The following is a 51,869-nucleotide window of genomic DNA, read 5'->3' on the forward strand; positions in this document are numbered from 1 at the left end:
GTTCCGATGGCACGATCGGCCGGTCGTCCACGCTCAAGGCGATGCTTCCGAAGGCGGTCATGCGCAGGCCGGTTGCGGTGACGATCACGTCGGCGGACAGGGCTTGGCCGGAATGCAGTGCAACGCCGGATTCGGTGAAACGGACGACCTGGTCCGTGACGATGTCCGCTTTGCCGTTGCGGAATGCGGCGAACAGGTCGGCTCCGGGGGCCACGCACAGCCGTTGGTCCCACGGGCGGTAGCGGGGGACGAAATGCGGGTCCACCGGGATCGACGGAGGCAGCTGTTTCTCCGTCGCGGCCCGGATCAATGCCGTGGTGCGGGCGGGCAGGCGGCGCATGAATTGGTACAGCAGGCTGCCCAGCAGGACGTTCTTGGCTCGCACCAAGCGGTACGCCAGTTTGTCCGGCACTGCCGTCGGCAATCGCGCGGCGAGGGAGTCCGCGTGGGAGCGCGAGACGATGTAGCTCGGCGAGCGTTGGAGCATCGTCACCGACGCGGCCTGCGCGGCGAGGGCCGGTACGAGGGTGACCGCAGTGGCGCCGCTGCCGATCACCACTACGCGTTTGCCGGTGCAGTCGAGATCTTCGGGCCAGAACTGCGGGTGCACGATCTCGCCGCGGAACTCGTCCCGGCCCGGGAAGTCGACGATGTGTCCGCTTTCGTAGCTGTAATAACCACTGCAGAGGTACAGGAACGAGCACGTGATGACGACTGTCTCGCCGTGGTGCTCGGCTTCCACTGTCCAGCGGGCGTCGGCCGACGACCACGCCGCGCGCACCACGCGGTGCTCGAAGCGGATGTGGCTGGACACGCCGTAGTGCTCGGCCGTGGTGCGGATGTAATCGAGAATTTCCGGACCGTCGACGATTGCCTGCGCTTTCCGCCATGGCCGGAACGGATAGCTGAGCGTGTACATGTCGGAGTCGGATCGGACGCCGGGGTACCGGAAGAGGTCCCACGTTCCGCCGACGGTGTCGCGGGCTTCGAGGATCGCGTACGTGCGGCTGCGCGCGTGCTGCTGCAACCGGCACGCTGCGCCGATGCCGGAGAGGCCAGCTCCGACCACCAGAACATCGACGTGCACCAGCGATCACCTTCCCCGGACGGCCCGATGCTACCGCGCGGTACGAGCATCGACCGGACGCCATCGGGTGGGCCCGCCGAGGTTACCGCGCGGTAGGCGCTTCGGGCGGACGCCGTCGGATGGGCCCACCGGGTTACCGGATGGCACGTGCGTCGGCCGAACAGACGCGGGCTGAGGCAGCCGGGATGCGCGTCGACCGGGCACCTTCGGGTGGAGCCCGCCAGGGTTACCGCCCGGTACGCACGACGGCCGAACAGACGCGGGCTGAGCCAGCCGGAATGCACGTCGACCGGGCACATTCGGGTGGAGCCCGCCAGGGTTACCGCCCGGTACGCACGACGGCCGAACAGACACAGGCAGGGCCAGCCGGGACAGCTTCAGACGGGGCCAGCCGAGCTACCACCCAGCGCGTGCGCCTGCGGGACAGAAACGGGATGGAGCCAGCCGGGACGCACATCAGCCGGGGCGAAACCGAGTAGGCCCGCCAGGCCGGGGCGAAACCAAGTAGGCCCCGCCAGGCTAGGGCGAAACCAAGTAGGCCCCGCCAGGCTGGGGCGAAACCGGGTGGGGCCCCGCCGGGCCGGGTCGGGAACCACCGGCCCGGCGGGGAAAACCGGGGTCACTGCAGGGAGACGATCTTGGTGGCACCGAAGGAGTTCCGGAGCGGGACCTCCACCGTGTGCCGTCGCGCTGTCACGTGAACGCTGTCCTGCAGCTGCGTCGGGTCGGAAACTGCGAGCTGCCAGCCCGCACCGTTCCGGCCGAGCGCCACCGAAGCAGGCCCTGAGACGGTTACTTCGTCTACGGTACCTTCCCGGTAGAAGTTTGCCAGCAGTGTGTTGTCCCACAGTCGCAATGCCTGCGCAGTTGTGGTATTGGCCCGAACGCGCCAAGCAAGCGCCGAAGACACAGTCTCGACAACCGACGCCGCAGGCAGAATTGCGTACGCGTACTTCGCATCTACAGGCCGTACGCCATGCTCAAGGACCAGCTTCTGGTACCGCCGCGTGTACGGCGTGGTGGTCCCCTTCGTGTTGGCGCCGGTGTCGATGTCGCGCCAGGAACCCGTGCGGTCTTCGCGCAGTGCGGTGACGTCGGCGCCGTCTAGGAGGACGTACCCGGCGACGCCGTCGAGGTGTAGCCAGCGCGGGCGAAGCGCCGAAGCGATACCGACAACCCGGCCGTCGGCAAGCAGAGCCCCAGCCCCAGCGCGGTTTTCGATGGTTGTCCGCACGGCCTGTCCGGAATCATCAGTGATCCCGGCGCCGAGACAGACGATACCTGCCGGAGTGAAGAACCAGGACTTCTTCGCCGACAATCGGCCGTCTTCGGAAACGAAGTCCATCGCGTACGCGCCGTGCCGCGCGTCCCAGCGCACGCCGCCGACGTGTGCCTTCGTCGTCAAGGGTGTTGCGGCCAGCGGACCCGGCGGACCGGCCTTCGTCGTGGTGCCAGGCAAGAGCAGCGGGTCGACCGTCGGCCAGTAAGCATCCGAATAGTGGCCTTTTGCGTTGGGAAGAAACAAGTACAGCACCCCGTCGCCGACGTGCCAGCCGTGCAAGTTCATCCCATTGATCGATTCGTACCGCGAGATCCGCGTGGACCCGACACCGAGCGACGCCGACCAGCCTTCGGTCACGTGCACCATCCGGTCCTGCCGGGCGAAGATCCGATGCATGGCGACGACCGGCGCGGGAGAAGCGAGCATCTCCTGCGCGAACTCGATCCCCGGGGTCGCGACGAGGTCCGGCCCCGGCGCGAACCGCTCGGGGTCGGGGATCTCGAGAAACGGCGCGTACGTACCTTCCTTGATCCACTTCGCTGCGAAGGCGGACAGTTCGTTCTGAGCCGCACCTGTCGCCGACCTCGCGAGCACGAGCGTCGCGACAGTCAACTGGTGTCCGATGTCGTGCGCAGTCTCGCCCTGGCGCGACAGCATCCGCCCGCGCACCGGCTCCATCAGCGCGCCTGCGTACACGAATGGCGCAAACGTGTCGCCGACCAACGCGTACACCTGTTGCTTGAGAGCGTCAGGCAGCGCGTACGCAGTGCCGTCGGTGACATGGATCGTGCCGGCGAGCGCAGTGAGCAGGACGATGCCGTAGTGCCCGGGGTACGGGATCGTGTCGTGCTGGAGGAAGGAACCGTCCGCGTAGAACCCGTCCCCCTTGGACTGCGTAGCGAGGACGTTCGCCGCGCCGCCGCCCGCGACGTCGGTGATCGCGTCGAGGCCGGTGCGGATCCATGCGGGGTCGCCGGTCAGCGCGCCGGACACGATCGCGATCAGCGCCTTGTCCGCCCGGTTCGCGCCGGTTTCGACCACCGTGGGGTTGTTCGCCCGCCGGTTCGGGTTCCCGACGAAGCGCTTGATCGGGCTGACGTACCGCGCCAGCTCGTCCGCGGTCAGGTGATCGGCGACCGTGACCAGCGTGTGGAGCAGGTAGTACGGCACGCCGATCTCGTACGTGTACCAGTTCCCGATCTCCTCGACCTGCGGGTGGTACTGGTTGACGTACAGCAGCTCCAGCGCGCTCTTGACCCGGCTGAGCACCTCCGGGTCACCTGCCAGAACACCACCCGGAGTCCCCCAGTCGACGGCAATCGCCCGCAGCCGCGCGTACATCGACGTGGTGTAAGCGCTGCCCGGTCCCAGCGGCAGATCAGTCCACAATGGACCAGAACTGGACATGCTGTCGTAGTACGACTTCGCCACCCGGCCAAGGTTCATCAGCGCGGCCGAGCGCTCCGGCGACGGACGGTTGATGCCGGTCTGCAGCTCGCGATAGCCGGTCACGATCCGCCGCAACGGATCGGCCGCCGCGAAGGCAGGCTGGGACAGCGCCGCTGTGGCGACGGCGAGAGCGCCGCCACGCAGCACGGTCCTGCGGTTCACGGGCATCGACGGTGCCTCCCGGGGTCGGCTTGCGAGAGCCCATCGACGCGACGGGGCAAGTGCCAGGGATTGGCTTCCTGCAACGGTTCCGGCAGCAACGCGTCCGGGAAGCCCTGCCACGCGATCGGGCGCAGGAAGCGCTCGATGGCCGCCGTCCCGACCGACGTCGTGGTCGGCGCGGTGGTCGCCGGGTACGGGCCGCCGTGCTGCTGTGCCCAGCTCACCGTGACACCGGTCGGCCAGTCGTTCCACAGCAGCCGCCCCGCCAGGCGTGTCAGCGAAGGCAGCAGCGAACGCACGTACGCAGCTTCACCAGTTTCCCCGTGCACCGTCGCGGTGAGACCAGCTTCCAGGCTGTCGAGGACCTCGATCAGCGCAGCCTGGCCGGGGTACGTGACGATGAGCGACGCCGGGCCGAAGTGCTCCTCGCGCACCGCCGAACCGCCCGCCAGGAACTCCTCCGCAGTGGTCGTGAACAGGCTCGGCGCGAACGCGAAGTCCTGCTGATCGCCGTCCACCAGCACCTCGACACCTGGCACCGACCGCAGTTCCGCCAGCTTCTGCGTGAACCCGGACGCGATGCGGTCGTTCAGCAGCCGCTGCCGCGCGATCGCGCCGACAGCCGTGTGCAGAACATCGTCCAGACCATGACCTTCCGGTAGGAACAGCAGGCCAGGCTTCGTGCAGAACTGTCCGGCGCCAAGGCTGAGCGACCCCGCGTACCCCGCCGCCACCGCCTCGCCCCGAGCGGCGACCGCACCCGGCGTGACGACCACCGGGTTCACACTGCCCAGCTCGCCGTAGAACGGAATCGGCACCGGCCGCGACACCGCAATGTCGAACAACGCACGTCCGCCCGGCACGGAACCGGTGAACGCAGCCGCCGAAATCCGCGGATCCTTGAGCGCCGCGACACCCTCCTCGACGCCGTGGATCACCGAGAACAGCCCGTCCGGTGCACCTGCCGCGGCGAGTGCCGCCGTGACGATTTCACCCGTCCGCGTCGAAAGTCCCTCGTGCCCCGGATGCGCCTTGAGCACCACCGGACAGCCCGCGGCCAGCGCAGAAGCCGTGTCACCGCCCGCGACGCTGAACGCGAACGGGAAGTTGCTCGCCGCGAACACGAGCACCGGACCGAGCGGGACAAGCACCCGGCGCAGGTCCGGACGCGCACCCATCGGCCATCCCGGGTCCGCGTGGTCGACCGTCGCGCCGAGGAACCCGCCGTCCCGCAGTACCTCGCCGAACAGCCGGAGCTGGAACGTGGTCCGCGCGAGTTCCCCGGTCAGCCGCGGCGCAACCGGCAGGTGGGTTTCCTCGTGCGCCAGCGGGACCAGCTCGTCGGCAGCAGCGTCGAGTGCATCGGCGACGGCAGACAGCCACCCGGCACGCTCGGCCGGAGTGCTTCCCGCCGCATTCCGGGCAGCCGCAACGACATTCTCCGGCACAGAATTTCGCAGGCGCAACAGATTCTCCTCAACAAGCGTGCGCGGACGCGGTGGCGGCGTGCAGGTCCGGCCAGCGCGCGGGACCGGCCAGACCGAGGTGGTAGAGATGCAGTTCAGTGGCGCCCGCCTTGCCCAGCTCGGCCACGTACGCCGCAATATCGGGTACCGGACTCGCCCCGACCGCCGTGACGTAACTCCCGACCGGGACCGGCAATGCCTTGCGTGCCGCCGCAACCGCATCAACGCTCGCCTGACCCGGCACCCAGCTCGGCAGCACAACGGACGCGACGTCGTCGGCCGCGGCCGGGGTGAGGCCGGGTAACGCGCCGGTCACCCACGGGTCGAGCGCGCCGTGCAGCACAATCCGGGTGTCGAGCACGTCCAGCACAGCAGCTCGCAACGCATCCGTCGACCGTTGCCGCGCCGACAGCAGCGTCTCCTTCAACGCGGCAGGCAACCGGTCCCCGGTCAGCGACAGATCACCGGTCCGAACCAGCCGCCTGACCTCGTCACGCAAGATTTCGCGTACCTCAAAACCATCCGCGCAGGCATCGCAACAACAGATCGACAACAGCCGCGCGACGGCCGGTGCCCACACCCCATCGGTCTTTTCGTGCTGATGTTGATGCACCACACCCAGCTGCCCGCACGCCTCCAAGATCACCGACGAAAGGTCAAGCCCCGCAACGGCTTCCGCGGCCAACGTCGCCGCGTACTCGCGTACCGCAGGCTGGGCCGGACACAAGGCCCACGGGTATGTTTCGCCAAAGCAGTTCCGTACGGCATGTTCCGGGAACGCCGTACCCAGCTGCGAATTATGCGTGAGGACAATCCACCCGGCGGCTGGAATCCCGGCGTCGTTCAGCCGCCGTACCGCATCCCCGCCGCTGTCCCGAGATGTCCAGTCCGGAGTGGACGGTACCAGCGAACGACCCGCCCACGCGTCCGGACGCACCGGCCGGTACATCGCCGCGGTCCGCGCGACCACCGACGTGCGCTCCGTCGACCACGGCGTGGCCGCCCGCGTGCTGTGGTCAACGCCACCGCGACCTCGTCCACCCCGAGATCCAGCACGCGTTCGACGAAATCACCGGTGACATCCCAAGGATACGCGTAGCCGATCACCTTCACCGGGTCACCACCTCGCCGTGTTCGGCTCGAACCCGGGCACGTACTGGCGCATGTACGTCACATCGTCCCGTCTGGTCAGTCCACATCGGACATAGTCCTCGTGCGCCCGAGCCAGCGCGTCCCGGTCGAGCGTGACCCCCAGCCCCGGCCCGTCCGGTACCGCGACCGCGCCACCGGCGAACGAAAGCACGCCCGGCTCGATCACATCGGTCGTTTTCCACGGCCAGTGCGTGTCGCACGCATAGGTCAAATGCGGGGTCGCCGCCGCCACGTGCACCATCGCGGCGAGGCTGATGCCGAGGTGGCTGTTGGAATGCATCGACAGCCCGACACCGAAGCTCTCGCACGCCACCGACAACGCCTGCGTTTCCCGCAAGCCGCCCCAGAAATGGTGGTCGGACAACAACACCCCGATCGCCTGTGCCCGGAACGCGGGCGCCAGATCGCCGAAGTTCACCACACACATGTTGGTGGCCAACGGCATGCTCGCTTCCCGCGCGACCTGCGCCATCCCGTCGATCCCGGGCGTCGGGTCCTCCAGGTACTCCAGCACGCCGTCGAGTTCGGCGGCGACCCGCACGCTCGTCGCGACCGTCCACGCCGCATTCGGATCGATCCGCAGCGGATGCCCGGGAAACTCCGACGCCAGCTCGCGAACGCTCTCGATTTCCAGCTCCGGCGCGAAAACCCCGCCCTTGAGCTTGATCGAGCGGAACCCGTACTCGCCGATCATCCGCTTCGCCTCGCCGACGAGCGCCTCCGGCGTCACGACCGCACCCCAACTGTCCACTTCGGACCCGAGATGCGCGCCGTACTTGTAGAACAGGTACGCGGAGAACTCGACCGCGTCCCGCGTCTTTCCGCCGAGCAGGTCACTCACCGGGCGGCCGAGAAACTGCCCTTGCGCGTCCAGGCAGGCGACCTCGAAGAGCGAGTACACGCTGGCGACCGTCTTGCGGAGCGAAAACCCGCCGATCAGGCCGTGTTCGTCGGTCAGCACGGTCCCGGCCAGCGTGCGCGTGACGATCCGCTTGAGCCCCGGCAGATCGAACACGTCGTGCCCGGCGAGTTCCGGCAGCACCTTGCGCACCTCGCCGAGAAACGCGCTATCGCCATACGATTCGCCGAGGCCGACCACGCCGTCGTCGCACCGCAGCTGCACCACACTGCGCAGCGCGAACGGCTCGTGCACGCCCATCACGTTGAGCAGCGGCGGATCCGCGAACGCGACCGGCGTCAGCACCACGTCCCGGATCCTCATCAGCGGCCCTTCAGCACAGCGAACCCGTTCTCGACGATCTTGCCGAGCCGGTCGATCTGCTCGGCCGTCGGTTCCACGAGCGGTGGCCGGACCGTGCCGACCTTGTCCCCCCGCAGCCGGGCAGCCGCCTTCACCAGCGACACCGCAAAGCCGGGCGTCTCGTCGCGCAACGCGACCAGCGGCAGGTAGAACCCGGCGAGCAGTGCATCCATCACCTCGGTGTCGTTCTCGCCGAGCGCGCGGTGGAAGCGGTGCGCGATCTCCGGCGCGAAGCAATGCACTGCCGAGGAATACCGGGCGACACCGATCGCCGCGTACGCCTGCGCGGACACCTCGGCGGTCGGCAATCCGTTGAAGAACAAGAACTCCGCAGACCGCGGGGTACCCAGCGCGCGGATGGTGGTGACGATGCGGGTCATCGCCTCGACGTCACCGTAACCGTCCTTGATCCCGACCACCGACGGGAGATCCAGCAGCTTCGCCGCGGCCGCCGCAGTGAACACGCCGGTGCTGCGGTGGTACACGATCACCGGCACCGAGGTGTCGCCGATCGCGTAACGGACGTAGTCGACCAACCCGTCCGGCGGCCCGGTGACCAGGTACGGCGGGAGCAGCAGCACCCCGTCGGCGTTCCCGGCCTGAGCCGCCGCAACCCCCGCGCGCGCAGCGGCCGCACCCCCGCCTGCCCCGACCCACACCGGTACCCGACCGGCCACGACCTCGCGCGCCTTCGCCAGCAGCGCCGCGACTTCGCCGACGGAAAGCGAGCTGAACTCCCCCGTCCCGCACGCAACGAACAGCGCACCCGCACCAGCCGCCACATGGCTTTCCACGTTCTCCGCGAACCTGTCGAGGCCGATCTCGAGGTCTTCGGTGAACGGGGTCAGCGGGAACGCCAGGAGGCCGTCCAGCTCGATCTGCGCCATCAGTGTCCGCTCCAATGTTCACATTCTTGAATGAAGTCTGTTATCGTGACTATGTTCATCTACAAGAACGTCGTTCCGGACGCTAATATGGCCGGACTCACAAGTCAACGCCCGGAGGACGTGCATGGCGCAGAAGCAGGACCCCGCCACGCAACCCACAGAAGGCACAGAATCGGCAGGCGTGAAGTCCGCGCGGCGCGCCATCGATCTGATCGAAACCTTCGCGGCGAACGACGTGTGGCTCTCGCTGTCGGACCTTCACGCGCGTACCGGCTTCCCGCGCTCCAGCCTCCACGGCCTGCTGCGCACACTGCTCGACGCAGGCTGGCTGGAGGCCGACGCGAACTCCGCGCGCTACCGGCTCGGCGTACGCGCGCTGATCTGCGGCACGGCGTACCTGGACCGCGACGCCATCGTCCCGTACGCCACCGAAGCGCTGGAGCGCATCCGCGAGAAGACCGGCTTCACCGCGCACTTCGCGCGACTCAACGGCACCGAGGTCGTGTACCTGGAAACGCGCGAGTCACAGCACTCCACGCACCTGATCTCGCGCGTCGGCCGCACGCTGCCCGCGCACGCGACCGCGCTGGGTAAGGCGTTGCTGGCCGAGCTGACCCACGACGAGATCGAAAACCTCATCCCGGCCAAGCTCCCCGCGCTCACCCCGAACACCATCACCACGCGCGCGGCACTGCACGCCGACCTCGCGCGCACGCGCGATCGCGGGTACGCGGCCGAGAGCGAGGAAGGCACGCTCGGCGTGCGCTGTGTGGCCGCCGTGATCCCGTACCGCATCCCCGGCACGGACGCGATGAGCTGCTCGATGCCGCTGGGCAAGGTCACCGATGCCGACGTGGAACGCGTCGGCGAGCTGCTGGCCGAAACCACCGCCGAGCTCGGGCAGCAGCTGCGCCGCGCCGGTATCCGCTGACCCTCCGGAGAGGACTTCCCATTGTCTGCCCAGCGTGTGCTGATCACCGGAGCGGCCGGAGTCGTCGGCACCCTGATGCGGCCGCGGTTACGCCGTCCGGACCGGGTGCTGCGCCTGCTTGACCTCGCGGAACAGCCCGCCGCCGAGCCCGGGGAGGCGGTCGAACTCGTCACCGGATCGGTCACCGACCCCGCCGCGATGGCCACCGCGTGCGCCGGTGCCGACGCCCTGATCCACCTCGGCGGGCACAGCCGTGAGAACTCATGGGAAGCCACGCTCGACGTCAACATCAACGGCACGCACACGGTGCTCGAAGCCGCCCGCGAGGCCGGGATCCGACGGGTCGTTCTCGCGTCGAGCAACCACGCTGTCGGCTTCCGCCGCAACGCCGACGCCGGGCCGGACGGCCTCACTGCCGACTCCAGCCCCCGTCCCGATACGTATTACGGCGTCAGCAAAGCCGCGATCGAAGCGCTGGGCAGCCTGTACGCGTCACGCTTCGGCATGGACGTGATCGTGATCCGCATCGGCTCGTGTTTCGAGACTCCGCTACCGCTCGGTGCGCGCGGTCTCGTCACCTGGCTGTCCCCCGACGACGCGGCCCGGCTGTTCGAAGCCTGTCTCGCCACGCCGTCGCCCGGGTACCGGTTGATCTGGGGCGTGTCCGACAACACCCGCCGTGTTTACTCGCTCGCCGAGGCCGAAGCGCTGGGCTACAAATCGCACGACAACGCCGAGATCTACGCCGGGGAGCTCGCCGGTCCCGCCGGAGAGTACGTCGGCGGGCCGTTCTGCACGGCGCCGCTGGGCGAGTTCAACCCCCTCTGACGGGTTATCCTGAGCCGCGGACCTCGAAGGCGAGGAGGGAGCCGTGGGCGAGCTCGGACCTGCCGACACCAACGGCATCCTTTCCCTGCCGTGGATCCACCCGGAACGCACCAGCGCGGGCCTCGGCTGGGACCGGATCTACCTGTCCAAGCAGCACGAGCGGCCGTACCGCGCGGAGTTCGGGCCTGCCCGCACGCACCAGCTGATCCTGCACCTCGCCGGTCCGGTCACGGTGCGCCGCGACCTCGGGTCGGCGGCCGTGCGCAGCCGCCGCATCCCGGCGGGCGGGCTCTTCCTGCAGCCCTCGCACCGCGAACTGTCCGTTGAGCTCGGCGGCGAGCTCGAAACCCTGCATGTGTACCTGCCCGACTCGGCCGTGCAGGAAGCCGCCGGGTCCGACGCGCCGATCCACCTGTCCGACGAGCTCGGCATCGTCGACCCGCTGCTGGAACAGCTGGTCCTCGCGCTCGACGGCGTGGTCCGCGACTGGGAGCCCGGCGCCCGCGCGTACGCCGACCAGCTCGGCACCCTGCTCGCTGCGCAGCTGGCGCGCAAACATCGCGCCGGACGAGCCGTCCTCGACGAACCGCGGCCCGCCACCGCCCTCACAGATCGCCAGTTCGACAGCGTGCGCGAGCTGATGAGTGAGCGCCTGGCCGAGCCGCTCGGGCTGACCGAGCTGGCCGCGGCGGCTGGGCTGAGCGTCAGCCGGTTCGCCCGCCGGTTCAAGGCCCGCACCGGCCTGCCGCCCCACCGCTACCTGCTCCGGCTGCGCGTCGAGCAGGCCGCGTTGCTCCTGCGTACCGGCACCGAACCGATCGCCGAGATCGCGGTCCGCTGCGGCTTCTCCCACCAGGAACACCTCACCCGGGTTCTGCGCGCACAACTGGGTACCACGCCCGCAGCCCTGCGCCGCGACGCCTGACGCGCGCGTTTCGTGCCGGACGCGCGGCACGTTCGTGCAGGCGCCCGGACGGCGGTGCCCGGATAATCGGGGTATCCGCGTGGAAGGACCGTTGATGTTCACCTACACCGCCAACCCGGCCCGGGTCGTGTTCGGCAGCGGCACGCTGTCCGCCGTCCCCGACGAGGTACGGCGTCTCGGCGCCGGCCGGGTGCTGCTGGTCGCCGGGAGGTCCGCGGCCGACGCTGCCTCCCGCACCGCCGACGCACTGGGCCCGCTGCTCGCCGCGCGTTTCGGCGAGCCCGCCCAGCACACCCCGGTCGAGGTCACCGAGCGGGCGCTCGCCGTGGCCACCGAACACAACGTGGACTGCGTCGTGGCGATCGGCGGCGGGTCCGCGACCGGGCTCGCCAAGGCGCTGGCCCTGCGCACCGACCTCCCGCAGATCATCGTGCCCACCACCTATGCCGGGTCCGAGATGACGCCGGTCGTCGGCGAGACCGAGAACGGGCGCAAGACCACCCGGTCGTCGCCGAAGGTGCTGCCCGAGGTGGTCGTGTACGACGTCGACCTCACGCTCGGCCTGCCCGTCGCCACCTCGCTGACCAGCGGCGTCAACGCGATGGCGCACGCGGTCGAGGCGCTGTACTCGGCGCAGGCGAACCCGGTGGTGGACCGGTTCGCGCTCGAAGCGATCCGGCTGCTCGCGTCCGCGCTGCCGCGGCTCGCCGCCGATCCGTCCGATGTGGACGCTCGCACCGACGCCCTGCGCGCCGCGTGGCTGTCCGGTTCGTGCCTCGGCTCGGTCGGGATGGGCCTGCACCACAAGCTGTGCCACACCCTCGGCGGCAGTTTTTCCGTGCCCCACGCGGAAACGCACACGATCGTCCTGGCGCACGCGATGGCGTACAACGCTCCGGCCGCTCCGGAGGCGATGAAACGGGTCGCCGAGGCGCTCGGCGCCCCGGACGCGCCGACCGGTGTCTTCGACCTCGTCGCGAGCCTGCCGGTCCCGCATTCGCTCGCTGACCTCGGTCTCGAGGAAGGCGATCTCGCCAAGGCCGCGGAGATCGCCACCGCCACGCCGTACCCGAACCCCCGTGAGCTCACCCGCGACGGCATCGAGGACGTGCTCCGCCAGGCATGGGCGGGCACCCGGCCGGCCCCGGCCCAGGGCACGCCGCCGGATCTGCGCGGGCTCACCCAGGAGGTCGTGGACAGCTTCGCGGCCACCCCCGATCCGCGGCTGCGCGCGCTGCTGACCGAGCTGGTCCGGACGCTGCATTCGTACGTCGTGCGCACCGATCTCACCCAGGACGAATGGGAGTACGCGATCGGTTTCCTCACCCGTACCGGGCAGATCAGCTCCGACACGCGGCAGGAGTTCATCCTGCTGTCGGACACCCTCGGCGTGTCGAGCGTGGTGGACGTGCTCACGAACTCGCGTACGCCGGACACCACGCCGTCGGCCGTGCTCGGCCCGTTCTACGTCGAAGGCCCGCCGGAAACCGAGCAGGGTGCCGACCTCGGCGCCGGGCTGCCCGGTACTCCATTGTGGACCGACATTCAGGTCACCGAACCGGACGGCACCCCGGTGGCGGACGCGGTCGTGGACGTCTGGCAGTCCAATGAGGACGGTTTCTACGACGTGCAGCTGCCCGACGTGGACGGTCCGGTGCTGCGCGCGCGGTTCCGCACCGACGGCGAGGGCAGGCTGCGGTTCTGGACGATCGTGCCGTCAGCGTACCCGATTCCGGACGACGGCCCGGTCGGCAAGATGCTGGACGCGGTGGAGCGGCATCCCTTCCGCGCCCCGCACGTGCATTTCATGATCGCCAAACCTGGGTACCGGACGCTCGTGACGCAGCTCTTCGTCCGCGGCGGCGACTACCTCGATTCGGACACCGTGTTCGGCGTGAAGGACGGCCTGATCGTCGACTTCGCCGAGCAGAGCGGCCCGGCGCCGGACGGGCGCGAACCCTGGCGCCGTCTCGAGTTCACCTTCCGCATCTCCCCCGCCTGACTCCGGGAACCCCACCATGACGCCTTACGACACCGACGTACTCGTGATCGGCAGCGGCCCGGCCGGCGGGTCGGCCGCGCTGCTGCTGGCCACCTACGGCGTGCGCACCGTACTCGCCACCAAGTACGGCTGGATGGCGCACACCCCGCGGGCGCACATCACCAACCAGCGCACCATGGAAGTGTTGCACGACCTCGGAATCGAGGACCAGGCGCTCGCACAGGGCACTCCCCCGGAGCTGATGGGCGACACTGTGCTGTGCACGTCGCTCGCTGGGGACGAGATCGGCCGGATCGCCAGCTGGGGCACCGCGGACCGGTCGGCCACCGAGTACAGCGCGGCGAGCCCGTGCCACATGATCGACCTGCCGCAGACGTACCTCGAGCCGATCCTGGCCACGAATGCCGCTGCACGCGGAGCGAAACTGCGGCTGGATACGGAGTTTCTCGACTTCGCCCAGGATGCGGACGGGGTCACCGCGCGGCTGCTCGACCGCGTCCGAGGCGATGAGTTCACGTTGCGGGTGCGGTATCTGATCGGCGCGGACGGAGCGCGCAGCCGGGTCGCCGAGCAGGCCGGGTTGCCGATCGACGGGCAGATCGGCAAGGCGGGCAGCATGAACATCACGTTCACCGCCGATCTGACCGAGTACGTCGCGCACCGGCCGAGCGTCCTGTACTGGGTGATGCGGCCGGGCGCGCATCTCGGCGGGATCGGGATGGGGCTGGTGCGGATGGTCCGGCCGTGGAACGAATGGCTGCTGACCTGGGGGTACGACATCGCGCAGCCGCCGCCGGAAGTCGACGTCGAGGAGGCCACGCGGATCGTGCGCGATCTCGTCGGTGCGCCGGAGCTGCCGGTGGAGATCACGTCCACTTCGCTGTGGACGGTCAACCACAGTTACGCCACGCAGTATTCGGCCGGGCGGGTGTTTTGCGTGGGGGATGCGGTGCATCGGCATCCGCCGTCGAACGGGCTTGGGTCGAATACTTCGGTGCAGGATTCGTACAACCTGGCGTGGAAGCTGGCGACGGTCATCCGCGGGGAGGCCGGGGAGGGGTTGCTCGGCAGTTACTCGGCGGAGCGGGCGCCGGTGGGTAAGCAGATCGTGGACCGGGCGAATCTCAGCCGCGACCAGTTCGGCCCGATTTTCGCTGCGCTGGGGATCGACGGGGGCACCGACGCCGACGGCATCACCGCCGGTCTGGCCGCCTGCGCGGCACCGACGGCCGAGGGTGCGAAGCGGCGGAAGGAGCTGCAGAAGGCCATCGAGCTGAAGAACTACGAGTTCAACGCACACGGGGTCGAGATGGACCAGCGGTACGTGTCGGGTGCGGTGCTGGCCGATGTCGGGGAACCGGCGACGGAACGGGACCCCGAGCTGTACCACCGGCCGACCACCGCGCCGGGCGCGAAACTGCCGCATGTGTGGCTCGTCGGCGCGGACGGGCATCGGATGTCCACTTTGGACTTGGTCGGGCGCGGCCGGTGGACCGTCGTCACCGGGCTCACCGGCACCTGGCTCGACGCTGCCGCGAAAGCCGGTGCCGAGCTCGGGCTGGACCTGCGGGTGGTGACCATCGGTTCGCCGGAAGCGCGCGATTCGTACGGCGATTGGGCCCGGGTGAGCGGCATCGAGGAAGACGGCTGCCTGCTCGTGCGTCCGGACGGCTACGTCGCCTGGCGCCGGACCTCCGCGCCGGAAACCGGCCTGCTGGACGCTCTCCGTACCCTCCTCGCCCGCTGATCTTGAAGTCCGTGAAGGGAACCATGAGGGAATCTGATTCCGTGAAGGTTCCCTTCACGGAAGTCGTCACAGGGGCGGCAGTGCCGGGCGGTCGAGCCAGGCGGTGAAGAAAGTGTCCAGTGGGCGTCCGGCGTAAGACTCCGCTGCGGTGACGAACTGTGCTGTCGTCACCGTCCCGTGGCGGTTTTCTTCTGCCCACGCCTTCACCAGTGCGAAGAAAGCCGGGTCGCCGATTTCGCCGCGTAAGGCGTGCAGGGTGAGGGCTCCGCGTTTGTACACCCGCTCGTCGAACATCCGGCCCACCCCGGGGTCACCGATCGTCACATCCGCGGGCTTGGCACGCATGCGCAGGTACCACGCACGGGCCAGCGCCTCCGTCGATTCGCCGCCGGAAACCTCCGACCACAGCCACTCCGTGTAGGTGGCAAACCCTTCGTTGAGCCAAATGTGGCGCCAATCGGCGACCGTCAGGCTGTTGCCGAACCATTGGTGCGCCAGCTCGTGCACCACCAGCCGCTCGTGCGTGCGCCTGCCGTCGACGTGGTTGGCGCCGAAGATCGCCATGCCCTGTGCTTCGATCGGGTCGTCCAGGTCGTCGTCGGTCACGACCACTACGTACTCGCCGAACGGGTACGGTCCGAACCAGCCCTCCAGCGCGTCCATCATCTGGCCTTGCCGGGCGAAATCCCGGGCGAACGGGCGGCGCAGGCGCGGGGGTACGGCGGCTCGCTGCACGACCCCGCGCGGCTCGGCGCCCGTCTCCGGGACCCACGCCGAACCTGTCAGCGCGAGGTCCTCGTACCGGCCGATCTGCACGCTCATCAGGTACGTCGCGGTGGGTTCCGGGCGTTCGAACACCCATCTCGTCGTGCTTGCCGACTGGTAGCGGGACACGAGATTTCCCGTCACCGCAACGAGATACGGCGACGACGTGGCTACATTCACCCGGTAGCTCGCCTTGTCACCCGGATGGTCGTTGCACGGGAACCACGACGGTGCCCCGACCGGCTGGCTGGCCACCAGTGCGCCGTCGGTGAGCTCGTCCCAGCCGATGTCGCCCCAGCGGCTCGGTACCGGTTTCGGGTTGCCCGCGTACCGGATCTCCACCCGGAACTCCGCGCCGGACGGCACCGAGCGCACCGGCTTGACCTGCAGTTTCAACCCGCGCCGCAGGTACTTCGCCGGTTTGCCGTCGACCAGGACGCGAGACACCCGGAACTCGCCGAAATCGAGCGTCAGGCGCGAAAGTGCCTGGGTGGCCACGCACGTGAGCACTGCCGTCGCCGACAGGCGGTTGGGGCCGATGCGGTAATCGAGGTCGAGATCGTAGTGCCGGACCCGGTAACCCCCGTTGCCGTGCTCGGGGAGGTACGCGTCGCCCGAGGTGCCCGCACCCGGGGCGGCCGCTTTCCCGTTTATCCGCACCGAACCCCGCCTTCGCCCGCCGTGATCCTTTCCAGGATGACGCGCGCACACGGGCTCCGCAATGGTCGTGCCCTCACCGCCGCCAGGCCGAGATCGGATTGCCGAGCCAGCGCGAGTCGGGCGGGACCGCGTCGCCGCGGGTGACGAGCGAGCCCGGGCCCACCGTCGTCCGCGCGCCGATGCTCGCGCCCGGCAGCACGATCCCATGCGGGCCGAGGGTCGCGCCCTCTTCCAGCGTCACGCGCGACATCGTCATGATCCGGTCGTGGAACAGATGGGTCTGGACCACGCAGCCGCGGTTGATCGTCGCACCGTCGCCCAGCCGGACCAGGTCCGACTCCGGCAGCCAGTACGTCTCGAGCCACACGCCACGGCCGACCTGCACCCCCATCGTGCGCAGCCACGCGGTGAGCAGCGGCGTGCCGCCGATCGACCCGATCAGCCACGGCACCGCGAGCGCCTCGACGAACGTGTCGGCCAGCTCGTTGCGCCAGACGAACGAGCTCCACAGCGGGTGGTCGATCTCGCGGAACTTGCCGACCAGCAGCCATTTCGCGGCCGTCGCGGTGAGCGCCGCGACGATGCCGGCGGCCAGCAGCACCGGCCCGGCCAGCAGTGCAGCCACCAAGAAGCCACCCCACGACGCCAGCGCCAGCAACGCGGCGGCGACGCCGACGGTGAGCGCGACCCCGCACATCACCGGCAGGATCCGGCACAGCTCGACCAGCGCCCGCGCCGCCTTGAGGTGCAGCGGCGGCGTGTACGTGCGGCTCGTGTCACTTTCCTCCACCGCGCGGCGCACCGGCAGCGGCGGCATGCCCAGGTACGACGAGCCCTTCTTCGCCTTCGCCGGCGTGGACGACAGCACCCCGACCAGCCCGCGCTTCGGCACCGAACGGCCCGGCGCGGTCATCCCCGAGTTGCCCAGGAACGCCTGCTTGCCGATCCGCGCCGGGGCCGCGTGCAGCCAGCCGTGCCCCAGCTCGTAGGTGGCAACCATCGTGTCGTCGGCCAGGAACGCGCCACTGTCCACTTTGGTCATCTTGGGCAGCGCGAGCACGGTGGACGCCTCGACGTTCCGGCCCACCTTCGCGCCGAGCAGCCGCAGCCACACCGGCGTGAACAGGCTGGCGTACAACGGGAACAGGCCTTCGCGGGCCATCCCCATGAGGCGTTCGGTGGCCCACACCTGCCAGGCGACGCGGCCGTGTACCGGGTGGTACCCCTCGACCATGCCGACACCCAGCGCGCGGACTCCGGCCAGCACCAGCAGCGCGTACGTCACGAAATACGCAACCGTGGCCAGCGGCACGAACAGCAGCGCCTGTCCGAGCGCCGCGCCCAGGCTCGGGGTTCCGGCGACCGCGTACCCGATCACCAAGACCCCCGGCAGCGCCGCGATCCCGGGCAGCAGACCGAGAAACACCGAGGTCGCGCCGTACACCGAGGCCCAGAACCGCGACCGCGGCGGGCGGCTCGACGGCCACTTCAGCGCGTCCTTCACGTCCTTGCCCGAGCGCACCGCGGGCGACCCGGCCCAGCGCTGACCGGCCGGGACCGCACCACGCACAGTCGACCCGGCGGCGATCTCCGCGCCCTTGCCGATGCGGCTGCCGGGGAACAACGTGCTCCGCGACCCGACGCGCGCCTCGGCGCCGATCCGCACCTTGCCGATGTGCACGACGTCGCCGTCGACCCAGCTACCCGACAGGTCGACCTCGGGCTCCACCGCGGCGCCGCGGCCCAGCTTGAGGAACCCGGTGACCGGCGGCGGCGAATGCAGGTCTACGTCCTTGCCGATGCGCGCGCCCAAAGCCTTGGCGTACGTGGTCATCCACGACGCACCGGCGACGCTGTCCGCACCGCTGAACTCGGCCAGCTTCTCGGCGGTCCACAGTCGCAAGTGGACACTCCCGCCGCGCGGATACGTACCGGGGCGCACCCCGGACAGCAGCACGCGCGCGCCGCCCGCGGCGATGGCGATCCGCCCGGCCGGGGTGAAGAGCACGAGCCACGCGAGCGCGAGCCACGCCCAGTTCAGCGTCGGCGCCCAGGAAACCCCCAGCAGCGCCAGCACATTCGAGGCCGCGGCCGCGAGCGTCGCCCAGCGCAACCCGACGAGACCCATGAGCGGCACCATCAGCAGGGTCTGCACGACCCCGGCCCGGCGCGGCGTCGGCGCGATGTCACGGCGTTCGGTCTGCTCGCCGCTCAGCGCGTCGAGCTTCGCGGCCAGTGCGCCGAGCTTCGGGTGCTGGTAGATGTCGCTGACCGACACCTCGGGGTGCCGGGTGCGGATGCGCGCGATGAGCTGCGCCGCGGTGAGGCTGCCGCCGCCATGGGTGAAGAAATCGGCGTCGGGGTTGCTCACCGACACGCCGAGAATCTCGCTCCAGCCCTCGGCGAGCCACCCCTCGGTGGGCGACAGCCCGGCCGCACTTGCGTCCACAGTGGACAGTGGCCAAGGCAGCGCGGCGCGGTCGACCTTGCCGGACGTACGCGTCGGCAGGTCGTCCACCGTCGCCAGCAACGGCACCAGCGCGGCAGGCAGCTGCGCACGCAGGCGGGTGGCGGCGTCGTCCGAGTCGAGGGCTTCGCCGTCTTCGGTGACGAGATAGCCGACCAAGACCTGGTTGCCCGCCTTGGTACGACGCACGGCGGCAGCCGCGCCGCGCACGCCGGGCAGCGCCTGCAGCGCGGCGTCGACCTCGCCCAGCTCGATCCGGCGGCCGCCGAGCTTGATCTGCTCGTCGAGCCGCCCGAGGAACAGCAGGCCTTCGGACTCCGCGCGGACCATGTCACCGCTGCGGTAAGCACGTTCCCAGCCGAGCGAGGGCAGCGGCGCGAACTTCTCCGCGTCCTTCTCCGCGTCGAGGTAGCGCGCGAGCCCGACGCCGCCGATGACCAGCTCGCCGGTTTCGCCCATGGCGACCGGCTCGCCGTCCTCGTTCACCACGGCCAGCTGCCAGCCCGCGAGCGGCAGGCCGATGCGCACCGGACCCTCGCCGGTCATCTGCGCGGCACACGCGACAACAGTGGCTTCGGTGGGGCCGTAGGTGTTCCACACCTCGCGCCCCTCGACGGCCACCCGCTCGGCCAGCTCCGGCGGGCACGCTTCGCCGCCGAAAATGAGCAGCCGTACGTCTTCCAGCGCGTCGGCGGGCCACAGCGCGGCGAGCGTCGGCACCGTGGACACCACCGTGATGCCCTGCGCGACCAGCCACGGCCCCAGGTCCACGCCCGTACGCACCAGCGCGCGCGGAGCGGGTACCAGGCAGGCACCGTGCCGCCAGGCGAGCCACATCTCTTCGCAGGAAGCATCGAACGCCACGCTGAGCCCGGCCAGCACCCGGTCGCCGGGGCCGATCGGCTCGTCAGCGAGGAAAAGCTGAGCTTCGGCGTCCACAAAGGCCGCCGCCGAGGCATGCGTGACCGCGACGCCCTTCGGCTTGCCGGTGGAGCCGGAGGTGAAAATGATCCACGCGTCGTCGGACGGACCGGGGCGGCCTTCGCGGCCACCGGGCGTCCCGGACACCGTGATGGCGCCGTCGGTGGCGACCGCCGCCACCCCGGCCTCGCCGAACACCAGGTCGGCGCGCTCGTCCGGGTCGTCCGCGTCGACCGGCACGTACGCCGCACCGACGGTGAGCGTGGCCAGGATTGCGATGTACAGCTCGGCGGTACCAGAGGAAATCCGGATCCCGACGCGGTCACCGAGGCCGACGCCGTGCTCCCGCAGGCGGCGGGCGTAGACGTCGATTTCCTCCATCAGCCGGCGGTAGCTCAGCGCGCCGGTGCCGTCGTCGAGCGCGGGCGCGTTCGGGTGCCGCTCGGCCGTGGTGGCCAGGATGTCCAGCAGGGTGCGCTGCGCGGTGGTGGTCTCGGACGCGAAGAGCGCCGGGTCGAGCGCGGCTTCGACCGCCCTGGTGAGGGCGACCGTGCTGCCGGGTTCGGCGGTGACCGTCACCGGACCACCTCGGCAGCCGGGCGCGCCCCGGGTTTCCGGAACCACGTGGACAGGATCGAACTCCGGGCACGCAAGCCCATCATCACCCTTCGCGAGTGTCATTCGGGCCTGCCGTCCGAATGAGGCGCCCGTAGCGACCGTCCACCTTACGCGCCGATGTACCCCAGGTCGCGGCAGGGTCACGACCGCGTGTCGGACGTCACCGGTGCAAGTCCGTGAAGGGAACCATCACGGAATCTGATTCCCTCATGGTTCCCTTCACGGACTTCGGTCCGGATCAGCGGCGGCGGGCCGCCTTCCCGCCGGTTTTCGGCTTCTGCTTTTTCTCGCGCACCCGCACGTTCACCCGGACGGGACTGCCCGCGAATCCGAACTGCTCGCGGAACTTGCGCTCGATGAAGCGGCGGTACCCGGCCTCCAGGAAGCCGGTGGTGAACAGCACGAGCGTCGGCGGGCGGATCCCGGCCTGCGTCGCGAACAGCACCTTCGGCTGCTTGCCGCTGCGCACCGGCGGCGGCGTGGCCGCGATGAGGTCGGACAGCCAGCCGTTGAGCTGACCAGTGGAAACGCGCTGGTCCCACGACGTGAGCGCGGTACGCAGCGCAGGCGCCAGCTTGCGCACCGAACGCCCGGTGAGCGCGGAGATGTTCACCTTCTCCGCCCACGGCACGCGCACGAGACCGCGATCCAGCTCACGCACCATGGCGTGCCGGCGGTCCTCGTCGACCAGGTCCCACTTGTTGAACGCCAGCACGCACGCGCGGCCCGCCTCGACCACCATCGTGAGCACCCGCAGGTCCTGTTCGGACAGCGGCTCGGCGGCGTCCAGCAGCACGATCGCGACCTCGGCCGCGTCGATCGCGGTCTTGGTCCGCAGCGAGGCGTAGTACTCCGCGCCGCTGGCCGAGTTGACGCGTTTGCGCAGGCCCGCGGTGTCCACGAACCGCCAGACCTCGCCGTCCAGCTCGACCAGCGAGTCCACCGGGTCGACCGTGGTCCCGGCGACGGCGTCGACCACCGAGCGCTGCTCCCCGGCGAGCCGGTTGAGCAGGCTGGACTTCCCGACGTTCGGCTTCCCCACCAGCGCCACCCGGCGCGGACCCGACGTGACGGCACCCGCCTCGCGCGGCGCGGACGGCAGCGCGGCCATGATGGCGTCGAGCAGGTCACCCGAGCTGCGGCCGTGCAGCGCGCTGACCGGATACGGCTCACCGAGGCCGAGCGACCAGAGCGACGCGGTGTCGGCCAGCAGCCGGTCGTCGTCGACCTTGTTCGCGGCCAGCAGCACCGGTTTCTTCGAGCGCCGCAGCACCCGCGCGACGGCCTCGTCGGTGGTGGTGGCGCCCACTGTCGCGTCGATCACCAGCAGCACCGCGTCGGCGGTCTGCATGGCCAGCTCGGCCTGCGCGGCGACCGCGGCCTGCAGGCCGGTGGCGTCGGGCTCCCAGCCGCCGGTGTCGACGAGCGTGAACCGGCGACCGGCCCAGTACGCGTCGTAGGCGACCCGGTCCCGCGTCACGCCCGGCACGTCCTGGACCACCGCCTCACGCCGGCCGAGGATGCGGTTGACCAGCGTGGACTTGCCCACGTTCGGCCTGCCCACCACGGCCAGCACCGGCTGCGCGGCGGCGGCCGCACCTTCGGCTTCCTCCGCCTCGATCCGCGCGTCGAGCGCCGCGAACTCGGACTCGTCGGACCAGGTCCCGTCGACCTCGCCCAGCCCGTCCACCGCGTTTTCGGCGGCGTCAAACCCCGCCGACGTACTCCCCGCCGCGGAGGCGGCGTCAAACCCTGTCATCTTTTCCCACTTCACCTACCGCGTGCCGAGTCCGGCACGCGTTTCGTCCAAAGTCTGCACAAGCTCCGCAAGCCGCGTACGAAGCTCCTCGGTGCCCTGGTCCAGCCCCTTCCGGCCGGGACCGACCTTCAGCGCGAACGGCTCCCCGAAGAGGAGGTCCACGCGCGGGCGCCAGCGCCGTTTGCCGTCGGCCGGTTTCCGGGTGCCGCGCACGGCGATCGGCAGCACCATGGCTCCCGACGCCCGCACGAGCCACGCCGCACCGCGCTCCGCGGCCCCGACGTCGCCCTCGCCGCGGGTCCCTTCCGGGAAGATCCCGATCGCACCCCCGGCCTTGAGCACGCCGACCGCCGTGGTCAGCGGCGTCCGGTCGATCTCGCCCCGGCGCACCGGGATCTGGCCGATCGCCCGCAGGAACCAGCCGCCGATGCCGTGGAACAGCTCGGCCTTGGCCAAGAACGCGCTGCGTCGCGGAAGCATTCCGATGACCAGCTGCGGGTCGACGTTCGAGCTGTGGTTCGCGATCACCACGAGCGGGCCGTCGGCGGGCACCCGGTCGCGGCGGTGCACGCGGATCCGGAACGCCGGACGCAGATAGTACCGGCCGGACAGCCGCCCGATGTCGTTGAGGAGGCCGCTCGCGCCCTCCGGCAGAGCGCCGCTCACGTCGTGACCCCGGCTCCGGTCGCACCGGCCGGTGCGGCGGGGCAGTCGCCGAGCAGGCCGCGGCGGCGGGCGAGCTCGGTCAGCGCCACGATCACCTGGTCGATGGTGAGCTCGGACGTATCGACCGGCACCGCGTCCTCGGCCGCCCGCAGCGGCGAGGCGGCCCGGGTGGAGTCGAGCCGGTCGCGGCGCTCGACGGACTCGCGCGCGGCCTCGACGCTCGAACTGCGCCCGGCCGCGGTGTCCTGGTTGCTCCGGCGCGCGGCTCGGACGTCGGCCGACGCGGTGAGGTACACCTTCAGCGGCGATTCGGGCGCCACGGTGGTGCCGATGTCGCGGCCTTCCACGACGATGCCGCCGGTGTCGGCGAGGACGTCGGCGATCATCCGGCGCTGACGGGCGACCAGCACTTCCCGCACCTGCGGCACGGAAGACACTGCCGACACCGCGCGGGTCACCTCGGGCCCGCGGATCTCCGCCGCGACGTCCTCCCCCGCGAGCCGCACGTCCGGCTTTTCGGGGTCGGTGCCGAGGGAGAACTCGACGTCGTGCGCGAGGTGCCCGACCGCGCCCAGGTCGTCCGGGTTGGTGCCCGCGCGCAGCACGGCCAGCGTGACCACGCGGTACATCGCGCCGGTGTCGAGATAGCGCGCGCTCAGCCGGCCGGCGAGCTTGCGCGCCACCGTGGTCTTGCCGGTTCCCGACGGGCCGTCCAGCGCAACCACCCCACGTAGGGCTCCCGTCACCGATTCTCTCCTCGCGTGTGCTCTTGTTCCCGGACCGTCGCTCATTGTGCCCGGCGCCCCCCGCGGGCGGTCAGGCGGCTCTGCCGTTCCCGCGCCGTCCCCGCCGGGCTGAACTCGGCGAATCGGACAATGGGTTACCTTGGCAGAGTGAACGTCGAAGTCACCCCCCTTCCCGGAATCGGGGTCCGCAAGGACTTCGCCACCCGCGCCGGGCGCCGGATCGGAGTGGTCACCCAGCGGGACGGCAAGATCGAGCTGATCGTGTCCAAGTCGGACGACCCGGACGCGTGCCTCGCGTCCCTGCCGCTGACCCCGGACGAAGCGGGCGCGCTCGCCAACCTGCTCGGCGCGCCGCAGCTGGTCGCTCAGCTGAACGAGGAACACCGTGAGCTGCCGGGGATCAACACGAAGCAGCTGCCGATCACCTCGGAAAGCCCCTTCGACGGCCGTTCACTGGGCGACACGGCGATGCGCACGCGGACGAGTGTTTCGGTGGTCGCGGTGATGCGCGCCGGACAGGTACACCCGTCGCCGACGCCGGACTTCCTCTTCACCGCGGGAGACCTGCTCGTCGCCGTCGGCACGTCCGAAGGCCTGGAGGCCGCCGCCAAGATCCTCAAGCACGGCTGATGGGGCACACCGCACTTTCGCTGATCGAACTCGGTGCTGTCTTCTTCGTCCTCGGCGTGCTCGGGAGGCTCGCCGGACGCATCGGCCTCTCCCCCATCCCGCTGTACCTGCTCGGCGGCCTGTGCTTCGGTTCGGGCGGTCTGATCCCGCTCACCGACATCGGCGATTTCACCCACCTCGCCAGCGAAATCGGCGTGGTGCTGCTGCTGCTGCTGCTCGGCCTGGAGTATTCCGCCGCTGAGCTTTTCACCGGCCTGCGCCGATCCTGGACCGCAGGCCTCGTCGACATCGTGCTGAACGCGGCCCCGGGCGCCGCGGTCGCGCTCCTGCTGGGCTGGGGCCCGGTCGGCGCGATCGTCATGGCCGGAGTCACGTACATCTCGTCGTCCGGCATCGTCGCAAAAGTCCTCGGCGACCTAGGTCGGCTCGGTAACCGGGAAACCCCGGTAGTGCTGTCGATCCTCGTCTTCGAGGACCTGGTGATGGCCCTGTACCTCCCGATCCTCACCGCAATCCTGGGCGGCGTGAGCCTGCTGGGCGGACTGGAAGCGGTGGGAATCTCGCTGCTGGTGATCACCGTGGTGCTGGTGATCGCACTGAAGTTCGGCAGGTACGTGTCAGCACTGGTGGACAGCGACGACCGCGAGGTATTCCTGCTCAAAATCCTGGGCGCAGCACTGCTCGTGGCGGGAATCGCGTCGGCAATGCAGGTATCGGCCGCCGTCGGCGCATTCCTGCTGGGCATCGCAGTATCCGGCTCGACCGCCCACAACGCGACCCGCCTGCTGGAACCCTTGCGAGACCTGTTCGCGGCAGTGTTTTTCGTGGTATTCGGCCTGAACACCAACCCGGCGTCGATCCCGCCGGTACTGGGCTGGGCCGCAATCCTGGCGGTGGTGACCACCCTGACCAAGGTGGCCACCGGCTGGTGGGCCGCAAGAAGACAGAAGATCGGCCGCCTTGGCCGAGCCCGAGCCGGAGCCGCACTGGTAGCCCGCGGAGAGTTCTCCATCGTGATCGCAGGCCTGGCGGTAGCGGCAGGCGCAGTGGAAGGCGAACTGGCCGCACTGGCAACGGCTTATGTACTACTGATGGCAATCCTGGGCCCAACCGCCGCCCGGGTAGTGGAACCGATCGCAAAAGCCTTACACCGCAAGACAACCGCAAAGCAAGCAGTACCAGCAACTGACAGTCCGTGAAGGGAACCATCACGGAATCTAATTCCCTCATGGTTCCCTTCACAGCCTTCCCCCACCACCCCACCGCAACCGGGCGCACCCGCCGAGACCCGGCACCCAGTCCCGGCCCTGCACCCACCGCAACAATTCCCCAAAAGCGGAACCCACCGGAACATCACCGCAGATCAAGCGGAACGTCAGAACGAACGTACGCCTGCGATCCTGCCGACGAAGCCTCCTCCGGAGCCCGCACCGGAATCGACCCCACCACCGGAACCCGCACCAACGTCCCAGCCACATCAACCGTCAGCTTCGGCGGCACCCCCGGCCCGGCAAGGAAATCCCCGTCCGTACCCCCGATGATCAACGCCAGCCGATGCCCGGCCGGAACGACGTGATCAGTACTCGCCAGCCGGAACGTCATCGAATACGCCTTCCCCGGCGTCAGCTTCGTCTCATGGCTCAACGACCGGTAATTCGCCAGATCCGCCCACCCCCGGCTGATGATCGTGTAATCCACCTTCGCCGAATCAGCACTGGTCACGAGATAACACGCACTGTCGACGGCAGTACTGGAACCCCAGCACGTCCTCTCCGTACCGGTCACAATCCCTTCCCCCGGACCGGAGAAATTGCGAATGGTCGCCGGACCGTAATCCACCAGCAACGCGGACAACCGCGCCGACGACGTGCTGGGCGTCGCAGTCACGGTAATCGACGAGGTGCCCGAAACCTGCACCGGCGCCCCCAACGCACCGGTACTGAACAACACCCGATTCGCCGACGTAGCGGACGGATCCGCCGCCCACGCATCCTCCCCCACGCTCGGATTGTCGGTGAACGAAACAACACCCGACCCGGCCGCGGTACCAAGCGTGCCCACCCCAGCAGTGCCGCCCACCTGCGGCCGCAACACCGTAGCCGTCACCCCCGGCGCCGGATAGGCCACCGAATCCACCCACCGGTCCGGCTCCCGCTCGACACTGGCCATCGGCTCCCGCTCGATGCCGTTGGAGACCCCCTTCAGATAGTGGTCAAACCACCGCTGCAGCGTCTCCACCCATTCGGCGCGGCGGTAATCGAACGGGTCCACATGCCCGGCCTGTGAAAGCCAGATCTTGCGCTGAACCCCATTCGCCGCAAGGGCATCCCACCACTGCCCGAAATTGATCGTTTTGACATTCAGATCATTGACCCCGTGCGACACAAACACACTGGCCCGCACGTTCCGAGCCTTCGCCACATAGTCCCGCTCACCCCAGAACGGCCCGTAGTCACCATCCGGAGTAGCCCCCTTGGCAAGTTTCCGGTTCTCCGCCGAACAATCCTGCCCGCCATTGCGCCGTTCGACAGTCCGCGCGAGCCCCTCCGGATCGAACCCGAACGTCGCCCCGTCGGACCGGTAATAGTCATACCAGGAACTGATCGCCGAAATCGGCACGATGGTCTTGAGCCCGGCCACCCCGGTCGCGGCCACCCCGTTGGCGATGGTGCCGTCGTAGGACTTGCCGATCATGCCGACGCCACCATCACTCCACCCGGCCGCGACCCTGCTGCCCCCGGTCTTCGCGCTGTACCCGGCAGCCCGGCCGTTGAGCCAGTCGATCACCTTCTTCGCCGACTGCACGTCCGAAGCCCCGCCGACATCCACACATCCCGTGGACCGATTGGTCCCGGCCAGATCCACGAGCACGACGGCGTACCCACGCGGCACGAAGTAGTTGTCGTAAAACAGCGGGAACCCGGCCGGACGCCCCTGCCCGTCGTACGTCTTGAACTGCGACTCGTTGCCCCGCCCCACCGACGAGTAGTACGGGCTGGCATCCATGATCACCGGGATCTTCCGCCCCGCAGCAGCCGGTTCCCGCGGCCGCACGATGTCCGCGGCGACCCGGTCGGACACGCCGTCGCCGTCCCCGTCAAGGCCGACGTCCACCCACACTGTCTCGCGAACAGCCCCGGCGAAGTCGTACAACGGCTCGGCCGCGGCGGGTACCACGATCCCGGCCGTCAGCACCGCAGCCGCGAAGAACCCGGTCAGCACCCGCATGTCCGCCCTCCCGTGTCGCGTGCCGATCACTCAACCGGGAGTGCCCGGCACGCCACCAGGGCGGAAAGTGGGGAATCGCGGTCAGAGTCCCACGGTGCGGTACAGCGAGCCGACCTCGCCGCGGTTGAGCCGGCGGATCGTGCCCGGCCGCTGGTTGCCCAGCTGCACGTCGCCGACCGCGGTGCGCACCAGTTTCCGCACCGGATGCCCGGTGGACGCCAGCAGCCTGCGCACGATGTGCTTGCGGCCCTCGTGGATCACCAGCTCGACCATGGACCGTCCGGAATGCATGTCCTTGACCCGGAACTGGTCGACCTTCACGATCCCGTCCGGCAGCTCCCAGCCGGTCCGCAGCTCCTTGCCGAGCCCGCGCGGGACGAGCCCCTCGACCTCGGCGAAGTACGTCTTCAGCACGCGGTACGACGGATGCATCAGCCGGTGCCCGAGGTCGCCGTCGTTGGTGAGCAGCAGCAGTCCCTCGGTGTTCTCGTCGAGCCGCCCGACGTGCACCACGCCCGGCGTCTCCTCCCACCGGCCGCGCAGGTAGTCGCCGACGCACGGGCGGCCCCGGTCGTCCGACATCGTCGAGTGCACGCCCTTGGGCTTGTTGAAGGCGAGGTACACGAGGTCGTCACGGAGGTTGATCCGCGTGCCGTCGACGTGGATCACCGCGTCCTGCGGATGCACGCGGCGGCCCAGCTCGGTGACGACCTCGCCGTCCACCTCCACCCGGCCGGCCGCGATCAGGTCCTCGGCAGCGCGCCGGGACGCGACCCCGGCCTGCGAAAGCACCTTCTGCAGCCGGACGCCGTCGGGGTGTTCGTCAGATGTCATCGATGGTGTCCACTTCGGGTAGCAGCGGAGCGATCGGGGGCAGGTCGTTCAGCGACGACAGCCCCAGTCGCTCCAGGAACAGCTCGGTCGTCACGTACAGCGTGCCCGTGGTCTCGGGGTCGGTGCCCATCTCCTCGATGAGCCCGCGCGCCAGCAGCGTCCGGATCACGCCGTCCACGTTCACGCCACGCACCGCCGCGACCCGGGCCCGGGTCACCGGCTGCCGGTACGCGATCACGGCGAGGCTCTCCAGCGCGGCCCTGGTCAGCTTCGACCGCTGGCCGTCCAGCAGGAGCTTCTCCACGAACGGGGCATACGTGTCCCTAGTGTAGAACCGCCACCCTTCGCCGACGCGCCGCAGGTCGATCCCGCTGGCCCGCTCGGTGAACTTCTGGGCCATGGTGGTGAGCGCGACGGTCACCCTGGAGACCGGCTGCCCGAGCGTATCGGCCAGCGCATCCTCGGCGATCGGCGAGTCCACGACCAGCAGCAACGCTTCGAGAGCGGCTTCTAGGGCTTCGTCGTCCTCGATGTCGGGGAGGCCGTCATCCTCGGTGACGGCCACGAGATCGGCTTCGTCGGCTTCCGGTTCCGCGGCTTCCGGCTGGGATTCAGGTTCCGGGGATTCCGGTTCCGGCTCGGATTCCACGGTCTCCGGCTCAGCCTCGGGTTCCGGCTCGGGTGCGGGTTCCGCTTCCGCGACAGCTTCCGCCGTCTCCACGGCTTCCCCGGTTTCGACGGTCTCCTCGGTGTCCTCCGGTTCGGCCGTCGCCGCAGCCTCCACGGCGTCCACGGCGTCCACGGTGTCCTCGGCCGGTGCGCGGTCGTCTTCGGTGCTCACCCGTATTCCTCCTCCTCGGCTGCCGCGCGGTCGTGCTCGGCGGCGGCGGATGCGTCGGCCACGCTGCCGCCCGTCCAGCGGACGTGCAGTTCCGCCAGTGCCTCCAGCTGGTCGAACTGCACCGCCGACTCGCGGTACAGCTCCAGCAGCGCGAGGAACCGCGCCACCACCTCGACCGTGTGCTCGCAGTCGGCGATCAGGTCCTTGAACGTCGCCTGCCCGGCCTCGGCGAGCTTCACCCGCAGCAGGGCCGCGTGCTCGCGCACCGACACCCGGCCCATGTGGATGTGCGCGATCGACACCGTCGGCGGCGGTTTCGGCCGGAACACCGCCACCGCGATCTCCGCGAACTTCTCCGGCGTGACGCCCAGCATCACCTCCGGCAGCAGCCCGACGTACCGCTCCTCCACCGCCACCGACCGCGGGTACCGCCGCAGTGCGCCCTGCTCCAGCTCCCCGAACAGCGCCGCCACCTGCTTGTACGCGCGGTACTGCAGCATCCGCGCGAACAGCAGGTCACGGGCTTCCAGCAGAGCCAGGTCGTCCTCGTTCTCGACCTCGGCCGCGGGAAGCAGCCGGGCTGCCTTGAGGTCGAGCAGCGTCGCCGCGATCACCAGGAACTCGGTGGTCTCGTCGAGATTCCAGTCCGAGCCGAGTGCCCGGGTGTAGGCGATGAAATCGTCGGTGACCCGGTGCAGGGCGACCTCGGTGACGTCGAGCTGGTGCTGCGAGATCAGCTGCAGCAGCAGGTCGAACGGGCCTTCGAAGTTCTGCAGGCGCACCTTGAACTTCGCCGTGCCCTGGTCGGCCTCGTAGCCGTCCGGGATGGTGCCGCCGTGCACGGTCTCGTGTTCGGCAGGCACCTCCGGAGGTTCGGGAGGCGGGCCGTCGGGTGCCGGTTCCGGCTCCGGCAGCTCCGCCGATGCCGGTTCGTCCATCAGCCCTCGGTTCCGCCGTCCCCGTCCGCCCGCAATCGCTGGACCAGCACGGACTCGTCGCCGCGCTGGTCGAAGTCGGCGAGCAGCACGGCCACCGCCTCGCGGACCAGCCTGCCGCGGTCGACGACCAGCTCGTGCTTGGCCCGCAGGTTCAGCCGGGCCTGCTCCATCGCGAGCAGCTCCTCGCCGGACACGTAGACCGTGATCTTCGCGTCGTGCTTGGTGCGCCCGGACCCGCTGCGGGCCGCGTTGCGGGACAGCTGGTCGGAGTCGGGCGCCTTGCGGGCCACCGGTTCGGCCGGGGCCGGGACCGCGGGCCGCTCGAGCGCCGGGGTGACGGGGCTGGAGGTGAGGCGGAAGAGCTCCGACGCTCCGGGCAGGGAAGCGCGCCTGCTCACCGAGCGATCACCTCGCGGGCCAGCGCGCGATACGCGGTCGCGCCTGCCGACTTGGGGGCCCAGGTCGTGATCGGCTCACCCGCGACCGTCGTCTCGGGGAACCGCACGGTGCGGTTGATCACCGTGTCGAACACGGTGTCGCCGAATGCCTCCACCACGCGAGCCATGACCTCCTTCGAGTGCAGGGTTCTCGGGTCGTACATCGTGGCGAGAATCCCCGTGATGTCCAGTTTGGGGTTGAGGCGTTCCTGCACCTTCTCGATCGTGTCGATCAGGAGCGCGACGCCTCGCAGACTGAAGAACTCGCACTCCAGGGGGATGATCACACCGTCCGCGGCGGTCAATGCGTTCACCGTCAACAGGCCGAGCGAGGGCTGGCAGTCGACAAGAACATAGTCGTAGTCGTTCATCACCGGACGAAGGACCCGTAACAACGTGTGCTCGCGCCCTACCTCTGCGACGAGCTGGACCTCCGCCGCGGACAGGTCGATGTTGCTCGGCAGCAGGTCAACGCCGTCGACGCGGGTTTTGCGGAGCACGTCGCCGATCTGCACCGAGCGCTCCATGATGACGTTGTAGACCGTCTGGTCGAGCTCGTGCGGCTGGATGCCGAGACCGACCGACAGCGCGCCCTGCGGGTCGAAGTCGACGAGCAGCACGCGCCGCCCGCACTCGGCGAGCGCCGCGCCGAGGTTGATCGTGGACGTGGTCTTGCCGACGCCGCCCTTCTGGTTGCACATCGCGAGGACCTTCGCCGGGCCGTGCCGCTCGAGCGGCGGCGGCTCGGGGATCTCGCGCAGCGGCCGCCCGGTGGGCCCGATCCCGCTCTCCGCGCGTTCCTTCGCGCGCGCCCGTGCTCGTTCGGCGCGGGTGCGCGGCGCCCGGTCCGGCTCGTCGCCCTCGTGGTTTTCGGGCGTGGCGATCCGCACGTGCTCGAGGTTCGCCGCGGCCGACCCGGCGGACGCGGCCGGGTGCTCCGGCTGGTTCGGTGGCGGTATCGACATGGCGGGAAAGCTCCTTGCTCGGCGAGGTCCCCGGCAGCCTATGCGTGATTCGCGAGCCCCGGCAAAGCGCCGCGCCGGGCCGCGGCGGCCGAGTCACCGCAGCGTGCGAAGGCTCTTGCGCGCGCTGAGTGATCAGCCGAGCGCACGCGGATGCGCGGTGGCGTAGACCTCGCGAAGGGTGGTGACCGTGACGAGCGTGTACACCTGCGTTGTCGTCACCGACGCGTGCCCGAGCAGTTCCTGCACCACCCGGACGTCCGCGCCGCCTTCCAGCAGGTGCGTGGCGAACGAGTGGCGCAGGGTGTGCGGCGAAACCGCGGCGGTGATCCCGGCGCGTTCCGCGGTGTCTTTGAGGACCTGCCAGGCACTTTGCCGGGACAGGCGGCTTCCGCGCGCGTTGAGGAACAACGCCGCGGTGCCCCGGCCGTGCGCGGCGAGGGCGGGACGGGCGCGCACCAGGTACGCGTCGAGCGCCCCCAACGCGGGACGGCCGATCGGCACCAGCCGTTGCTTGCCGCCTTTGCCGTCGAGCAGCACCGTGCGCTCGTTGTCGTCGACGTCGTCCACGTCGAGCCCGACAGCCTCGGAAATCCGGGCGCCGGTGGAGTAGAGCAGCTCCAGCAGCGCACGGTCGCGCAGCGGACGGTCTCCGTCCGGCGGTGGCGTGTCGAGCAGCTTGAGCACGTCGGCAACCGGGAGCGCCTTCGGCAGCCGTTTCGCGGCGGCAGGTGGGCGGACGTCACGGGCCGGGTCGTGTTCGGTGAGCCCGTCGGCGTGCGCGAACTTGTGCAGCCCGCGCACGGCGACCAGCGCCCTGGCGGCCGAGGACGCGGCAAGCGGCTGATGCTCGTCGTCGCCCTCGCGGAGCGCCGCACCGAACGACGTGACGTGCGCCGGCGCGACCTCCGACAGCCGCCCGACCCCCGCCGCAGCCAGGTGGGCGGTGTAACGGCGCAGGTCGCGGGCGTAGCTGTCGAGGGTGTTGCGGGCGGTGCCGCGTTCGACGGCCAGGTGGTCGAGGTACGTGGCAATCACGCCCTGTACCTCGACACCCGGTTCATTCACGCCGACACTCTAGCTCCGCCTTCCTCCCCACCACCGCCCTCAACCGAGTGGCTGCGCCACGCAGTGCCGATTCCGACCGACAGAACGGGGAACTCAGCCCTCGGCCAGTCGTCGCGCGAACCGCTGCGGCCGATCCGGCCACGGCGCATCAGCAGGACGCGCCTCCGCGGCCCCAGTCACCACCGCATGCGCGGCCAGCACCCCCGACACCGTTGCGCCGTTCACCAGCTCGCCCGCCAGCGCCATCCGCACTGCCTCGGTGAGCGGGAACTTCGCCACTACCAGGTCGGCCTCCTCCTCACCGAGGATCTCACGGTCCACTTCGGACAGATCGCGGGCGAGGAACACGCGCACGACCTCGTCGGTGAACCCGGGCGAGGCGGCGACGTCGACCAGCGTGACCCAGTCCCCCGCGGCGAGACCGGCTTCCTCGGCCAGCTCGCGGCGCGCGGCGTCGACCGGGTCCTCTCCCGGTTTGTCGATCAGCCCGGCGGGCAGCTCCCACAGCCGGTGCCCGAGCGGATGCCGGTACTGGTGCACCAGCGTGACCTGCTCCGCGGCGTCCAGCGCCAGGATCACCACTGCGCCAAGGTGTTCCACCACCTCGCGCTTGGCGGTCTCCCCGCCCGGCATGACGACGTCGTCGATCCGGAGCCCGACGACGCGGCCCACGTGGACGACCGTGCTGGCGGCGACGGAGAACTCGTGCGTACCGGGCTCGCTCACCGGGCGGCCACCGGCGGCTCGGCCAGCTCGACCGGCAGCCGCTCGGCGACCTTGCGGTCCACCACGGCCTTCACGAACGCGCTGAACAGCGGGTGCGGCCGGGTCGGGCGGCTCTTCAGCTCGGGGTGCGCCTGGGTGCCGACGAAGAACGGGTGCACGTCGGCGGGCAGCTCGACGAACTCCACCAGCCGGTCGTCCGGCGAGGTGCCGGAGAACACCAGCCCGGCTTCGGTGAGCTGCTTGCGGTAGGCGTTGTTGACCTCGTAGCGGTGCCGGTGCCGCTCGGACACCTCAGTGGTGCCGTACGCCTTCGCCACCTGCGAGCCGGCCTTGAGCTTCGCCGGGTACGCGCCGAGCCGCATCGTGCCGCCCATGTCGCGTTCGCCCGCGACGACGTCTCGCTGGTCCGCCATCGTCGAGATCACCGGATGCTTGGTGTTCTCGTCGAACTCCGCCGAGTTGGCGTCCTCGATCCCGGCCAGGTGCCGGGCCCCTTCGATCACCATGCACTGCAGGCCGAGGCACAGCCCGAGCAGCGGCACGCCGTGCGTGCGCGCGTACTGGATCGCGCCGACCTTGCCCTCGATCCCGCGGATCCCGAACCCGCCCGGGATCAGCACACCGTCCACATCGGACAGTACGGACGCGGCACCGGACGCGGTCTGCGCGTCGTCCGAGGCGACCCACACGATCTCGACCTTGGCGCGGTGCGCGAACCCGCCCGCGCGCAGTGCCTCGGTGACCGACAGGTACGCGTCCGGGAGGTCGATGTACTTGCCCACCACGGCGACCCGCACGATCTCGCTCGGGTTGTGCACGCGGTTGAGCAGGTCGCCCCACACCGTCCAGTCGACGTCCCGGAACGGCAGCCCGAGGCGGCGCACCACGTACGCGTCGAGCGCTTCGCGGTGCAGCACCTTCGGGATGTCGTAGATCGACCGCGCGTCCGGACAGGCGATGACCGCCTCCGACTCGACGTCGCACATCAGGCCGATCTTGCGCTTGAGGTCCTCGGGCAGGTCCCGGTCCGCACGGCACACGAGCGCGTCCGGCTGGATGCCGATGTTGCGCAGCGCGGCCACCGAATGCTGGGTCGGCTTGGTCTTGAGCTCGCCCGAGGGCGCGAGGTAGGGCACCAGCGACACGTGCAGGAAGAAGCAGTGGTCGCGGCCCACGTCGTGGCGCACCTGGCGGCACGCCTCGAGGAACGGCAGCGACTCGATGTCGCCGACCGTGCCGCCGACCTCGGTGATCACCACGTCCGGCGCGACGCCGTTCTCGTCCGGCCCGGCCGCCGCGGTGATCCGCGCCTTGATCTCGTCGGTGATGTGCGGGATCACCTGGACCGTGTCGCCCAGGTACTCGCCGCGCCGTTCCTTGGCGATGACCTCCGAGTACACCTGCCCGGTGGTGACGTTCGCCTTGCCGTCGAGATCGCGGTCGAGGAACCGCTCGTAGTGCCCGATGTCGAGATCGGTCTCGGCGCCGTCGTCGGTGACGAACACCTCGCCGTGCTGGAACGGGTTCATCGTCCCGGGATCGACATTGAGGTACGGATCGAGCTTCTGCATCGTGACGCGGAGCCCGCGTGAAGTGAGCAGCTGCCCGAGGCTCGACGCCGTCAGACCCTTACCCAGAGAGGAGGCAACGCCTCCGGTGACAAAGACATACTTGGTAGCCCGCGACTGAAGTCCCACGGGCCGCCAGCATATCCCACTCCGGGCAGAACGCTCGCCGACGCCTCTTCCCGGCGCGGCGGAACCCGCGCGGGCCGTAGCGCTAGGCTTCGCGGCGTGACGAACACCCGCGAGGACCACTGGCCGGCGCCGGTCGCTTCGACCCCTCTCGACGCTGCGGTGCGCGTCCCCGGATCGAAGTCGATCACCAACCGGGCGTACGTGCTCGCCGCGCTCGCGAGCGCACCCACGCGGGTACGCCGTCCCCTCGATTCCCGTGACACCCGGCTGATGCTCGGTGCGCTGGCCGCGCTCGGGGCGCATTCCGAGGAGACCGCCGACGGGTTCCTCGTGCACCCGCGCGGCACCACGAGCGGCCGCGCCGACGAAGTCACCGTCACGCTCGGCAACGCCGGTACGGTCGCCCGCTTCACGCCCGCGCTCGCCGCGCTGGGCGACGCGGCGGTGCTGTTCGACGGTGACGACGCAATCCGCCGCCGTCCGATCGGCCCCCTGCTCACCGCGCTGCGCAAGCTCGGCGCGCGCATCGACGACGACGGCCGTGGCGCGCCGCCGTTCACCGTGCACGGCGCGGGCGGGCTGCGCGGCGGCCGGGTGGACCTCGATTCGTCGGCGTCGAGCCAGTTCCTGTCCGCGCTGCTGCTCGCCGGTCCGGCGTTCGACCAGGGCGTCACCATCCGGCTGGTGGGCGGCGCGCCGCCGAGCGAACCGCACATCGCGATGACGGTGGACATGCTGCGCCGTTTCGGGGCCACGGTGGACCGTTCGGAAGCGGAGTTCCGGGTAGGACCGGCAAAACTGTCGTGCCCGGAGTACGTCGTGGAGCCGGATCTTTCCACCGCGGCCCCGTTCGTGGCCGCGGCAGTCGTGTCCGGCGGGACGGTCCGCGTGCACGGCTGGCCGAAGCAGACCACCCAGCCCGGCGACTGGATGCGGAGCCTGCTGCCCGCGCTCGGCGCGAAGGTGACGCTCGACGACGACGGCCTCGTGGTCACCGGTGGCTCCGCGATCCCCGGGGCCGAACTGGACCTGCACGAGGTCGGCGAGCTGACGCCGGTGATCGCGGCGGTGCTGTGCTTCGCCGAAGGCCCGTCCACGATTTCCGGAGTCGCGCACCTGCGGGGCCACGAAACCGACCGGCTCACCGCGCTGGCCACCGAGCTTTCCAGCTTGGGCGCCGGGGTGGCCGAAACGGAAGACGGCCTGCGCATCACGCCCGCCCCCTTGCACGGCGGCGTTTTCCACACCTACGAAGACCATCGCTTGGTGATGGCGGCGGCCGTGCTGGGCTTGCGGGTGCCGGGCGTGCTGGTCGAAAACCCGGCCACGGTGGGGAAAACGTTCCCGGAGTTCGTCGAGACGTGGCGCGATCTGGTCGGCTGATCAGCCCGCGGGCTCGGTGAAGAGCGCACGCAACGTCATTTCCCGGTTCACCCGTACGTGTTCGGCGGCGTACTCCCGCGCACGGGCCACCTCGCCGGACGCGATGGCTTCCACGAGCCTGCGGTGTTCGTCGAGCAGTTCGCTCCAGCGCTCGTTCTGACTGGTGAGCCAGCGCAACCGGCCTTCGAGCGGCTGCAGCATCGTGGTGAGCAGGCCGTTGCCCGCAATGGCCACGATCTCGTCGTGCAACCTGCTGTTGAGCACCGAGATCCGGGCGCTGTCCCCCCGCTGCGTCGCCCGCGCAGCGTCGGCCAGCAGCCGTTCCAACCGCCGCAGCTCCGGTTTCCCGGCGCGCTCCGCCGCCCGCGCGGCGGCGAGGCTCTCGAGTGCCTCCCGGACGTCGAACAGCTCCTCCACGTCGATCCGGGCCAGCTGCCGCACCACGACCCGCCGCGGCGACTGCACCACGACGAACCCTTCGGCCTCCAGGCTGCGGATCGCCTCGCGCACCGGCACCCGCGACACCCCGAGTTCGTCGGCCAGTTCCCGCTCGACCAGCCGGTCACCCGGCCGCAGCCGTCCGGTCAGGATTCGTTCGCGCAGCTCGTCGTGCACGCGCTGACGGGTCGCCGCGAGCGGCTTGCGGTCCTCCGTGGTGCCCACCGGCCCGAGCTTATCGGAGCAGGTGGTGTTTGGGATACCAAGCGGAGCTCAGGCGAGCGCCCGCACCGGAGCCCGGCCGGTGAGCGCCTTGCTCCACGGCAACCGGCGCAGGAGCGCCACGATCGCGAAGGTGAGCGCAATCGTCGCCGGGTAGACCACCAGCGTGGTCCACGGGGCGCCGTACCGGTCGCCGATGAACTCGATCAGCGGGTCCAGCAGCGCGATCGCGATCGGGTGGGTGAGGAACACCGCGAACGACCGGTCCACCGCCCACGACACGAACCGCCCGCCGCGCTGCCTGCCTTCCGCCCACCGCGCGCCCGCCAGGTAGATCCCGGCGATCGCCGCGATGCACCACGGGATCAGGTACGGGCGGAAGGCATCCGACGCCAGTTCGGGCCATTCTCCGTGGTGGACACTCACGAAATAGCCGGTTTCGGTGAGCACGAGCCCGGCCGCCATGGCGCCGACGACCCATTTCCCGTGTGCCCGCAACCAGCCGTGCATGGTCTCGAAGTGGACCGCCGCGGTGGCGCCGAGCAGCGAGTAGAACTGGTACGGCAGCAGGGTCGCGAAGAAATGGCTGATCGTGACGTACCCCACGCTGGCGGGCGGGTAGCTCATGAACAGGGTGATCGCCACCTGCACCGCACCGGAAACCCCCAGCACGAGCCACGGACGGCGGCGGATCAGCCCGATCAGCTTCACCAGCAGCGGGAACACCAGGTACACCTGCAGGGTGACCAGCATGAAGTACATGTGGTACCAGGCATTCCCGGTGACGATCTCGATCCCCAGCGCCCGCAGCGCGGCCCCCGCCGAGACCGGCGGCTGGTCCGTGGTGATCAGCGAGTAAGCCCAGTAGATCACCGACCACACCACGTACGGCACCGCGACGAGCGGGAACCGCCTGCGCCAGAACGTCCCCGGCTGCAGCGGGCGGTCGCGGTACTGGAACACCAGCACGAACGTGGTGAGCGCGAAGAACGCCTCGCGGGTGAGATGCAGCGGTGCCTGGAACGCGTCGGCGGTCACGTCCTGCGGGTACGTCGTGGACCCGAGCACGTGGATCAGGATCACCAGGGCGAACGTGATCACCCGGTACAGGTCCAGCTGCCGCAGGTGCGGCGATTTCGCCGGCGCCGCCGGCTCGTCCGGGCGGACGCGCGGGATCTCGGTGGTGGTCATCGTTCGGCCATGCTCCCGGGGTCGTTGGCGCTCATCGTGCCAGGCTCGCGTGCGCGCCTGTGAGCCACCCATGATCTTCCTGTGCCCCGCCTGATCACCGTGCCCTCCCGCACACCACCCCAATGTGGCATTCGCTGCATCCGACGCACCCAATGTGGCGTTCGGTGCATCCGACGCACCCAATGCCACATTGGGGGCGCACCCACCGGACCACCGGGGCACGTGGGCCGTGCTCCGTTCGTCGGGCCTTTCCGGACACTGCAGCACAAATCGCCCACGTCCGGAAATTGGTCTAGTCCACAGCCTTGACTCCGGCTGTGCGCTGGTTCACATTCGAACCGGGCCGGCCCGCGCTCTTGCAGTGATCACCCGTCGTCGACGCTCGCCGCGCATTCCGGTGCGGCAAGCGGACTTCGCCTGCGCGAGGAGAACAGATGCAGCACCGGACCCGGAGACCCCTTGCCCTGGCCTGCGCCGCGCTCGCGGCCGTGGTCGTGGCCGGTCTCACCATCATGGCCCGGCCCGCCCCGGCCACCGCGACGCCGGCAGCCTCCTCGGGCGGGCTGCGGATCGCCTACTTCGACCAATGGAGCATCTACCAGAACGCCTACTACCTGAAGAACGTCGACAAGATCGCCGACAGCATCGACTATCTGCTCTACGACTTCGAGAACGTCGACCCGAACAACCTGACCTGCTTCGAGGCGACCAAGGCGTCCACGCCCGACCCCGGCGGCGAGGACGACCCGAACGCGGGCGACGGCGCCGGAGACCAGTTCGCCGACTACCAGAAGTCGTTCGGCTCGGACATCAGCGTGGACGGCACGGCGGACACGTTCAACATGCCCATCGTCGGCAACTTCCACCAGCTGCAGGAACTCAAGGCCCGGCACCCGAACCTGAAGGTGCTGGTGTCGCTGGGCGGCTGGACGTACTCGAAGTACTTCTCCGACGCAGCCGCCACGGACGCGTCGCGCAAGAAGTTCGTCAGCTCGTGCGTGGACATGTTCATCAAGGGCAACATCCCGGCCGCCGGTGGCTACGGCGGTCCCGGCACCGCCGCGAACATCTTCGACGGCTTCGACATCGACTGGGAATACCCCGCTTCACCGGCGGGCCACAAGGGCAACCACTACAGCCCGAACGACACCCAGAACTTCACCTCGCTGCTCGCCGAGTTCCGCAGCCAGCTGGACGCACTGGGCGGCAAGCACTATGCGCTGTCGGCCGCCTTGCCCGGCGGCCAGGACAAGATCGCGAAGATCCAGACCGACAAGATCCACCAGTACATGGACTTCGCCGACGCCATGACGTACGACATGCATGGCGCGTGGGACAAGACCGGCCCGACGAACTTCCAAGACCCGCTTTACAGCTCCCCCGGCGACCCATCGCCGAACATCCCGCCGGGCACCGAAAAGTACACGATCGATTCGGTGATCAAGGCTTACACGCAAGGTGATGCAGCGTACGGCATCCCCGGCGGGTTCCCGGCATCCAAGCTCACCGTCGGCATCCCGTTCTACTACCGCGGCTGGACCGGAGTCCCGGCCGGGCCGAACCACGGGCTCTACCAGAGCGCGACCGGGCCGTCGGCGCCGCATCCGCTGAGCGGCAACGTACCCGGGGTCGCGATGTACAAGGAGCTCTCCGGCATCGTCGACAACCCGGCGACGACCTTCTTCGACCAGACCACGAAATCCGCGTGGTTCTACGACGGGACCACGTTCTACGGCGGCTCGTCACCGCAGTCGATCAAGGCGCGTACCGACTACATCCACTGCTCCGGGCTCGCCGGCGCGATGATGTTCTCGCTCTACGACCTCGATCCGGGCTCGACGCTGTTCCACTCCGTCGTCGACGGCCTCGCCGCACCGACCGACGGCTGCAGCGGCCCGCCGCCCACCTCAACCACCCCGACGACCCCGACCACGCCGACGACGCCGACCACACCCACGACGCCTCCGGGTGGTTCGTGCACGGCACCGGCGTGGAACGCCACTCAGGCGTACACCGGCGGCGCAGTGGTGTCCTACAACGGCCACAAGTGGACCGCGAAGTGGTGGACCCAGGGCGACACCCCGGGCGGCAGCCAGGGCGTCTGGACGGACAACGGAGCCTGCTCCGGCGACACCGGTGGCGGCGGTACGTGCCCGGCGCCGTGGAGCGCAACTCAGGCGTACACGGGCGGCGCTGTCGTGTCCTACAACGGCCACAAGTGGACCGCGAAGTGGTGGACGCAAGGTGACCAGCCCGGCGGCAGCCAGGGCGTCTGGAGCGACAACGGCACCTGCTGACACGCGAACCGGCGGCGGTACGAGTTCCCTCACCCTCGCAGGGACCTCGTGCCGCCGCCGGCGTGCGGGAGGCGAAACGTTCAGTTTCCGGTGTTGCCCACCCCGGGTGCGATGGCCTGCGCGTTGCCCGCGATGCCGTACCGGCCCGCGCCGCCGTTGAGCTGTTCCTGCAAGGCCAGCAGCGTGGCCACCCGGCCTGCCGCAGAGTCTGCATTGTCCACAGTGGACAGGATCGACGTGGCCGACGTGTCGGCGCGGACCACGCCGATCGGGCCGCTGCCTTCGGCCGAACCCGGGTCACCGGCGAGCACCGCACCGGCGCCGGAACGGTCGAGCTGCGCGGCGAACCGCGCGATCGTGGCGGCCCGGTCGCCCGCACCGTCCCCGGTCTGCTGCGCGCCGGTCAGCACGATCGCCAGCTGCGCAGGCTGTACCCCCTGGCTGGGCTTCACGAAACCACCGTCGGTGAGGCCACCGAGTGCAGCCGCCAGCTCGTCGCCGCTCGACTGCGGCTTCGCGCTGGCTTTGTCCAGCAGCAGCACGGAACCGAGCAGCGCACCGGCGAGCGTGCCGGAGTCCCCGGCGGTCGGGAACTTCGCCCCGGCGGGCTGCAGCCGGGTGACGACGTCGCGCAGCTGGTCGGCCTTGCCCGGATCGGTGAACGCACGGGTCAGCTGCAGTTCCCCGGTCACCGAAGCACCGGACTGGCCGACGAGCTTCTTCAGCGCGTCCCGGTCGGCCGGGCGCGCGTCCTCCGTGGTGATCAGCACAACGCTGCGCTTGTCGAGAATGCCACTGACGACCTTCGGCCCCATCGTCCCGGCGAATGCGTCCGCGTCGCCCAGCCGTGCGGTGAGCGCGTTGCGCTGCGCCTCCAGGTCGGACACCTGCGTGCCCAGGTCCTTCTTCTGGTCGGCGAGGCCGGACAGCAGCGAGCCGTTGAGCGCGGTCGAGCCCAGCACCACGCCGATGGCCAGCGCCAGGAAGCACGCGGTGATCGAAACGATGTGGTACCGCAGGGAAATCACGTGAAGAGCCCCTTCACCCAGGCGACGAACGAGGACCAGGTGTGCTGGATCCAGTCGAGGTAGACGGAGCCGACGTCGGACACCAGCAGCGCGGCGACCACCACGATGATCGCCGCGAGGACGAGCAGCGCGACCGCACCCAGTGACACGCGGCTGCGGTGCAGGGTCGCGACCGCCTTGCCGTCGACGAGCTTGGTGCCCAGCTTGAGCCGGGTCAGGAAGGTGGACGGGTTGGACCCGGACCGGCCGTGGTCGAGGAACTCCCGCAGCGTGGCCTGGAACCCGACGGTCACCACGAGGCTCGCGCCGTGCGCGTCGGCCAGCAGCAGCGCGAGGTCCTCGGCGTTCCCGGTCGCCGGGAAGGTGACCGCGCCGATCCCGAGGTCCTGGATCCGCTCGACGCCCGGCGCGTGCCCGTCCGGCTGCGCGGGGACGACGACCTCGCCGCCGCTGCGCAACGTGACGGTACCGATCCCGGTCGGGTCGCCGACGATCACGTCCGGGGGGTATCCCTGCGCGCGCAACGTGTCCGCACCCGCGTCGACGCCGATCAGCACCGGCCGGTGCTCGCCGACGTACTTCTTGAGCCGCTTGAGGTCTTCCGCGTGGCCGGTGCCGCCCGCGACCACCAGCACGTGCCGGTCGCGCACCGGGACCTTCAGGTCGGGCACGCCGACGCCGTCGAGGATCAGCGTCCGCTCGCGGCGGAGGAACTCGATGGTGTTGGCCGAGAACGCCTCCAGCTGGGTCGACATCCCGGCCTTGGCCTCGATCATCTGGTCGGCGACGCTCTCCGCGGTCTGCGCGACCCCGGTGGCGAGCTGCCGCTCCCCCAGGTAGACGCCGCCCTCGTGCACGCGCAGCTTCGTGCCGTCCTTGACCGTGCGCAGCAGCTCGCCGCCCACCGAGTCGATCAGCGGGATGCCCGCCGCGACGAGGATCTCCGGCCCGAGGTTCGGGAACCGGCCCGAGATCGACGGCGACGCGTTGACCACCGCGGCGACCTCGGCGGCCACCAGCGCGTCGGCGGTGGCGCGGTCGAGGTCGAGCTGGTCGAGCACGGCGATGTCGCCCGCGCTGACCCGGCGCAGCAGCTCCCGCGTACGCCGGTCGACCCGCGCGACACCGGTGATGCCGGGGAGGGCTTCGTGGTTGCGCGCGAGTAGACCAGTGAGCTTCATGGGGCTGATGGTGACAAACTTGTGCTTGCAGGCGGAGCCGACGCGCCGAGGCAGGCGTGACTCATTGTGGTGAGCCGTGTCGCGCCCCGCGCCGGTTCAGGGTTGGATATCCGGCCCCGCCCCCGCGAAATCGAGGTTGGACCAGGGACTCGCGGGGTCGTTCAGCAGCTGGTGGTGGACCCGGACGGCCGACGAGTACCCGGCGCCGAATTCCTCGCCGTCCAGCGCGAGCAGCCGCCCCAGCACGTATCCGGCGGACAGTTCGGCCCATGACTGGTGGTAGCGCCGGGCGACCGCACCGGCTTCGAGCACCATCAGCTCGGCGGTGAGCGCGTCGCAGTACCCGACGGCCAGCCCCCAGCGCACCAGCTCGACCGCGCGGCCGACGTCCCAGCCGATCACGCTGTCCACGACGGCTTCCGGTGCCAGCACCCCGTCGGCGCGGAACCGCTGCTCATACCGGATGATCCGGCGCACGGTGTCGACCAGCAGCCCGGACTGCTCCCGCGCGTCGCTTTCCTCGCACCAGTGCCGGACCAGATCCGCCCAGCCGTACGCGTCGAGCTCCTTGCCGCTGCGGGCACGCAGCACGAGCACCGCAGTGGCGTCAGTGAGCTGGTGCGCGTCACCGATCAGCCGGTCCATCGCGGCCCGCCAGCCGACCGCGTCGGTGACGCCCCACCAGTCGCGCAGGCCGCGGACCTCCGCGACGTAATCGTGGTACCGCGCGTCGAGGACGTTCCAGGGCTCGGCGGACAGCACCGCCTGGTGCGCACCGCAGGCGAGCGCGTGCGCGACCGGGCCGTCGAGGTGCCCGTACCGAGCCGTGTGCAGCCGCTCGACCTGCTGTTCCACCGCGGTGACCCGATGCGGGTTCGCGGCGACCCACGGCAGCACGGCCGCCGCGGTGACCCGCCACTCGGCGAGTGTCCCGCGGTTGAACACGACCTCTTCACCGGCGCCGAGGCCGTGCGTGGCCCAGTCGAGGTCACCGCTCAGGAAGACCACGTCGGCGCCGAAGTCCGGCAACGCGCCGCGGGTGAACACCTGCAACGACGGCTCGCCACCGTGCGCGCAGCACACCTTCGCCGGGGACCACACTCGTTGCTGCGCAAGCTGCTCCGCCTCGGCACGGTGGATCGGCACGAACAGCTCCTCATCGCCGAGGAGCGCGAGGAAGCGGTCGAGATCGTCCTCCCGCCGCGCGCGGGCGAGTTCGGCTTCGACGTCGGTCACCGTGGCCCAGGTCATGAGCCCTTCTTCGTGCGCTTGCGCTTGGGGCCGGGGTTCTTCGCCTTGTCCTTTTCCGCCGTGGCAAGCAGTTCTTCGGCGTGCGCGCGACCGGTTTCGGTGCCGTCCATGCCCGCGAGCATCCGGGCCAGCTCCAGCACGCGGTCGCTCTGTTCGAGCAATTTCACGCCACTGCGCGTGACGCCGCCGCTGGTGCCCTTGTCCACCACCAGATGCTGGTCGGCGAACGCAGCGACCTGCGGCAGGTGCGTGACCACCAGGACCTGGTGCGTGCGCGCGAGCCGGGCGAGCCGCCGCCCGATCTCCACTGCGGCCCGGCCGCCGACCCCGGCGTCGACCTCGTCGAACACCAGCGTCTGCACGGTGTCCGCGTGCGCCAGCACCACCTCGATCGCCAGCATCACGCGCGACAGCTCACCGCCGGACGCGGCCTTGTGCACCGGCAGCGGCGGCGCACCGTTGTGCGCCCGCAGCAGCAGTTCCACGTCGTCGATGCCGTCCGGACCCGCGTGCACCGCGTGCCCGTCGATCGCGAGCGCCTGCTGGTCGCCGTGTTCGGCCGGGCGCTGTTCGACGGTGATCTCCAGCTCTGCCTGGCCCATCGCGAGACCGGACAGCTCCTTCGTGATCGCGGTGGCCAGCTCGGCGGCCGCCTTGCCGCGGGCCGCGGACACCTCGGTGGCGTGCCCGACCAGCCGGACCGCCAGCTCGTCGCGGCGCAACGCGAGCGCGGCGAGTGCTTCTTCGGACGTGTCCATCGATTCGAGGCGGCGGCGGGCGTCCTCGGCCCACGCGAGCACGCCGTCGACGTCCGCGGCGTACTTGCGGGTGAGCCGTTTGAGATCTGCCTGGCGGGCGAGAACCTTCTCCAGCAACGCCGGGTCGGCGTCCAGGCTTTCGACGTAACCGCCCAGCTCCGAGCCGACGTCGCTGAGCAGCGTGACCGCCTCTTCGAGCCGCGGCACGAGGTCGCGCAACGCGGAGTCCTCGGCGGAAGCCAGCCGGCGCGCAGCCTCGCCCACGAGCCCGAGCGCGCCCGGGGCGTCGGGATCGCCGTCCTGCGCGCCGGACACCGCAGCGTGCGCCTCGGTGGCCGTGGACCGCAGCTCGTCGACCGCGGCAAGGCGCTTGATCTGCTCGGTGAGCTCGACGTCCTCGCCCGGCTCCGGCGCGACGGCGTCGATCTCGGCCAGCCCGTGTTTCAGCAGGTCCGCCTGCTGCGCCATTTCGCGGGAGCGGGTGGACCGCTCGGTGAGCTCGGTGAGCACGGCCAGCCATTCGGCCCGCACCTCGCGGTACGCGGTGAGCGGCCCGCCAACGGCGTCGCCGGCGAACCGGTCGATCACGTCCCGCTGCTCGGCCGGGCGCAGCAGCCGCAGCTGGTCGTTCTGCCCGTGCACGGCGATGACCTGCTCGGACAGCTCCGCCAGCACGCCGACCGGCACCGACCGGCCGCCGAGGTGGGCTCTCGAGCGCCCGTCGGCCGCGACCGTGCGCAGCGCGATCACGCTGCCGTCCTCGTCGACGTCGGCGCCCGCGTCGGTGACGATGCGGCTCGCCGCCTCGTCCTTGCCGAGCGTGAACCGCCCCTCGACGAAGGCCTTGAGCATTCCGTTCCGGACCTTGGACGCCTCGGCCCGCCCGCCTGACAGCAGGTGCAGGCCGGTGACGACCATGGTTTTGCCCGCACCCGTCTCACCGGTGACCACGGTGAAGCCCGGGTGCAGTTCCAGCAGGGCTTCCTCGATGACTCCGAGGCCCTGGATGCGCATCTCGGCCAGCACGACGCATACGGTAGCGGCCCGCACCGACCTTCTGTGCGTCCGAGGTCCGCTAACCGTTCTTTTCGCTGGTCGAACACCTGTGCGGGCGCGTCGCGGATCAGCCGCCCTGGCGCCGGTCGCGCCAGCTGCGCACCGGGAGGCCGAACTTGTACACCAGCCGGTCGGTGAACACGCCGTCCCACAGCCGCACGAGCCGCACCGGCTCGCGGCCGCACACCACGCGGACCGTCGCGCCCGGCGGCAGGTCGAACGACCGCATCCCGTCGCAGGTCAGGGCCGCTTTCGGGCCGGTCGGGTCGATGCCGACGGTGATCACCGACTCGGGCGACACGACCAGCGGACGGGCGAACATCGCGTGCGCGTTGCTCGGCACCACGAGCAGCGCCTCGACGTCCGGCCACAGCACCGGGCCGCCCGCGGAGAATGCGTACGCGGTGGATCCGGTGGGCGTCGCGCACAAGACGCCGTCGCAGCCGAAAGACGAGACGGGACGGCCGTCGACCTCGATCAGCGCGTCGAGCACCCGCTCGCGGCTGGACTTCTCGACGGCGGCCTCGTTGAGCGCCCAGGTGCGGTAGACCTCGGCCCCGTCGGCAATGACCGTGACGTCGACGGTCATCCGGTCCTCGACGTGGTACGCGCGATCGACCACGCGCTGCACGGCGTCGGCGAGCGCGTCCGAATCGGCCTCGGCGAGGAACCCGACGCGCCCGAGGTTGACGCCCAGCACCGGAACCCGGGCCGGACGCGCGAGCTCGGCCGCGCGCAGGAGCGTGCCGTCGCCGCCGAGCACGAAGACGAGCTCCGCCCCCTCGGCCGGATTGTGTTGCGGCGCAACGACTGTGCACGGCATGACCATGCCGCCGTCGGGGTCGATCAGCCGCTGCACGTCCTCGTCGATCACGCGCAGCCGGATGCCGGCCTTGGCGAACCGCTGGGACACCTCGCGGGCGGCCTCCCGGGTGGTGTCCCGGTCGGGGTGCACCACGAGGAGCACTTCACGTTCGGCGGTCACTGGGGTCCTTCCTGGACGGCAGCGCGGACGAGCCGCTCGGCATCGTCCACAGTGCCACCGGCGGCGGGGTCCGTGCGCCGGAGCCACCCGAAGTATTCGACGTTCCCGGACGGCCCCGGCAGCGGGCTCGCGACGACCCCGCGCAGCGCCAGCCCGAGTTTCGCGGCCTCGGCGAGCACGCCCAGCACGGATTCGACACGCAGCTCCGGGTCCCGCACCACGCCGCCGCTGCCGAGCCGGTCCTTGCCGACTTCGAACTGCGGTTTGACCATCGGCAGCAGGTCGGCGCCATCGCGCGCGCACGCGGCGAGCGCGGGCAGGACCAGCTTGAGCGAGATGAACGACAGGTCGCCGACCACCAGGTCGACCTGCCCGCCGAGGTCGTCCGGCGTGAGGTTGCGGACGTTGGTGCGATCGAGGACGACGACGCGGTCGTCGGTCTGCAGCCGCCAGTCGAGGAGCCCGCGGCCGACGTCCGCGGCGATGACTTGGGCGGCACCGTGGCGGAGGAGGACGTCGGTGAACCCGCCGGTGGACGCGCCCGCGTCGAGACAGCGGCGGCCTTCGACGGTGAGCCCTTCGGGGCCGAATCGTTCGAGTGCGCCGAGGAGTTTGTGCGCACCGCGGGAAGCCCAGCCGGGATCGTCCTCGTCCTTGACGACGATGGGTGCGTCGTTCTCGACGCCGGTGGCGGGCTTGCTGGCGACCATGCCGCGCACGGTGACCTTGCCGCCGGTGATGAGTGCCGAGGCCTGTTCACGGGAACGGGCGAGGCCGCGCCGCACCAGTTCCGCGTCGAGGCGGGCCCGTTTGGGCACGGCGGTCAGACCTTGTCGATGCTGGACAGGGCCACGGTCAGCTCGGTGTGCACGGCCTCGAAGCGGTCCACGTGCTCGGTGGGCGGCAGCGAGTCGAGCTCGTCGAGACCGGCGACGGCCTCGACGATCCCGGCCCGCGGGTCGGTCTGCTGCGGTCCGGGCCCGGGGATCGGCGGGGGCCCGGGAACAGGCGGTGGGACGTTCGGGTGCACCGCCCCAAACTACCAGTCAGGCCAGCCCGAGCCCGGTCACCGCCGCCTCGGCCGCGTCGCCGTCCGCGCGCACCCGCGTGACGCCCGTCCGCCACGCGGCATCGCACAGCGCACGCAGCAGGTCGAGCCGGTCGCCTTCACCACGCACTGTGAGGACGTCCCCTTCGCCGATTTCCCAGCCCGGCCGCGGCCCGACCCGCAGTTCGTCGACAGCCTCGCTGAGCGCCGTGATATCGGCGCTCAGATGGGTAGGCCGCTCGGCTTTTCCGGCGGTCAGAATCGTGTGCGGGGTCGCGACTCCGGTGAGCACGCACAGCACGTCCAGCCCGGCCGCGACCGCCCCGGCAATGTCCGTGTCGAGCCGATCGCCGACCACCAGCGGCCGGTCCGCATTCGCCGCCCGCGCCGCCGTCTCGAACAGCAACGGCTGCGGCTTCCCGGCGACGATCGGTTCGGCCCCGGTGGCAATCCGCAGCGCCCCGACCATCGACCCGTTCCCCGGCAGCAGCCCACGCTCGCTGGGCAAGGTGGTGTCGACGTTCGTGGCCACCCACCGGGCTCCCGCCCGGATCGCGACGCTCGCCTCGGCCAGGTCAGCCCACCCGGTCTCCGGCGAATGTCCTTGCACCACGGCGGAAACGGTGTCGTCGGCCGTCCGCACCGGCTCGAGCCCCACCGCGACAATCTCGTCCCCGAGCGACGCCGTCCCGACCACGAGCACCCGCGCCCCTTGGGGCAGCCGATCCCGGAGCAGCGCGGCGGCGGCCTGGGCACTCGTGTGGACCTCGTCGGTCTCCGCGGCGAGCCCGAGGTCCCGCAAATGCTGCGCGACCGCGGACGGCGCCTTGGAGGCGTTGTTGGTCACGAACCGCACGGCCGTGCCTTGCTTGCGCACGGTGGCCACGGCGTCCGCGGCCCCGTCGATCACCTGGGAACCGTGGTAGACGGTGCCGTCGAGATCGAGCAGGACGGCGTCGTACGGAGCGTCACTCATTCGCGAGGTCCGCAGCCCGCTCCGCCGCGTCGGTCTCGTCCTCGTTGTCGGCCTCGGCCGCGTTGAGGAACCAGGTCACCGCCTCGTCCTTGCGCCCGGCGGCGGCGAGATTGTCGGCGTAGGCGTAGAACAGGCGCGCACTCCACGGGTCCCGCTTGGCGGCCTGAAGATCCGGCCCCTGCAACGAAACGACCGCGGCATCCACCTGCCCGAGATCCCGCCGCGCCCCCGCCGCGACGATCGCGAGCTCCACCTGCGTCCCCCTGGTGAGCCGTTCCTTGTCGGTCTCCTTGGCGAGGTCGAGGGCCCGCTCGGGCCGCCCGAGAGCCCGCTCGGCGTCCGCGATGATGGCGATGTGCTCGTCACTGCGCGTCATCCGCCGGACGGCCCGCAGCTCCGACAACGCCTCCTGCCAATTCCCGGCATGGTAAGCAACCAGCCCAAGCCCTTCCCGGACGATCGGCACGCGCGACGCCTTGGTCTTCGCGTAACGCGCATGCTCGAGCGCCGCCTCGGGGTCGGTGTCCACGAGCCCCCCGGCAGCGACGAGATGCTTGCCGACGGTTTCGGCCAGCCCCTTCGGCAAGGTCCGCAGCTCCCGCCGGACCTCCTCGTCGAGATCGGAGAACTCGATGTCTTCGGGGAGCTCCGGAGCTTCGAGCAGTTCCCGCGCAAGAGCTACGTCGTCGGCGTCGGCACCGCGGCGCTGAATCCGGTCTTCGCGACCTCGCCGATCTTGCCGATCTTGCCGGTGGTCGCGGTTGCGGTGGTCGCGGTTGTCCCGCTCCCGAGGCTGGCGGTCGTCCCGGGACCGCCAGTCGTCGCGTTCTTGGCTGTCGCGGTCCTGAGCGTCGTCACTCTCCGACGCAGGGCGGTCGCCGCTTTCCGCCTCTTGGCGGTCGTCCCGGCTCTCCCGAACCTCGGCACCATCACCCCGGCTGTCGTCGCCCGACTCAGCGTCGACGCCCACCACCGAGCCACCCTCGGCGACGTCTCCCGCGCCGGAGGTCCCGCCCTCCGCAGCATCGCCGCCGACCGCCGCTACTGCAGACTCATCAACCGAACCGGCCTCATCAAGCTCGCGGACATCGCGCAGATCGTCTCGGCCTTCCCGGTCGTTTCGCCGGTCCGCGGAGCTGCTGGACCGGTCGTCCCTCCGGCCCCCACCGGAACCACCACGCCGGTCATCCGCCCCGCCGCCACCGAATCCGCCCCCGTCACGACGGTCGCCACGGAATCCGCCCTCGCCTCGCCGGTCACCACGGAACCCGCCACTTTCCCGGCGGTCGCCACGGAAACCACCCGATCGTTCATCGCGCCGCCCGTCACGGGAGTCGCCACCCGCAGACCGGTTGTCACGGAAACCGCCACCGTCTCGCCGGTCATTGCGGAATCCACCCGAATCCCGGTTCCCGCCACGGAAACCGCCGTCACGGGCCCCCCGGTCGTCCCGGAACCCACCGCGCGAATCGCGGCCACCGCCCGACTTCCCGGAGCGGTCACCGTAGCCACCGCGATTGTCGCGATCGCCATAACCGCCACGACCACCCTTGCCGCCGCGATCCTCGTAACCACCGCGGCCACCACGGTCTTCGTAACCACCACGGCCACCACGGTCGTCACTACCACCGCGGCCACCGTGGGCAGTCTTACCGCCACGGTCGCCGTAACCGCCACGGCTGCCACGGTCGTCATAACGGCCACGGTTGTCACGATCCCCGGACCCGCGGCGATCGTCGCGGTTGCCGTACCCGCCACGGTCGCCGCGATCGCCGTAACGACCGCGGTTGTCCCGATCATCGGAGCCACCGCGACGGTCGTCGTTGCGGAATCCGCCGGAACCTCGCCGATCGTCACGGAAACCGTCGCGCTGGTTGTCCTTGCCGCGGTATCCGGATCCACTACGGTCGGAATAGCTGCCGCGACGGTCGCCGCCGGAGGAGCCGCGCTCGCCGCCCGAATAGCCGCGACGCTCCCCTCCGGAGAACTTGCCCCCTCGCTCACCACCGGAGTAGCCACCACGGTCCCCACCGGAGTAACCGCCACGACGGTCACCACCCGAACTGGTGCCCCGGCGGTCGTCATCCCAGCGACGCGGCGAGCGATCCCCGTAGGACGACTTCCCCTGCGGGCGGCCGGATCGGTCCCCGTAAGAAGATTTGCCCTGCGGACGGCCGGAACGGTCCCCGTAAGAGGAATTGCCTTCCGGGCGCCCGGAACGGTCCCCATACGAGGATTTACCTTGCGGACGCCCAGAGCGGTCACCATAGGAGGAATTCCCCTGCGGACGGCCAGAGCGATCACCGTAGGAAGAACTGCCCTGACGACCGGACCGGTCACCATAGGACGACTTGCCCTGGGGACGGTCGAAGTCCCGCTTGCCGCGGGGCCGGAAGTCCCGGTCGTCGTCTCGTTTGCCGGCGTAACCGCGGCCTTCGCGGGGGCTGTCACCGGAGGACGGGCGGCCCGCGAAGCCGCCGGAGCCTCGGGCTCCTCGGTCGTCGCGGCGGGGGCGCCCCTGGTAGCCGCCGTCTCGGCCGCCTCGGTCCTGCTTTGCGCCGCGCCGGTCGCCCCGGGGCGCGTCGGAACGGCTGCCGTGGGAGTCCCGGTCGCGGCGAGCCGACCGTCCGGACCCATCATCCGCTGAGTCACGCCGACCGAACTCGGACACCTGGCCTCCTGCCATAGACAACTCTGGAATTCTCGTGGCCGGCCCATCACGAGGGCCGACTGACCATTCTACGGGCCCGTACGGACCAGCCTGCGCGCGGGCGGTCCGGCCGCAGACATGAAGCTGGGCCCCGGGAGCACCCCTGTGTGGGGGTTCTCGACCGGGGCCCAGCCCTGATGTTGAGTTCGGCGGTGTCCTACTCTCCCACAACCCTTCGGTTGCAGTACCATCGGCGCAATCAG

The 51,869-nt window shown here is 70.3% G+C and carries 40 protein-coding genes and 1 pseudogene (1 of these 41 only partly in view); 9 read left to right on the forward strand and 32 right to left on the reverse strand.

What is annotated here, in order from left to right; genetic code table 11:
* From OO71_RS35250 to OO71_RS35275, 6 genes and pseudogenes are all read right to left on the reverse strand, one after another.
* On the reverse strand, window positions 1-1,087 hold the 5' portion of the coding sequence (locus OO71_RS35250) for a flavin-containing monooxygenase (protein ID WP_281178504.1). It extends 386 nt beyond the left edge of the window; 1,087 of the gene's 1,473 nt are visible here — the first part of the coding sequence; the start codon lies at window positions 1,085-1,087; the stop codon falls past the left edge of the window.
* A gap of 619 nt (window positions 1,088-1,706) precedes the next feature.
* Window positions 1,707-3,986, reverse strand: coding sequence for a polysaccharide lyase 8 family protein (locus OO71_RS35255; RefSeq protein WP_033294340.1), 2,280 nt, complete (start codon window positions 3,984-3,986; stop codon window positions 1,707-1,709).
* Window positions 3,977-5,446 (reverse strand): aldehyde dehydrogenase (NADP(+)), encoded by a 1,470-nt coding sequence (locus OO71_RS35260; RefSeq protein WP_425388731.1) that lies wholly within the window; start codon window positions 5,444-5,446, stop codon window positions 3,977-3,979. Before OO71_RS35260 ends, OO71_RS35255 begins: the two co-directional genes overlap by 10 nt.
* A gap of 10 nt (window positions 5,447-5,456) precedes the next feature.
* A pseudogene (locus OO71_RS46735) lies at window positions 5,457-6,559 on the reverse strand (hypothetical protein).
* Window positions 6,560-6,563: 4 nt separating this feature from the next.
* On the reverse strand, window positions 6,564-7,820 hold the full coding sequence (locus OO71_RS35270) for a glucarate dehydratase family protein (protein WP_033294341.1): 1,257 nt from the start codon (window positions 7,818-7,820) through the stop codon (window positions 6,564-6,566).
* On the reverse strand, window positions 7,820-8,746 hold the full coding sequence (locus OO71_RS35275) for a 5-dehydro-4-deoxyglucarate dehydratase (protein ID WP_033294342.1): 927 nt from the start codon (window positions 8,744-8,746) through the stop codon (window positions 7,820-7,822). The genes OO71_RS35270 and OO71_RS35275 overlap by 1 nt, the downstream gene beginning before the upstream one ends.
* A 124-nt stretch (window positions 8,747-8,870) precedes the next feature.
* Here OO71_RS35275 and OO71_RS35280 point away from each other — a divergent pair, with 124 nt between their 5' ends.
* The 5 genes from OO71_RS35280 (at window position 8,871) to OO71_RS35300 (ending at window position 15,179) form a co-directional block, all read left to right on the forward strand.
* Window positions 8,871-9,677: an IclR family transcriptional regulator gene (locus tag OO71_RS35280; RefSeq protein ID WP_033294343.1), complete on the forward strand. Its 807-nt coding sequence runs from the start codon at window positions 8,871-8,873 to the stop codon at window positions 9,675-9,677.
* A gap of 21 nt (window positions 9,678-9,698) precedes the next feature.
* Window positions 9,699-10,505: an NAD-dependent epimerase/dehydratase family protein gene (locus OO71_RS35285; protein WP_033294344.1), complete on the forward strand. Its 807-nt coding sequence runs from the start codon at window positions 9,699-9,701 to the stop codon at window positions 10,503-10,505.
* Window positions 10,506-10,548: 43 nt separating this feature from the next.
* On the forward strand, window positions 10,549-11,430 hold the full coding sequence (locus OO71_RS35290) for a helix-turn-helix domain-containing protein (RefSeq protein WP_033294345.1): 882 nt from the start codon (window positions 10,549-10,551) through the stop codon (window positions 11,428-11,430).
* Window positions 11,431-11,524: 94 nt separating this feature from the next.
* A complete protein-coding gene (locus tag OO71_RS35295; protein ID WP_033294346.1) occupies window positions 11,525-13,432 on the forward strand; it encodes a maleylacetate reductase and hydroxyquinol 1,2-dioxygenase domain-containing protein in 1,908 nt (635 codons plus the stop codon).
* A 16-nt stretch (window positions 13,433-13,448) separates the two neighbouring features.
* Window positions 13,449-15,179, forward strand: coding sequence for an FAD-dependent oxidoreductase (locus OO71_RS35300; protein ID WP_033294347.1), 1,731 nt, complete (start codon window positions 13,449-13,451; stop codon window positions 15,177-15,179).
* Window positions 15,180-15,245: 66 nt separating this feature from the next.
* On the opposite strand, the gene OO71_RS35305 is transcribed toward OO71_RS35300, so the two are convergent.
* The 5 genes from OO71_RS35305 to cmk form a co-directional block, all read right to left on the reverse strand.
* The gene (locus OO71_RS35305; RefSeq protein ID WP_156096719.1) at window positions 15,246-16,598 is read right to left on the reverse strand and encodes a M1 family metallopeptidase; all 1,353 of its coding nucleotides are present in this window, start codon (window positions 16,596-16,598) and stop codon (window positions 15,246-15,248) included.
* Window positions 16,599-16,677: 79 nt separating this feature from the next.
* Window positions 16,678-20,571, reverse strand: coding sequence for a Pls/PosA family non-ribosomal peptide synthetase (locus OO71_RS35310; RefSeq protein ID WP_033294349.1), 3,894 nt, complete (start codon window positions 20,569-20,571; stop codon window positions 16,678-16,680).
* A 277-nt stretch (window positions 20,572-20,848) separates the two neighbouring features.
* Window positions 20,849-22,291: a ribosome biogenesis GTPase Der gene (gene der, locus OO71_RS35315; protein ID WP_033294383.1), complete on the reverse strand. Its 1,443-nt coding sequence runs from the start codon at window positions 22,289-22,291 to the stop codon at window positions 20,849-20,851.
* A gap of 93 nt (window positions 22,292-22,384) precedes the next feature.
* Window positions 22,385-23,035 (reverse strand): lysophospholipid acyltransferase family protein, encoded by a 651-nt coding sequence (locus OO71_RS35320; protein ID WP_033294350.1) that lies wholly within the window; start codon window positions 23,033-23,035, stop codon window positions 22,385-22,387.
* The gene (cmk, locus tag OO71_RS35325) at window positions 23,032-23,760 is read right to left on the reverse strand and encodes a (d)CMP kinase (protein ID WP_033294351.1); all 729 of its coding nucleotides are present in this window, start codon (window positions 23,758-23,760) and stop codon (window positions 23,032-23,034) included. Before cmk ends, OO71_RS35320 begins: the two co-directional genes overlap by 4 nt.
* Window positions 23,761-23,928: 168 nt before the next feature.
* Here cmk and OO71_RS35330 point away from each other — a divergent pair, with 168 nt between their 5' ends.
* Window positions 23,929-24,411: a cation:proton antiporter regulatory subunit gene (locus OO71_RS35330; protein WP_033294352.1), complete on the forward strand. Its 483-nt coding sequence runs from the start codon at window positions 23,929-23,931 to the stop codon at window positions 24,409-24,411.
* Window positions 24,411-25,610, forward strand: coding sequence for a cation:proton antiporter (locus OO71_RS35335; protein ID WP_033294353.1), 1,200 nt, complete (start codon window positions 24,411-24,413; stop codon window positions 25,608-25,610). The genes OO71_RS35330 and OO71_RS35335 overlap by 1 nt, the downstream gene beginning before the upstream one ends.
* A 154-nt stretch (window positions 25,611-25,764) precedes the next feature.
* Here OO71_RS35335 and OO71_RS35340 read toward each other — a convergent pair whose 3' ends face one another.
* The 9 genes from OO71_RS35340 to OO71_RS35380 all read right to left on the reverse strand — a co-directional run bounded on the left by OO71_RS35340 (window position 25,765) and on the right by OO71_RS35380 (window position 35,142).
* A complete protein-coding gene (locus OO71_RS35340) occupies window positions 25,765-27,639 on the reverse strand; it encodes a Xaa-Pro dipeptidyl-peptidase (RefSeq protein ID WP_033294354.1) in 1,875 nt (624 codons plus the stop codon).
* 81 nt (window positions 27,640-27,720) lie between these two features.
* A complete protein-coding gene (locus OO71_RS35345; protein ID WP_033294355.1) occupies window positions 27,721-28,473 on the reverse strand; it encodes a pseudouridine synthase in 753 nt (250 codons plus the stop codon).
* Window positions 28,463-29,314 (reverse strand): SMC-Scp complex subunit ScpB, encoded by an 852-nt coding sequence (gene scpB / locus OO71_RS35350; protein WP_033294356.1) that lies wholly within the window; start codon window positions 29,312-29,314, stop codon window positions 28,463-28,465. Before scpB ends, OO71_RS35345 begins: the two co-directional genes overlap by 11 nt.
* Window positions 29,311-30,252, reverse strand: coding sequence for a segregation and condensation protein A (locus OO71_RS35355; RefSeq protein ID WP_033294357.1), 942 nt, complete (start codon window positions 30,250-30,252; stop codon window positions 29,311-29,313). Before OO71_RS35355 ends, scpB begins: the two co-directional genes overlap by 4 nt.
* Entirely contained in the window at window positions 30,252-30,650 is a 399-nt protein-coding gene (locus OO71_RS35360) for a hypothetical protein (RefSeq protein WP_033294358.1), read from the reverse strand. The genes OO71_RS35355 and OO71_RS35360 overlap by 1 nt, the downstream gene beginning before the upstream one ends.
* On the reverse strand, window positions 30,647-31,654 hold the full coding sequence (locus tag OO71_RS35365) for a ParA family protein (protein ID WP_033294359.1): 1,008 nt from the start codon (window positions 31,652-31,654) through the stop codon (window positions 30,647-30,649). Before OO71_RS35365 ends, OO71_RS35360 begins: the two co-directional genes overlap by 4 nt.
* 132 nt (window positions 31,655-31,786) lie before the next feature.
* Window positions 31,787-32,689 carry a site-specific tyrosine recombinase XerD gene (gene xerD, locus OO71_RS35370; RefSeq protein ID WP_033294384.1) on the reverse strand — a complete coding sequence of 301 codons (903 nt, stop codon included), beginning with the start codon at window positions 32,687-32,689 and terminating at the stop codon, window positions 31,787-31,789.
* A gap of 123 nt (window positions 32,690-32,812) precedes the next feature.
* Window positions 32,813-33,445 carry an NUDIX domain-containing protein gene (locus OO71_RS35375; RefSeq protein WP_033294360.1) on the reverse strand — a complete coding sequence of 211 codons (633 nt, stop codon included), beginning with the start codon at window positions 33,443-33,445 and terminating at the stop codon, window positions 32,813-32,815.
* Window positions 33,442-35,142 carry a CTP synthase gene (locus tag OO71_RS35380; RefSeq protein WP_084145499.1) on the reverse strand — a complete coding sequence of 567 codons (1,701 nt, stop codon included), beginning with the start codon at window positions 35,140-35,142 and terminating at the stop codon, window positions 33,442-33,444. The genes OO71_RS35375 and OO71_RS35380 overlap by 4 nt, the downstream gene beginning before the upstream one ends.
* A gap of 96 nt (window positions 35,143-35,238) precedes the next feature.
* Here OO71_RS35380 and aroA point away from each other — a divergent pair, with 96 nt between their 5' ends.
* Complete coding sequence (aroA, locus tag OO71_RS35385; RefSeq protein WP_033294362.1) at window positions 35,239-36,525, forward strand: 3-phosphoshikimate 1-carboxyvinyltransferase; 1,287 nt, start codon at window positions 35,239-35,241, stop codon at window positions 36,523-36,525.
* Here the strand turns inward: aroA and OO71_RS35390 are convergent, their stop codons facing one another.
* Together OO71_RS35390 and OO71_RS35395 are read right to left on the reverse strand one after the other, a co-directional pair.
* Entirely contained in the window at window positions 36,526-37,188 is a 663-nt protein-coding gene (locus OO71_RS35390; RefSeq protein ID WP_033294363.1) for a GntR family transcriptional regulator, read from the reverse strand.
* Window positions 37,189-37,236: 48 nt separating this feature from the next.
* Window positions 37,237-38,376: an acyltransferase gene (locus tag OO71_RS35395; RefSeq protein WP_033294364.1), complete on the reverse strand. Its 1,140-nt coding sequence runs from the start codon at window positions 38,374-38,376 to the stop codon at window positions 37,237-37,239.
* Window positions 38,377-38,810: 434 nt separating this feature from the next.
* Between OO71_RS35395 and OO71_RS35400 the strand changes: the two genes are divergently transcribed.
* Window positions 38,811-40,673 carry a glycosyl hydrolase family 18 protein gene (locus tag OO71_RS35400; protein ID WP_033294365.1) on the forward strand — a complete coding sequence of 621 codons (1,863 nt, stop codon included), beginning with the start codon at window positions 38,811-38,813 and terminating at the stop codon, window positions 40,671-40,673.
* 80 nt (window positions 40,674-40,753) lie between these two features.
* Here OO71_RS35400 and OO71_RS35405 read toward each other — a convergent pair whose 3' ends face one another.
* The 10 genes from OO71_RS35405 to OO71_RS50550 form a co-directional block, all read right to left on the reverse strand.
* A complete protein-coding gene (locus OO71_RS35405) occupies window positions 40,754-41,701 on the reverse strand; it encodes a copper transporter (RefSeq protein WP_033294366.1) in 948 nt (315 codons plus the stop codon).
* Window positions 41,698-42,882 (reverse strand): putative cytokinetic ring protein SteA, encoded by a 1,185-nt coding sequence (steA, locus tag OO71_RS35410; RefSeq protein ID WP_033294367.1) that lies wholly within the window; start codon window positions 42,880-42,882, stop codon window positions 41,698-41,700. Before steA ends, OO71_RS35405 begins: the two co-directional genes overlap by 4 nt.
* A 96-nt stretch (window positions 42,883-42,978) precedes the next feature.
* Complete coding sequence (locus tag OO71_RS35415; protein WP_033294368.1) at window positions 42,979-44,133, reverse strand: DUF1266 domain-containing protein; 1,155 nt, start codon at window positions 44,131-44,133, stop codon at window positions 42,979-42,981.
* Window positions 44,130-45,917 (reverse strand): DNA repair protein RecN, encoded by a 1,788-nt coding sequence (gene recN, locus OO71_RS35420; RefSeq protein WP_033294369.1) that lies wholly within the window; start codon window positions 45,915-45,917, stop codon window positions 44,130-44,132. The genes OO71_RS35415 and recN overlap by 4 nt, the downstream gene beginning before the upstream one ends.
* Before the next feature lie 97 nt (window positions 45,918-46,014).
* Window positions 46,015-46,932, reverse strand: coding sequence for an NAD kinase (locus OO71_RS35425; protein ID WP_033294370.1), 918 nt, complete (start codon window positions 46,930-46,932; stop codon window positions 46,015-46,017).
* Window positions 46,929-47,750, reverse strand: a complete 822-nt coding sequence (locus OO71_RS35430; RefSeq protein ID WP_033294371.1) for a TlyA family RNA methyltransferase — start codon at window positions 47,748-47,750, stop codon at window positions 46,929-46,931. Before OO71_RS35430 ends, OO71_RS35425 begins: the two co-directional genes overlap by 4 nt.
* 5 nt (window positions 47,751-47,755) lie before the next feature.
* A complete protein-coding gene (locus tag OO71_RS35435) occupies window positions 47,756-47,962 on the reverse strand; it encodes a hypothetical protein (protein WP_033294372.1) in 207 nt (68 codons plus the stop codon).
* A gap of 16 nt (window positions 47,963-47,978) precedes the next feature.
* The gene (locus OO71_RS35440; protein WP_033294373.1) at window positions 47,979-48,956 is read right to left on the reverse strand and encodes an HAD-IIA family hydrolase; all 978 of its coding nucleotides are present in this window, start codon (window positions 48,954-48,956) and stop codon (window positions 47,979-47,981) included.
* Window positions 48,949-49,926 carry a tetratricopeptide repeat protein gene (locus OO71_RS35445; RefSeq protein ID WP_084145503.1) on the reverse strand — a complete coding sequence of 326 codons (978 nt, stop codon included), beginning with the start codon at window positions 49,924-49,926 and terminating at the stop codon, window positions 48,949-48,951. The genes OO71_RS35440 and OO71_RS35445 overlap by 8 nt, the downstream gene beginning before the upstream one ends.
* Window positions 49,927-49,997: 71 nt before the next feature.
* Entirely contained in the window at window positions 49,998-51,260 is a 1,263-nt protein-coding gene (locus OO71_RS50550) for a hypothetical protein (protein ID WP_156096716.1), read from the reverse strand.
* Window positions 51,261-51,869 lie beyond the last annotated feature (609 nt).

The sequence above is a fragment of the Amycolatopsis jejuensis genome (genome assembly GCF_000717335.1).
Lineage (GTDB): Bacteria > Actinomycetota > Actinomycetes > Mycobacteriales > Pseudonocardiaceae > Amycolatopsis > Amycolatopsis jejuensis.

What these genes read in the sequence shown, in the direction of transcription:
- OO71_RS35255 (WP_033294340.1), bottom strand. Translation starts at nt 3,986, where the DNA reads ATGCCCGTGAACCGCAGGACCGTGCTGCGTGGCGGCGCTCTCGCCGTC.
- OO71_RS35270 (WP_033294341.1), bottom strand. Translation starts at nt 7,820, where the DNA reads ATGAGGATCCGGGACGTGGTGCTGACGCCGGTCGCGTTCGCGGATCCG.
- OO71_RS35275 (WP_033294342.1), bottom strand. Translation starts at nt 8,746, where the DNA reads ATGGCGCAGATCGAGCTGGACGGCCTCCTGGCGTTCCCGCTGACCCCG.
- OO71_RS35280 (WP_033294343.1), top strand. Translation starts at nt 8,871, where the DNA reads ATGGCGCAGAAGCAGGACCCCGCCACGCAACCCACAGAAGGCACAGAA.
- OO71_RS35295 (WP_033294346.1), top strand. Translation starts at nt 11,525, where the DNA reads ATGTTCACCTACACCGCCAACCCGGCCCGGGTCGTGTTCGGCAGCGGC.
- OO71_RS35300 (WP_033294347.1), top strand. Translation starts at nt 13,449, where the DNA reads ATGACGCCTTACGACACCGACGTACTCGTGATCGGCAGCGGCCCGGCC.
- OO71_RS35335 (WP_033294353.1), top strand. Translation starts at nt 24,411, where the DNA reads ATGGGGCACACCGCACTTTCGCTGATCGAACTCGGTGCTGTCTTCTTC.
- OO71_RS35340 (WP_033294354.1), bottom strand. Translation starts at nt 27,639, where the DNA reads ATGCGGGTGCTGACCGGGTTCTTCGCGGCTGCGGTGCTGACGGCCGGG.
- OO71_RS35345 (WP_033294355.1), bottom strand. Translation starts at nt 28,473, where the DNA reads ATGACATCTGACGAACACCCCGACGGCGTCCGGCTGCAGAAGGTGCTT.
- OO71_RS35355 (WP_033294357.1), bottom strand. Translation starts at nt 30,252, where the DNA reads ATGGACGAACCGGCATCGGCGGAGCTGCCGGAGCCGGAACCGGCACCC.
- OO71_RS35365 (WP_033294359.1), bottom strand. Translation starts at nt 31,654, where the DNA reads ATGTCGATACCGCCACCGAACCAGCCGGAGCACCCGGCCGCGTCCGCC.
- OO71_RS35395 (WP_033294364.1), bottom strand. Translation starts at nt 38,376, where the DNA reads ATGACCACCACCGAGATCCCGCGCGTCCGCCCGGACGAGCCGGCGGCG.
- OO71_RS35400 (WP_033294365.1), top strand. Translation starts at nt 38,811, where the DNA reads ATGCAGCACCGGACCCGGAGACCCCTTGCCCTGGCCTGCGCCGCGCTC.
- steA (WP_033294367.1), bottom strand. Translation starts at nt 42,882, where the DNA reads ATGAAGCTCACTGGTCTACTCGCGCGCAACCACGAAGCCCTCCCCGGC.
- OO71_RS35415 (WP_033294368.1), bottom strand. Translation starts at nt 44,133, where the DNA reads ATGACCTGGGCCACGGTGACCGACGTCGAAGCCGAACTCGCCCGCGCG.
- OO71_RS35440 (WP_033294373.1), bottom strand. Translation starts at nt 48,956, where the DNA reads ATGAGTGACGCTCCGTACGACGCCGTCCTGCTCGATCTCGACGGCACC.